The 55,866-nt window shown below is 68.8% G+C and carries 56 protein-coding genes and 2 riboswitches (1 of these 58 running past the window's edge); of the genes, 26 read left to right on the top strand and 30 right to left on the bottom strand.

What is annotated here, in order from left to right:
* Positions 1-51: 51 nt before the first annotated feature.
* A complete protein-coding gene (locus tag ELQ92_RS08290; protein ID WP_208004293.1) occupies positions 52-1,494 on the top strand; it encodes a DEAD/DEAH box helicase in 1,443 nt (480 codons plus the stop codon).
* Positions 1,495-1,735: 241 nt separating this feature from the next.
* Here ELQ92_RS08290 and ELQ92_RS08285 read toward each other — a convergent pair whose 3' ends face one another.
* A complete protein-coding gene (locus ELQ92_RS08285) occupies positions 1,736-2,668 on the bottom strand; it encodes a PHP domain-containing protein (protein ID WP_128498495.1) in 933 nt (310 codons plus the stop codon).
* Positions 2,669-2,783: 115 nt separating this feature from the next.
* Here ELQ92_RS08285 and ELQ92_RS08280 point away from each other — a divergent pair, with 115 nt between their 5' ends.
* On the top strand, positions 2,784-3,833 hold the full coding sequence (locus ELQ92_RS08280) for an endonuclease/exonuclease/phosphatase family protein (protein WP_128498494.1): 1,050 nt from the start codon (positions 2,784-2,786) through the stop codon (positions 3,831-3,833).
* Positions 3,834-3,862: 29 nt separating this feature from the next.
* The gene (locus ELQ92_RS08275; protein WP_128498493.1) at positions 3,863-5,305 is read left to right on the top strand and encodes an aminopeptidase P family protein; all 1,443 of its coding nucleotides are present in this window, start codon (positions 3,863-3,865) and stop codon (positions 5,303-5,305) included.
* 19 nt (positions 5,306-5,324) lie between these two features.
* On the opposite strand, the gene ELQ92_RS08270 is transcribed toward ELQ92_RS08275, so the two are convergent.
* Positions 5,325-5,843 carry a YflT domain-containing protein gene (locus tag ELQ92_RS08270; RefSeq protein WP_128498568.1) on the bottom strand — a complete coding sequence of 173 codons (519 nt, stop codon included), beginning with the start codon at positions 5,841-5,843 and terminating at the stop codon, positions 5,325-5,327.
* An 83-nt stretch (positions 5,844-5,926) separates the two neighbouring features.
* Between ELQ92_RS08270 and ELQ92_RS08265 the strand changes: the two genes are divergently transcribed.
* The 3 genes from ELQ92_RS08265 to ELQ92_RS08255 are packed head-to-tail and all read left to right on the top strand — an operon-like array spanning position 5,927 to position 8,916.
* Positions 5,927-7,210, top strand: a complete 1,284-nt coding sequence (locus ELQ92_RS08265) for a magnesium transporter MgtE N-terminal domain-containing protein (RefSeq protein WP_128498492.1) — start codon at positions 5,927-5,929, stop codon at positions 7,208-7,210.
* Positions 7,203-7,739 (top strand): DUF1003 domain-containing protein, encoded by a 537-nt coding sequence (locus tag ELQ92_RS08260; RefSeq protein WP_128498491.1) that lies wholly within the window; start codon positions 7,203-7,205, stop codon positions 7,737-7,739. The genes ELQ92_RS08265 and ELQ92_RS08260 overlap by 8 nt, the downstream gene beginning before the upstream one ends.
* Positions 7,732-8,916, top strand: coding sequence for an Mrp/NBP35 family ATP-binding protein (locus ELQ92_RS08255; protein WP_243694929.1), 1,185 nt, complete (start codon positions 7,732-7,734; stop codon positions 8,914-8,916). Before ELQ92_RS08260 ends, ELQ92_RS08255 begins: the two co-directional genes overlap by 8 nt.
* 35 nt (positions 8,917-8,951) lie before the next feature.
* On the opposite strand, the gene ELQ92_RS08250 is transcribed toward ELQ92_RS08255, so the two are convergent.
* Positions 8,952-9,512 carry an adenine phosphoribosyltransferase gene (locus tag ELQ92_RS08250; protein WP_128498490.1) on the bottom strand — a complete coding sequence of 187 codons (561 nt, stop codon included), beginning with the start codon at positions 9,510-9,512 and terminating at the stop codon, positions 8,952-8,954.
* Complete coding sequence (locus tag ELQ92_RS08245) at positions 9,509-9,895, bottom strand: twin-arginine translocase TatA/TatE family subunit (RefSeq protein WP_128498489.1); 387 nt, start codon at positions 9,893-9,895, stop codon at positions 9,509-9,511. Before ELQ92_RS08245 ends, ELQ92_RS08250 begins: the two co-directional genes overlap by 4 nt.
* Before the next feature lie 113 nt (positions 9,896-10,008).
* Between ELQ92_RS08245 and ELQ92_RS08240 the strand changes: the two genes are divergently transcribed.
* Positions 10,009-10,659: an O-methyltransferase gene (locus ELQ92_RS08240; RefSeq protein WP_128498488.1), complete on the top strand. Its 651-nt coding sequence runs from the start codon at positions 10,009-10,011 to the stop codon at positions 10,657-10,659.
* A gap of 59 nt (positions 10,660-10,718) precedes the next feature.
* On the opposite strand, the gene ELQ92_RS08235 is transcribed toward ELQ92_RS08240, so the two are convergent.
* From ELQ92_RS08235 to dapE, 4 genes are all read right to left on the bottom strand, one after another.
* On the bottom strand, positions 10,719-10,889 hold the full coding sequence (locus ELQ92_RS08235; RefSeq protein WP_071256769.1) for a DUF3117 domain-containing protein: 171 nt from the start codon (positions 10,887-10,889) through the stop codon (positions 10,719-10,721).
* 150 nt (positions 10,890-11,039) lie between these two features.
* Positions 11,040-12,329 (bottom strand): hypothetical protein, encoded by a 1,290-nt coding sequence (locus ELQ92_RS08230; RefSeq protein WP_243694928.1) that lies wholly within the window; start codon positions 12,327-12,329, stop codon positions 11,040-11,042.
* On the bottom strand, positions 12,326-12,541 hold the full coding sequence (locus tag ELQ92_RS16275; protein ID WP_166426742.1) for a hypothetical protein: 216 nt from the start codon (positions 12,539-12,541) through the stop codon (positions 12,326-12,328). The genes ELQ92_RS08230 and ELQ92_RS16275 overlap by 4 nt, the downstream gene beginning before the upstream one ends.
* On the bottom strand, positions 12,538-13,638 hold the full coding sequence (gene dapE / locus ELQ92_RS08220) for a succinyl-diaminopimelate desuccinylase (protein WP_128498487.1): 1,101 nt from the start codon (positions 13,636-13,638) through the stop codon (positions 12,538-12,540). Before dapE ends, ELQ92_RS16275 begins: the two co-directional genes overlap by 4 nt.
* An 86-nt stretch (positions 13,639-13,724) precedes the next feature.
* Between dapE and dapD the strand changes: the two genes are divergently transcribed.
* On the top strand, positions 13,725-14,705 hold the full coding sequence (gene dapD / locus ELQ92_RS08215; RefSeq protein WP_128498486.1) for a 2,3,4,5-tetrahydropyridine-2,6-dicarboxylate N-succinyltransferase: 981 nt from the start codon (positions 13,725-13,727) through the stop codon (positions 14,703-14,705).
* A gap of 43 nt (positions 14,706-14,748) precedes the next feature.
* The gene (locus ELQ92_RS08210) at positions 14,749-17,322 is read left to right on the top strand and encodes a penicillin acylase family protein (RefSeq protein ID WP_243694927.1); all 2,574 of its coding nucleotides are present in this window, start codon (positions 14,749-14,751) and stop codon (positions 17,320-17,322) included.
* A 59-nt stretch (positions 17,323-17,381) separates the two neighbouring features.
* On the opposite strand, the gene ELQ92_RS08205 is transcribed toward ELQ92_RS08210, so the two are convergent.
* The 4 genes from ELQ92_RS08205 to ELQ92_RS08190 form a co-directional block, all read right to left on the bottom strand.
* A complete protein-coding gene (locus ELQ92_RS08205; protein ID WP_128498485.1) occupies positions 17,382-18,689 on the bottom strand; it encodes a citrate synthase in 1,308 nt (435 codons plus the stop codon).
* Positions 18,690-18,868: 179 nt separating this feature from the next.
* Entirely contained in the window at positions 18,869-19,978 is a 1,110-nt protein-coding gene (gene dapC / locus ELQ92_RS08200) for a succinyldiaminopimelate transaminase (protein WP_128498484.1), read from the bottom strand.
* Between the two features lie 15 nt (positions 19,979-19,993).
* A complete protein-coding gene (fdxA, locus tag ELQ92_RS08195; protein WP_128498483.1) occupies positions 19,994-20,314 on the bottom strand; it encodes a ferredoxin in 321 nt (106 codons plus the stop codon).
* A complete protein-coding gene (locus tag ELQ92_RS08190; RefSeq protein WP_128498482.1) occupies positions 20,311-20,751 on the bottom strand; it encodes a hypothetical protein in 441 nt (146 codons plus the stop codon). Before ELQ92_RS08190 ends, fdxA begins: the two co-directional genes overlap by 4 nt.
* A 151-nt stretch (positions 20,752-20,902) precedes the next feature.
* Here ELQ92_RS08190 and efeU point away from each other — a divergent pair, with 151 nt between their 5' ends.
* The 3 genes from efeU (at position 20,903) to efeB (ending at position 24,375) form a co-directional block, all read left to right on the top strand.
* Positions 20,903-21,763 (top strand): iron uptake transporter permease EfeU, encoded by an 861-nt coding sequence (efeU, locus tag ELQ92_RS08185; protein WP_128498481.1) that lies wholly within the window; start codon positions 20,903-20,905, stop codon positions 21,761-21,763.
* 72 nt (positions 21,764-21,835) lie between these two features.
* Positions 21,836-23,050: an iron uptake system protein EfeO gene (efeO, locus tag ELQ92_RS08180; protein WP_128498480.1), complete on the top strand. Its 1,215-nt coding sequence runs from the start codon at positions 21,836-21,838 to the stop codon at positions 23,048-23,050.
* Positions 23,047-24,375 carry an iron uptake transporter deferrochelatase/peroxidase subunit gene (gene efeB, locus ELQ92_RS08175; RefSeq protein WP_128498479.1) on the top strand — a complete coding sequence of 443 codons (1,329 nt, stop codon included), beginning with the start codon at positions 23,047-23,049 and terminating at the stop codon, positions 24,373-24,375. Before efeO ends, efeB begins: the two co-directional genes overlap by 4 nt.
* 78 nt (positions 24,376-24,453) lie before the next feature.
* On the opposite strand, the gene typA is transcribed toward efeB, so the two are convergent.
* From typA to ELQ92_RS08150, 5 genes are all read right to left on the bottom strand, one after another.
* On the bottom strand, positions 24,454-26,361 hold the full coding sequence (gene typA / locus ELQ92_RS08170) for a translational GTPase TypA (protein WP_128498478.1): 1,908 nt from the start codon (positions 26,359-26,361) through the stop codon (positions 24,454-24,456).
* A 90-nt stretch (positions 26,362-26,451) separates the two neighbouring features.
* Positions 26,452-28,203 (bottom strand): dipeptide ABC transporter ATP-binding protein, encoded by a 1,752-nt coding sequence (locus ELQ92_RS08165; protein WP_128498477.1) that lies wholly within the window; start codon positions 28,201-28,203, stop codon positions 26,452-26,454.
* Entirely contained in the window at positions 28,200-29,150 is a 951-nt protein-coding gene (locus ELQ92_RS08160) for an ABC transporter permease (RefSeq protein ID WP_128498476.1), read from the bottom strand. The genes ELQ92_RS08165 and ELQ92_RS08160 overlap by 4 nt, the downstream gene beginning before the upstream one ends.
* Positions 29,140-30,069 carry an ABC transporter permease gene (locus tag ELQ92_RS08155; protein ID WP_128498475.1) on the bottom strand — a complete coding sequence of 310 codons (930 nt, stop codon included), beginning with the start codon at positions 30,067-30,069 and terminating at the stop codon, positions 29,140-29,142. The genes ELQ92_RS08160 and ELQ92_RS08155 overlap by 11 nt, the downstream gene beginning before the upstream one ends.
* A 133-nt stretch (positions 30,070-30,202) precedes the next feature.
* Positions 30,203-31,849: a peptide ABC transporter substrate-binding protein gene (locus ELQ92_RS08150; protein WP_128498474.1), complete on the bottom strand. Its 1,647-nt coding sequence runs from the start codon at positions 31,847-31,849 to the stop codon at positions 30,203-30,205.
* A 300-nt stretch (positions 31,850-32,149) separates the two neighbouring features.
* Here ELQ92_RS08150 and ELQ92_RS08145 point away from each other — a divergent pair, with 300 nt between their 5' ends.
* Positions 32,150-32,902 carry a CPBP family intramembrane glutamic endopeptidase gene (locus ELQ92_RS08145; protein ID WP_243694926.1) on the top strand — a complete coding sequence of 251 codons (753 nt, stop codon included), beginning with the start codon at positions 32,150-32,152 and terminating at the stop codon, positions 32,900-32,902.
* An 81-nt stretch (positions 32,903-32,983) separates the two neighbouring features.
* Here ELQ92_RS08145 and gcvP read toward each other — a convergent pair whose 3' ends face one another.
* Genes gcvP through gcvT form a run of 3 tightly spaced genes read right to left on the bottom strand, consistent with a single transcriptional unit; the run spans position 32,984 to position 37,325 of the window.
* Positions 32,984-35,824, bottom strand: coding sequence for an aminomethyl-transferring glycine dehydrogenase (gene gcvP / locus ELQ92_RS08140; RefSeq protein WP_128498472.1), 2,841 nt, complete (start codon positions 35,822-35,824; stop codon positions 32,984-32,986).
* The gene (gene gcvH, locus ELQ92_RS08135; RefSeq protein ID WP_128498471.1) at positions 35,824-36,198 is read right to left on the bottom strand and encodes a glycine cleavage system protein GcvH; all 375 of its coding nucleotides are present in this window, start codon (positions 36,196-36,198) and stop codon (positions 35,824-35,826) included. The genes gcvP and gcvH overlap by 1 nt, the downstream gene beginning before the upstream one ends.
* 2 nt (positions 36,199-36,200) lie before the next feature.
* Entirely contained in the window at positions 36,201-37,325 is a 1,125-nt protein-coding gene (gene gcvT, locus ELQ92_RS08130) for a glycine cleavage system aminomethyltransferase GcvT (protein WP_128498470.1), read from the bottom strand.
* Between the two features lie 89 nt (positions 37,326-37,414).
* Positions 37,415-37,524: riboswitch (glycine riboswitch) on the bottom strand.
* Between the two features lies 1 nt (position 37,525).
* A riboswitch (glycine riboswitch) is annotated at positions 37,526-37,611 on the bottom strand.
* Between the two features lie 141 nt (positions 37,612-37,752).
* Here gcvT and ELQ92_RS08125 point away from each other — a divergent pair.
* The 6 genes from ELQ92_RS08125 to ELQ92_RS16270 all read left to right on the top strand — a co-directional run bounded on the left by ELQ92_RS08125 (position 37,753) and on the right by ELQ92_RS16270 (position 43,975).
* Entirely contained in the window at positions 37,753-38,463 is a 711-nt protein-coding gene (locus ELQ92_RS08125; RefSeq protein ID WP_128498469.1) for an NUDIX hydrolase, read from the top strand.
* Positions 38,460-39,755 carry a quinolinate synthase NadA gene (gene nadA / locus ELQ92_RS08120; RefSeq protein WP_128498468.1) on the top strand — a complete coding sequence of 432 codons (1,296 nt, stop codon included), beginning with the start codon at positions 38,460-38,462 and terminating at the stop codon, positions 39,753-39,755. The genes ELQ92_RS08125 and nadA overlap by 4 nt, the downstream gene beginning before the upstream one ends.
* A 1-nt stretch (position 39,756) precedes the next feature.
* The gene (nadB, locus tag ELQ92_RS08115; RefSeq protein ID WP_128498467.1) at positions 39,757-41,427 is read left to right on the top strand and encodes an L-aspartate oxidase; all 1,671 of its coding nucleotides are present in this window, start codon (positions 39,757-39,759) and stop codon (positions 41,425-41,427) included.
* Positions 41,421-42,299, top strand: coding sequence for a carboxylating nicotinate-nucleotide diphosphorylase (nadC, locus tag ELQ92_RS08110; RefSeq protein WP_128498466.1), 879 nt, complete (start codon positions 41,421-41,423; stop codon positions 42,297-42,299). Before nadB ends, nadC begins: the two co-directional genes overlap by 7 nt.
* A complete protein-coding gene (locus ELQ92_RS08105; RefSeq protein WP_128498465.1) occupies positions 42,296-43,435 on the top strand; it encodes a cysteine desulfurase family protein in 1,140 nt (379 codons plus the stop codon). The genes nadC and ELQ92_RS08105 overlap by 4 nt, the downstream gene beginning before the upstream one ends.
* 87 nt (positions 43,436-43,522) lie before the next feature.
* Positions 43,523-43,975: a hypothetical protein gene (locus ELQ92_RS16270; protein ID WP_166426741.1), complete on the top strand. Its 453-nt coding sequence runs from the start codon at positions 43,523-43,525 to the stop codon at positions 43,973-43,975.
* A 58-nt stretch (positions 43,976-44,033) separates the two neighbouring features.
* Here ELQ92_RS16270 and ELQ92_RS08095 read toward each other — a convergent pair whose 3' ends face one another.
* Positions 44,034-44,885, bottom strand: a complete 852-nt coding sequence (locus ELQ92_RS08095) for a M23 family metallopeptidase (protein WP_128498464.1) — start codon at positions 44,883-44,885, stop codon at positions 44,034-44,036.
* Between the two features lie 343 nt (positions 44,886-45,228).
* Between ELQ92_RS08095 and ELQ92_RS08090 the strand changes: the two genes are divergently transcribed.
* The 3 genes from ELQ92_RS08090 to ELQ92_RS08080 all read left to right on the top strand — a co-directional run bounded on the left by ELQ92_RS08090 (position 45,229) and on the right by ELQ92_RS08080 (position 46,120).
* The gene (locus ELQ92_RS08090; protein WP_128498463.1) at positions 45,229-45,387 is read left to right on the top strand and encodes an excalibur calcium-binding domain-containing protein; all 159 of its coding nucleotides are present in this window, start codon (positions 45,229-45,231) and stop codon (positions 45,385-45,387) included.
* A 115-nt stretch (positions 45,388-45,502) separates the two neighbouring features.
* Positions 45,503-45,868, top strand: coding sequence for a YciI family protein (locus ELQ92_RS08085; protein WP_128498462.1), 366 nt, complete (start codon positions 45,503-45,505; stop codon positions 45,866-45,868).
* Between the two features lie 51 nt (positions 45,869-45,919).
* Positions 45,920-46,120 carry a hypothetical protein gene (locus ELQ92_RS08080; RefSeq protein ID WP_128498461.1) on the top strand — a complete coding sequence of 67 codons (201 nt, stop codon included), beginning with the start codon at positions 45,920-45,922 and terminating at the stop codon, positions 46,118-46,120.
* Positions 46,121-46,433: 313 nt separating this feature from the next.
* Here ELQ92_RS08080 and ELQ92_RS08075 read toward each other — a convergent pair whose 3' ends face one another.
* Both ELQ92_RS08075 and ELQ92_RS08070 read right to left on the bottom strand, forming a co-directional pair.
* The gene (locus ELQ92_RS08075; protein WP_128498460.1) at positions 46,434-46,613 is read right to left on the bottom strand and encodes a hypothetical protein; all 180 of its coding nucleotides are present in this window, start codon (positions 46,611-46,613) and stop codon (positions 46,434-46,436) included.
* A gap of 450 nt (positions 46,614-47,063) precedes the next feature.
* On the bottom strand, positions 47,064-47,237 hold the full coding sequence (locus ELQ92_RS08070) for an FAD-binding protein (RefSeq protein ID WP_341811116.1): 174 nt from the start codon (positions 47,235-47,237) through the stop codon (positions 47,064-47,066).
* 174 nt (positions 47,238-47,411) lie between these two features.
* Here ELQ92_RS08070 and ELQ92_RS08065 point away from each other — a divergent pair, with 174 nt between their 5' ends.
* Complete coding sequence (locus ELQ92_RS08065) at positions 47,412-47,609, top strand: hypothetical protein (RefSeq protein WP_128498459.1); 198 nt, start codon at positions 47,412-47,414, stop codon at positions 47,607-47,609.
* Positions 47,610-48,209: 600 nt separating this feature from the next.
* Positions 48,210-48,473: a hypothetical protein gene (locus ELQ92_RS08055; RefSeq protein WP_128498458.1), complete on the top strand. Its 264-nt coding sequence runs from the start codon at positions 48,210-48,212 to the stop codon at positions 48,471-48,473.
* Between the two features lie 182 nt (positions 48,474-48,655).
* Here ELQ92_RS08055 and ELQ92_RS08050 read toward each other — a convergent pair whose 3' ends face one another.
* From ELQ92_RS08050 to ELQ92_RS08035, 4 genes are all read right to left on the bottom strand, one after another.
* A complete protein-coding gene (locus ELQ92_RS08050) occupies positions 48,656-48,940 on the bottom strand; it encodes a hypothetical protein (protein WP_128498457.1) in 285 nt (94 codons plus the stop codon).
* 158 nt (positions 48,941-49,098) lie between these two features.
* On the bottom strand, positions 49,099-49,440 hold the full coding sequence (locus ELQ92_RS08045; protein ID WP_128498456.1) for a hypothetical protein: 342 nt from the start codon (positions 49,438-49,440) through the stop codon (positions 49,099-49,101).
* 33 nt (positions 49,441-49,473) lie between these two features.
* The gene (ychF, locus tag ELQ92_RS08040) at positions 49,474-50,547 is read right to left on the bottom strand and encodes a redox-regulated ATPase YchF (protein WP_128498455.1); all 1,074 of its coding nucleotides are present in this window, start codon (positions 50,545-50,547) and stop codon (positions 49,474-49,476) included.
* Positions 50,548-50,553: 6 nt separating this feature from the next.
* Positions 50,554-51,468 carry a DMT family transporter gene (locus ELQ92_RS08035; protein WP_166426740.1) on the bottom strand — a complete coding sequence of 305 codons (915 nt, stop codon included), beginning with the start codon at positions 51,466-51,468 and terminating at the stop codon, positions 50,554-50,556.
* 73 nt (positions 51,469-51,541) lie between these two features.
* Here ELQ92_RS08035 and ELQ92_RS08030 point away from each other — a divergent pair, with 73 nt between their 5' ends.
* Complete coding sequence (locus ELQ92_RS08030; protein WP_128498453.1) at positions 51,542-52,993, top strand: HNH endonuclease signature motif containing protein; 1,452 nt, start codon at positions 51,542-51,544, stop codon at positions 52,991-52,993.
* 72 nt (positions 52,994-53,065) lie between these two features.
* Here the strand turns inward: ELQ92_RS08030 and ELQ92_RS08025 are convergent, their stop codons facing one another.
* Positions 53,066-54,331, bottom strand: a complete 1,266-nt coding sequence (locus ELQ92_RS08025; protein WP_208004278.1) for a MalY/PatB family protein — start codon at positions 54,329-54,331, stop codon at positions 53,066-53,068.
* Positions 54,328-54,849 (bottom strand): DinB family protein, encoded by a 522-nt coding sequence (locus ELQ92_RS08020; protein ID WP_208004276.1) that lies wholly within the window; start codon positions 54,847-54,849, stop codon positions 54,328-54,330. Before ELQ92_RS08020 ends, ELQ92_RS08025 begins: the two co-directional genes overlap by 4 nt.
* Positions 54,850-55,103: 254 nt before the next feature.
* On the opposite strand from ELQ92_RS08020, the gene ELQ92_RS08015 reads away from it, so the two are divergent.
* Positions 55,104-55,658, top strand: a complete 555-nt coding sequence (locus ELQ92_RS08015) for a CGNR zinc finger domain-containing protein (RefSeq protein ID WP_208004274.1) — start codon at positions 55,104-55,106, stop codon at positions 55,656-55,658.
* A 58-nt stretch (positions 55,659-55,716) separates the two neighbouring features.
* Here ELQ92_RS08015 and ELQ92_RS16265 read toward each other — a convergent pair whose 3' ends face one another.
* On the bottom strand, positions 55,717-55,866 hold the 3' portion of the coding sequence (locus tag ELQ92_RS16265; protein ID WP_166426739.1) for a hypothetical protein. It continues 27 nt past the right edge of the window; 150 of the gene's 177 nt are visible here — the last part of the coding sequence; its start codon lies off the right edge, out of view; it ends in the stop codon at positions 55,717-55,719.

The following is a 55,866-nucleotide window of genomic DNA, read 5'->3' as shown; positions in this document are numbered from 1 at the left end:
TGACAGGCAAACGAAAACGTGGATTTCCGTGATCTCGGGGTCGACCAGGACATGGTCGACGCCCTCGCAGCAAAGAACATTCTCTCCCCCTTCCCCATCCAGGAGCAGACGATCCCCCTGGGGCTCAGCGGACAGGACATCATCGGCCAGGCCAAGACCGGCACGGGCAAGACGTTCGGTTTCGGGCTCCCGATCCTGCAGCGCCTCGGCGCGAACCCTGAGCCGGGGGTGAAGGCGCTCGTCGTCGTCCCCACCCGGGAACTCTGCGTCCAGGTGACGGAGGACCTCGAGGTCGCCGCCGCGAACCGCGGCACGAAGATCGTCTCGATCTACGGCGGCAAGGCGTACGAAGGCCAGATCGAGCAGATCAAGGCGGGGGCGCAGCTCGTCGTCGGAACGCCCGGCCGACTGATCGACCTCAACAACCAGCGGTTGCTGGACTTCTCGCAGATCCAGGAGATGGTCCTCGACGAGGCCGACAAGATGCTCGATCTCGGATTCCTCGCGGACATCGAGAAGCTCTTCTCCAAGACACCGCCCGAGCGGCACACGATGCTGTTCTCCGCCACGATGCCGGGGCCGATCGTCGCCCTCGCGCGACGGTTCATGAACAAGCCGATCCACATCCGCGCCTCGGACCCGGACGAGGGCCTCACCCAGGCCAACATCAAGCACCTCATCTATCGGGCCCACTCCCTCGACAAGGACGAGGTCATCGCGCGCATCCTGCAGGCCGAGGGCCGCGGCAAGACCGTCATCTTCACCCGCACGAAGCGTGCGGCGGCCAAGCTCGTGGAGGAGCTCAACGACCGCGGTTTCAACGCGGCCGCCGTTCACGGCGACCTCGGTCAGGAGCAGCGTGAGCGAGCCATGGCCGCGTTCAAGGCCGGGAAGAAGGACGTCCTGATCGCCACCGACGTCGCCGCCCGCGGCATCGACGTCGACGATGTGACGCATGTCATCAACCACACGATCCCCGAGGACGAGAAGACCTACCTCCACCGCGTGGGCCGGACGGGTCGGGCCGGCAAGACGGGCATCGCCGTGACCTTCGTCGATTGGGACGACCTTCACAAGTGGGCGCTCATCAACCGCGCCCTCGACTTCGGCCAACCGGAGCCGACGGAGACCTACTCCTCGTCCCCCCACCTCTTCGAGGACCTCGACATTCCGGCGGGGACGAAGGGGCGACTTCCCGGGTCGTCCCCCTCGGCCGCTCCGCGTGCGGCCACGAGCGGCGGCTCGGGCGAGCGCTCGCCGCGCGGGGGGCGCGGCCAGCGCTCCCGCGGCGGGTCCGACACCGCCGGCGGCGAGCGCCGGAGCGAGGGCGCCCGCTCTCGCTCCGGCTCGGTCTCGGTTGACGACGGTACCGCTGCGGAAGGAGCCTCGTCCACCGGCACTCATGACGGCGGTGGACGGCAGCACCACGACGGGAACAGTGCTCCGCGGCGACGCAACCGGACGCGGCGACGCAGCACCCCGCCGTCGGCCTGATCCCCTGGTCGGCCTGATCTAGTCCGCCTGATCTGGTCCGCCTGATCCCCTGGTCGGCCTGATCTGGTCCGCCTGATCCTCTAGCCGGCCTGGTCTGGTCCGCCTGATCCCCTGGTCGGCCTGGTCCTGCGGTCGGAGCGACGGGCACGTCCGCATCCCGCGGCCGTGCCCGTCTGGACGTCGGGGACCTCGCCGCCGTCGCCGCACCGCGCCCGTCGGACCCGCGCCCGTCGGCCCCGCGCTAGACGAGCGGCGCGGGCGGCTCTGCACCCGTGGACGACGATCCGGGCAGGGGCGCCGAGGACCGGCCGTAGACGGGTGCACTACCGGTTCCACGCTCGATGATGGCCGCGACGGCGTCTGCCGACGTCGTGTTCTCGCCGAGGCGGTTCGGCTTCCCCGTACCGTGGTAGTCGCTCGAGCCCGTGAGGACGAGGTCGTGTCGCTCAGCGAGTCGACGGATCTCCCGCTTACCCGATGTCGTGTTCTCCCGATGGTCGACCTCGAGGCCGGCGAGACCGGCGCGGACGAGCTCGTCGATGTCGCGATCGGAGACGATCAGTCCCGTCCCCCGGGTCGCCGGGTGCGCGATCACGGGGACTCCCCCCGCTGCGACGACGAGCGCCACGGCCGACACCGGATCAGGGGCGTAGTGCGGCAGGAAGTATCCGCGCGACGGGTGCAGGATGCTCGCGAACGCCTCGCTGCGCGTCGGGACGTGACCGCGGGCGACGAGCGCGTCCGCGATGTGCGGACGCCCGATCGTCGCGCCGTCCGTCGTCTGCGCGACGACGTCGTCCCACGTGAGTTCGTAGTCGCGGGAAAGGTTCTGAACGATGCGTTCGGCGCGGACGAGACGTGCCTCGCGGATCCTCGCCATCTCGGTGACGAGATCGCCGTTCGCCGGATCGAAGAGGTAAGCCAACAAGTGGATGCTGCGGTACCCGAGCCGAGTGCTGAACTCCATGCCGGGGATGAGCGTGACGCCGACGGCGTGGGCGGCCGCCGTCGCCTCCGACCACCCGGCCGTGGAGTCGTGGTCGGTGAGCGCGACCGTGCCGAGCCCCGCTTCCGAGGCCGAGCGGACGAGCCGACTCGGAGTCTCCGTGCCGTCCGACACGCTCGAGTGGGTGTGGAGGTCGCTCGGGCCGTGGAATCGCCTGTCGCCCGCCATGTCCCCATTCTAGGCGTGCGGGGGGGGCGGCGCGGCCCGCGGGGACCCGATACGCACGACCGCTCGGTTCCGGTTCGGCCGCTTCCCAGGGCGCCATGGGTATCGTGACAACGCCATGCTCAGATTCCTCGGTGCAGTCCTGACGATCGCCATCGCCATCGCATGCCTCGTCGCGACCTGGCCCCAACTGGTCGGCGCGGAGCATCTGTGGATCGTCGCGCAAGTGGTCGCGTTGCGCGGCGTGCTCGTCGCCGCGGCGCTCGCCGCCGCCGCGGTGTTCCTGCTGCTCGCCCTGGCCCGGCCGCTCCGTCCGGTCGCGGGAACGATCGCCGTCCTCCTCGTCCTCACGGCGGGAGCGAACGCCGCGATCATGGGTGTGCGCGGCGTCGGCGACACGTCGTTCGCGGACTGGACCGACGACTCCGTCACCGTGCTCAGTTGGAACACGCTCGGCGACGCCCCGGGCGCGGAGACGATCGCGCACACGGCGCTCGACAGCAAGGCCGACATCATCAGCCTGCCGGAGACGACCAAGGAGACGGGTATCGAGGTCGCGAACCGCATGCGGGAGGGCGGCAACCCCATGTGGGTGCTCACCGTCGCATTCGATCAGATCGCGAAGGCCCGATCGACGACGATCCTCGTGAGCCCCCGCCTCGGCGACTACGAGACCGTCTGGAACTCCAACCGCGACCGGGCGGAGGAGCAGGCGCGCGTCGGCAACACGTCCGTCCTCCCAACTGTGGTCCTGAAGCCCACCGACGGCAACGGCCCCACGATCGTCGCCGTGCACGCCGTCGCTCCCATCCCCGGCCAGATGGAGAACTGGCGAGCCGATCTGGAATGGCTCGCCACCCAGTGCGCCGAGGAGAACGTCATCATGGCCGGCGACTTCAATGCGACGGTCGACCACATGGCGGGACTCGCGACGGAGGACGGTGCGACGATGGGTCGTTGCTCTGACGCGGGGCTGCTGTCGGGCAACGCCGCCGTCGGCACCTGGTCCTCGGCATGGCCCAGTCTGCTCGGCTCCCCGATCGACCACGTCATGGCGACACCGAACTGGGAGACGACCGGTATGAGGGTCATCGACGACCCGGCCCTCTGGGCGAGCGATCACCGTCCCGTCCTCGTCCAGCTTTCCGCCGCGGCCTCGTCGCCCTGACAGGGAGCGCACGGTGCCAGAATGGTGGCATGGCCTCTTCGAGTGATGTGACAGCAGTCTCCGACACCCAGACGACGACCCCGGAGACCCCGGCGCCGTCGAACAGCAACCGGTCTACGACGCCTCAGAGCAGCCGATTCCAGGACTACGTCTCGAGCGGTTGGGCCGATCGAGACGACGCGCTGCCCGAGCTCCGCGAAGCGGCGCGCTTCGCCGCCGAACGCCGTCGGGCCGTGTCGGCGGCATTCCTCGGAGAGCGGGTCGTCCTGCCGGCCGGTGCCCAACTCACTCGGTCGAACGACACCGACTTTCCCTTCCGCGCGCAGTCGGCGTTCGCCCACCTGACCGGTTGGGGCAGCGACAGCGAGCCTGACTCCGTTCTCGTCCTCGACCCGGTCGACGACGGACACGCCGCCACCCTCTACTTCCGTGAGCGCGCCGGGCGGGAGTCGGACGAGTTCTATGCCAATCCCGCGATCGGCGAGTTCTGGATCGGGCCTCGTCCTTCGCTCGCGCAGGTCGCTGCGGACCTCGGGATCACGACGGATCACCTCGTCGCCTTCTCGACGAGCGAAGCCGACCGTACCCTCGGGGCGGACGAGGAGCTCGACCGGTTCGTCTCGGAACTGCGCCTCGTCAAGGACGACTTCGAGATCGCCGAGCTCACCGCGGCGGTCGAGGCGACGCGTCGGGGCTTCGACGACGTCGTGGCGGAGCTCCCCCGTGTAGCGGACCGGCCGCGCGGCGAGCGCATCGTCGAGGGTGTCTTCTCGACCCGCGCCCGGGTCGAGGGAAACGCCGTCGGGTACGACACGATCGCGGCATCCGGCGCGCACGCCTGCATCCTGCACTGGACCCGCAACGATGGCGCGGTGGCGACGGGCGACCTCATCCTCGTCGACGCCGGTGTCGAGCTCGACAGCCTCTACACCGCCGACATCACGCGTACGCTCCCCGTCGGCGGAACCTTCTCCCCCGTGCAGAGGAAGGTCTACGAAGCCGTCCGCGAGGCGGCCGACGCGGCGTTCGCGATCGTGCGCCCCGGTATCGTCTTCCGTGACGTCCACGCCGAGGCGATGAAGGTCATCGCTCGCCACACCGCCGAGTGGGGCATGCTGCCGGTCTCGGCGGAGGAATCGCTCGAGCCGGACGCGCAGTTCCACCGCCGGTACATGGTGCACGGCACGAGTCACCACCTCGGTCTCGACGTGCACGACTGCGCCCAGGCCCGCCGCGACATGTACCACGACGGGGTCGTCACCGAAGGGATGGTCTTCACGATCGAACCGGGACTCTACTTCCAGCCCGACGACCTGACGGTGCCCGAGGAGTTCCGCGGCATCGGCGTCCGCATCGAGGACGACATCCTCGTCACCGCGGACGGCGCCGTCAATCTGTCCGCCGACATCCCGCGGACCGCCGACGACGTCGAGGCATGGATGGCACGGGTGGCCGCGACGGCGCGCGACTGATCCGCTCACTCACACTCACTCAGAGGTAGAGGCTCGGCCCCTGTTCGTCCCCCGTCGCGGTGGCCGCGGCCCCTCCGAGGATGTTGCGGGCCTTGTTCGCGAGCTCCGTCTCGACGACGACCGCATAACTCGTCGCCACGATCTGCGCGATGGAACTGAAGTCGCGACGTCGACGACGGATGGTGTAGGTGACGACGTTGAACATCATGCCAAAGGCTGCGCCGATGAGCACGGCAGCGCCGACGAAGACGAAACCTGACTGCGGGGCCACGATCACGAGCAGAAGACCGAAGAAGAGCCCGAGCCACGCTCCGCTCAACGCGCCCCCCGCCGCGGCACGGCCGTAACTCATACGACCGGTGATGCGCTCGACGCTACGCAGGTCCGCGCCGACGATCGAGACTTTCCGCACGGGGAAATCGGCGGCCGCGAGAGTGTCGACGGCTGCTTGCGCGTCGTCGTACTTGTCGTAGCTCGCCACGGTCTCCCCCGGCGGGATCTCGATGATCGGGCTTCGACGCTGTCCACTCTGCGGCATACTCACCGTTCCATTGTCCCACCAGGGCGAGAACATCCGGCGCCCCGCCCGTGTGTGATGCTTGAGCGGTCTAAGTTAGAAGAGTGAGTGCCACAAGAGTGTTCGTCGCCCGGTTGGCCGGGTGCATGGTCTTCGATCCGGCCGGTGACCGGGTCGGAAAGGTGCGCGACGTCCTGGTGGTCTCGAGACCGAAGGACCCGCCTCGCGTCGTCGGCCTCCTCGTGGAGATTCCCGGCAAGCGACGCGTCTTCGTGTCGATCAATCGGGTCACGAGTATCGCCGCCGGTCAGATCATCACGACGGGCCTCATCAACGTCCGCCGCTTCGAGCAGCGGGCGGGTGAGGAGCGAGTGATCGCCGAGATCCTCGGTCGGAAGGTCGTGTTCACGGACGGCTCGGGCGAGGCGACGATCGAGGACGTCGCGATCGAGCAGAAGACCGGCGGGACCTGGGCCGTCAGCCAGTACTTCGTGCGCCGGCCGAAGACGAGTTCGTCGCTCTTCGCGAAGGGCCACACCTCCTTCGTGTCCTGGCGGGACGTCACCGAGAAGACGGGTGGCACGGAGGCGCAATCCGCCGAGCAGCTCATCGCCACCTACAGCGACCTGAAGCCCGCCGACCTCGCGAGCACACTCCTCGATCTGCCGGAGGAGCGCATGCTCGAGGTCGCCGGAGAACTCCCGGACGACCGGCTCGCCGACGCGCTCGAGGAGATGCCCGAGAGCGAGCAGGTGAACATCCTCGGTCAGCTCGACGACGACCGAGCGGCCGACGTGCTCGACCAGATGCAGCCGGACGACGCCGCGGACCTCATTGCCCAACTCCCGACGGAACGCGGAGAGCACCTCCTCGAGCTCATGGAGCCGGAGGAGGCCGACGACGTGCGCATGCTCCTCGCTTTCGCCCCGGACACCGCCGGTGGACTGATGACGACGGAGCCCGTGATCCTGTCCGCGGACTCGACGGTCGCCGAGGCGCTCGCACTCGTGCGCCGCGCGGAGCTGCCGCCGGCGCTCGGCGCGGCCGTGTGCATCACCCTCCCGCCCTACGAACCCCCGACGGGCCGATTCCTCGGCATGGTGCACTTCCAGCGCATGCTGCGCTACCCGCCGCACGAAAGACTGGGCACCATCCTCGATCAGAGCCTCGATCCCGTCTCCGCCGACACCACGGCCGCAGAAGTATCCCGCATCCTCGCGAGCTACGACCTCGTCTCTGTCCCCGTGGTCGACGAGAACCATCGACTCGTCGGGGTGGTGACGATTGACGACATCCTCGACTACCTGCTGCCGGACGACTGGCGAAGTCACGGCGACGACGAACGCCCCCAGAGAGTACGCACCGGACGGAGGATGACGCATGGCTAGGACGCCGAAGAACGACGTCAGACTCGACGCACCAAAGGGCATGCGCGCTCCCGTCCTCGCGCCGCGCCGTCGTCAGTCGAGCGACCGCTTCGGTCGGTTCACGGAATGGATCGCCCGTGCGATGGGCACTCCGTGGTTCCTGATGGGGCTGACGCTGTTCTGCGTCGCCTGGATCATCTACAACACGCTCGCCCCGGAGGACGCCCGATTCGATTCGGCTGCCCTCGGCTTCACGGCTCTCACGCTCATCCTGTCGCTGCAGGCGTCCTACGCCGCTCCGCTCATCCTGCTCGCGCAGAACCGGCAGGACGACCGCGACCGGGTGCAGATCGAGCAGGACCGCCAGCGTGCCGAACGCAATCTCGCCGACACCGAGTACCTCGCTCGCGAGGTCGTCGCGCTCCGTCTCGCCCTCAAGGACGTCGCCTCCCGCGACTTCATCCGTCAGGAGCTGCGCTCCCTGCTCGACGAACTCGACTCAAAGGACTCGTCGACCGAGGGCGGCGGCGGGGATCGACCCCGTGTCTGATCCGACCTCCGGAGGTTCCGGCCGCGACCGCTCGGACGACGCCGCGGGCCGTGTCCGCCGCGCACTCGACCGGGTCATCGACCCCGAGATCCGGCGACCCATCACGGAATTGGACATGGTCGGCGACGTCATCGTCGACGACGTCGGCGCCGCGACCGTCAATATCCGACTGACGATCGTCGGTTGCCCGGCGGCGCGGACGATCGAGGAGGACGTACGGAACACCGTCGCGAGCGTCGCCGGGGTGACCTCGACGCACGTGGACGTGGGCGTCATGACCCCGGATCAGCGTCGTGCCTTGACCGAGAGGCTGCGCGGACCGGGCCGACGCGAGATGCCGTTCACCCCCGACTCCCTCACGCGAGTCATCGCTGTGACGAGCGGAAAGGGCGGAGTCGGCAAATCGACCATCACGGCCAACCTCGCGGTCGCCCTCGCCGCCAGGGGGTTGTCGGTCGGACTCGTCGACGCCGACGTCCACGGCTTCTCCATCCCCGGACTGCTCGGCCTCGAGGACCCCGCCCACCCCGGGAGGGCCGTGCGTCCCACGCGCGTGGACGACATGATCCTTCCGCCGGTGGCGCACGGAGTGAAGGTGATCTCCATCGGGATGTTCGTCGACGACCCCTCCACCGCGGTCGCGTGGAGGGGACCAATGCTGCACCGCACGATCGCGCAGTTCCTGACGGACGTCTACTTCGGCGACCTCGACGTCCTTCTGCTCGATCTGCCGCCCGGGACCGGCGACGTCGCCATCTCCGTCGGTCAGCTACTCCCCCACGCCGAGGTGCTCGTCGTGACCACGCCGCAAACGGCGGCCGCCGACGTCGCCGAGCGCAGCGGCGTCGTCGCACGTCAGACCGGCCAGCGCGTCGTGGGCGTGATCGAGAACATGGGCCCCTTCAGCGCACCCGACGGATCCATCGTCGAGGTGTTCGGCTCCGGAGGCGGCGCCGAAGTGGCCTCTCGGTTGTCGGCGGGTCAGGATGAGCCGGTGCCGTTGCTCGTGAGCATCCCCCTCAGTCAGGCCGTTCGCGAGGGCGGCGACGACGGCCGGCCCGTGGTGCTCGGGGCCCCGCACGACGACGCCGCGGCGGCGTTGTCCCGACTCGCCACGGAGATCTCCCACGCCGGTCGGCGACTCGCGGGACGATCCCTCGGTGTGCGGGTGCGGTGACGCCCTCCGCGATCCGGGTCCTTCCCGCTCGAGGATCAGGCGCGGAAGAGGCTGACCACCTCTGAGCCGAGGGCGCTCCTGCCGGCGAGGTGGTCGAGTTCGAGTATGACGCCGCAGCCCACCACCTCCCACTCGAGGCGTTCCCCGATGCGGAGAGCGGCCGCGAGCGTTCCTCCGGTCGCGAGCACGTCGTCGACGATCAGGACGCGCGCACCGGGCGGCACGTCCTCCCGGTGCACCTCGATCGTGGCCGAACCGTACTCGAGCTCGTAGCTCTCCGCCACCGTCTCGCGCGGCAGCTTGCCGGCCTTCCGGATGGGGACCACGGCGGTGCCGGTGCGGAGGGCGACCGCGCCGGCGAGGAGGAAGCCTCGAGCCTCGAGCCCCGCCACCACGTCGAATCGACCGGCGAAGGGCGCGGCGATGGCGTCGACGACGGTCGCGAACGCCTCGGCGTCGGCGAACAGCGGCGTCAGGTCGCGGAACACGATTCCCGGCGAGGGATGGTCGGGCACGGCGGCGATGAGGGACTCGGCGCGCTCGAGCTCCGACGACGGACCGGAGACGGCCGGAGCCGCACCCGCCCGAACGCTCACGTGGACTCCGCATCGAACGGCGGCGGACCGGAGTACTCCCCCGACTCGAGTCGCGATCGGTGCGACGGTGGGACAGCAGGCTTCTCCGGGCGCGTACGCACCGATGGTGCCGTCAGGACGGGAGCCGGCTCGTCGTCGAGCAGGGCCTCCTTGATGATCCGACGCGGGTCGTACTGCCGCGGGTCGAGCTTCTTCCAGTCGACCTCGTCGAACTCCGGCCCCATCTCTTCCCGCATGCGGTCCTGCGCGCCCCTCGCGAGATCCCGCAGCCACCGGATGAACTGCGCGAACTTCGACGCGTAGAGCGGGAGCCGTTCGGGGCCGACGATGAGCACGGCGATGACCGCGATGAGCAGCACCTTCTCAGGGGTCAGTCCGAACACGGATCAAGAGTACCCCGCCGTGGCTGCGCTTCCGTCGGGACGCCCCGCCGTATCCTGACGGAAGGTCGATCGCATCGATCCCCGCACCACCGACACGAACACGGAGCACACCAGTGTCCTCTCACGACGCCAAGTCCGAGCACGTCGCGAACTGGAAGTACGCCGACGACGTCGTCGTCGAACCCGACACGATCGCGCGCGCCCGTGCCCACTCGCTCGAGGTCGGTGTCGAACCGGTCTCACCCGCCACCGGCGCTCAGCTCGCACTCCTCGTGGCCGCCTCCGGAGCACGGAACATCATGGAGATCGGCACCGGGAGCGGGGTGTCCGGACTATGGATGCTGTCGGGGAATCCGCGCAGCGCTCTCACGTCGATCGACAGCGAGATCGAGCACCAGGCGGCCGCTCGCGAGCACTTCCACGACGCGGGCATTCCCGCGAATCGTTTCCGTCTCATCGCGGGTCGCGCTCTCGATGTGCTCCCTCGTATGAACGAGGACTCGTACGACCTCGTTCTCATCGATGCCGACACCGTCTCCGTCATCGAATACTTCGAGCACGCGCTCCGGCTCGTCCGCGCCGGAGGAACCGTCGTCGTGGCCCATGCACTCGCGCGTGGTCGCGTCGCGGACCCGGCCGCGCGTGACGACGTCGCCGTGGGCTACCGCTCGCTCGTCCATGAGGTCGCCGCCTCGACCGCCGTCGTGAGCGCTCTGTCGGTCGTCGGCGACGGTCTCCTGCAGGTGACGAAGCTCGCGATCTGAGAGGGACGTCGCGCCCGGATCCCTCAGGGATCCGGGCGCCATCACGTGGTGCTGGTGGATTAGGCGGAAACGACTCCGGCGAGTGCGTCGTGGAGTTCCTTCGCCTCGTCGTCGTTTACCGACACGACGAGCCGACCTCCTCCTTCGAGCGGCACTCGCACAATGATGAGCCGACCCTCCTTTACGGCCTCCATAGGCCCATCTCCGGTCCTCGGCTTCATCGCGGCCATACGGCTCCCCTTTCGTGTACTACGTCCATTATCCGTGATCGGCGGCGGTTCGCGCTAATCCCCACGTCGAGGGGACGGCCGCTTCGGCATCCCGAGCGCACCGACCTACCGCGTCTGGAGCGCCGATCCCCCCGCTCGACGGACTCCGGGTCACGGTGGCGTCCAGTCGTAGCCGTCGACCCGCCATGCGACGAGCAGCCAGAGCCACTGCAGGGCGATGCTCCCCATCACGACGGTTGTCCGGTACACCCTGGACCGCGGAACCGCGATGGCGCCGGCGAACGGGAAGAAAGGCACGAGCAGTCGGAAGGTACTCGACTGCGGGAAGAAGACGGCGAGGAGGTAGAGGGCATAAGCGGCGAGCCACAATCGGACCTCGAGTCCGAGCATCCTCACCGGTCTGCTCGTGAGGGCGACCGCAAAACCTGCGACGAGGAGGATCACGCCGATCCAGCCCAGCGGGCGCCCGAACCACCACTCGAAACCCTGGAACCAGGGCGTGAACGGGATGAGGTGCTGATACCCGATGTACACGGACCGCCACGCGAGCTCGGTGTCCGTATACGCGGTGACCGAACCGGTCACCGCCCAGGCCACCGCCGGCCAGGCGAGGCCCACGAGGCCGCTCAGGAGCGTCGCGCCGATGACGAGCGGGAGTTCGCCGGACGCGAAGGGCTCGCGATCTCTCCGGACGATGCGCACGAGCAGGTGGAGGCCCAGGAGGAGCGCGAAGGCGAGAGCGCTCGGTCGGGTGAAGCCCATCACGACGACCACGGGCATCAGGAGACCGTACCGACGACGCACCAGGAGGAGCAGGGCGAGGGACAGGAGCAGGAGGTGGAGCGACTCGGCGTAGGCGACCTGGAACACGGGCGCTACCGGCGCGACCGAGAAGATGACGACGCCGAACAGAGCGGTGCCGGCGTCGAGGTGCTCGCGGAAGAGCCGGTAGGTGACGAGTGCGGCACCGAAGCCCGCGAGCACCGACACCGCGACCGCTGCGACGGCCCACTCGGCTCCCGTCAGGATCATGACCGTGCGCACGACGAGCGGGTAGACCGGCAGGAACGCCCAGGCGTTCTCCGCCGTATGGCCGTCGTCCGTGAGGGGGAGCTCGGCGGGGTATCCCGCAACGGCCACGATGTTGTACCAGCGGCCGTCCCACATCGAGGCGAAGTCGACGTAGCGCGGAGCGGCAGCCGTCCACGCGTTCTGGTCCTGCTGCGCGGCGAGGACGAGCATCATGGCCGTGGTCACAATGCGGGAGAGGCCGAAGACGATGAGCACGGCGACCCACCACGGCAACCGGCGGAAGCGGTCGGACGTGAGCGGATCGTCGAGCGGCTCGGGATCGTCGAGCGGCTCCGGGTCGTCGAGCGGCTCGATGTCGGCTTGCGGCCGACGCATGGACGAGCGCTCGATCCGTCCTCCGCGGGTCACGTCGGGAGTGGCGAGTCGCCCACCCGCCACAACACGTAGAGCCAGAGGAACTGGCCGACGATCGACGCGATGAGGAAGAGCATCGTCGCCGTCGTGATGACTCGGGCTCCGGCGAACTCGGCGAGGACGACGACCCACCACGGGAAGCGCCCGGACCGGTCCCCTGTCCCGTCGGAGCGTGTCGCGGGGACCACTCCCCTCGTCGTGGTCATGCGGACAGCCAGGAGCGCAGGCCGCGCTCGCACTCGAGGATCTGCTCGACCGAGCAGCGCTCGTCGTCGGCGTGGGCCTTGAGGGGATCGCCCGGACCGTAGTTGACGGCCGGCACACCCATGGCCGAGAACCGGGCCACGTCGGTCCAGCCGTACTTCGGGGCCGGTTCCGATCCGACGGCCGCCACGAACTGCTGCGCGATCGGAGCGTCGAGACCGGGCCTCGCCCCCTCCGCCTGATCGACGACACGGATCTCGAAGTCGGCGAAGAGCTCATGCATGTGGGCGATGGCCTCCTCGACCGAGCGGCTCGGCGCGAAGCGGTAGTTGATATGCACCATCGCCTCATCGGGGATCACGTTGCCGGCGATGCCCCCGGATACCCCCACGGCGTTGAGACCCTCCCGGTAGACGAGCCCGTCGACCTCGACCTCGCGCGGTTCATAGGCGGCGAGCGTGTCGAGAACCGGGACGATCTTGTGGATCGCGTTCTCCCCCACCCAACTGCGGGCGGAGTGCGACCGCAGACCGTACGCACGGACCTCGATGCGCAGATTGCCGTTACAGCCGCCTTCGATGCGGGAGTTGGACGGTTCTCCGAGGATGGCGAAGTCGCCGTCGAAGAGGTCCGGCCGATTGCGTGCGAGGCGGCCGAGACCGTTGAGCTCCGCCGAGACCTCCTCGTGGTCGTACCACATCCATGTGATGTCGACGGCGGGTTCGCGGAGCGTCGCTGCGAGGTGCAGTTGCACCGCGACCCCGGCCTTCATGTCGACGGTGCCGCGGCCCCAGATGTACTCGACACCGTCGATCGTCTCCGACCGTGTCGGCACGTTCTCCTTCACGGGCACCGTGTCGAGGTGGCCGGCGATCACGACACGGCGCTCGCGTCCGAGGCCGGTGCGGGCGACGACGGTGTCCCCGTCACGCGTCACCTCGAGGTGCGGGAAGGCGACGAGGGCCTGCTCGATGAGGTCGGCGAGACGGCGCTCGTTTCCGGAGACGGATTCGATGTCGCAGATGATCCGGGTGAGATCGACGGGTGATCCCGTCAGGTCGAGGCGGGTCAGGCTCGACGAGCGGGCTGCGGGCTCCATGGAGCACAGTCTAGTGAGAGGGCCGACGCACCCGCTGGCGTTGCCCACGGCGGCGAGCGACCGATCGTCCAACTAGCCTAGACACCATGACCGCGACTCCCTCCACCCCCACCGACGACGCCGCAGGCCCCCGCTTCGCATGGGGATACGGACTGGCAACGACAGCCGAGGACGGTACGGTCCTCGACACCTGGTTCCCGGAGCCGCGCCTCGGACGGATGCCTGCCGGTCGAGACAAGTGGATCGCCCCGGCGGAGCTCGAGGCCCTGGCATCCGCCGACCCGCGTCGGCGGGTCACAACCGATGTCGTGACGGTCGAGATCGATCTCGATGTCCCTCCCGCCGACACGCCTGACGCCTATCTGCGCCTGCACCTGCTCTCGCACGTCCTGACTCCTCCGAATTCACTCAATCTCGACGGGATCTTCGGCCACCTCCCGATCGTCGTCTGGACGACGGCCGGGCCGGTCCTCCCCGCCCACTTCGGCGCGCTACGACCCGCGTTGCAGCGTGCGGGGATACAGGCGACCGGCATCGACAAGTTCCCCCGCCTCCTCGATTACGTCACTCCCGACCGCGTTCGGATCGCCGACTCCTCCCGTGTGCGGCTCGGCGCGCATCTCGCGCCCGGGACGACCGTGATGCACGAGGGGTTCGTGAACTTCAATGCGGGCACCCTCGGTGCATCCATGGTCGAGGGCCGGATCTCGCAGGGCGTCGTCGTCGGCGACGGCAGCGACATCGGCGGCGGGGCCTCCATCATGGGCACGCTCTCGGGCGGCGGATCGCACCGCGTCTCGATCGGTCAGCGCGCGCTCCTCGGGGCCAACTCGGGCATCGGCATCTCGATCGGCGACGACTCGGTCGTCGAAGCAGGGCTCTACGTCACCGCCGGCACGAAGGTCATGGTGATCGAGCACGGGTCGGAAGAGCGGCCGATCGTGAAGGCCGCTGAGCTGAGCGGCGTCCCCGGTCTGCTCTTCCGCCGCAACTCGACGTCCGGTGCCGTCGAGGTGCTGAGGCGGTCGGGGACCGGTATCGTCCTGAACACCGCCCTGCACGCCTAGGCACTCCCGGTCGAGCCGGCGGTCGACGCACGAGGGAGTGGACATGCGACGAGCCGACTACGACACACGACGCCACCCGGTGTCCCGCCTGATCGTGCGCGTCGTCGCGGTGGTCGCCGTGACCATCGTGGTGGTGGGCGGCCTCGGGCTCTGGACCGTGCAGCGTTCCTTCCCCCAGACGGAGGGCGAGATCCACCTCGACGGCCTCGAAGCCCCGGTGACCGTCACGCGAGACGACGCCGGGATCCCGCAGCTCGAGGCGGACTCCGCGCTCGACCTCTTCGCGGCACAGGGCTTCGTCCATGCTCAGGACCGGTTCTGGGAGATGGATTTCCGCCGTCATGTCACCTCCGGCCGGCTCGCCGAACTCTTCGGCGAGAGCCAGGTCGAGACGGACGCGTTCGTGCGGACGCTCGGATGGCGCACCGTCGCCGAAGAGGAGGTCGCCGCCCTCGACGACGTCTCGAGGTCGTACTACGAGGCGTACGCGAGAGGAGTGAACGCTTACCTCGACTCCCGTTCCGGTGCCGATCTCTCGCTCGAGTACGCCGTGCTCGGGCTGCAGAACCCGGGGTACACGCCGGAGCCGTGGAGCCCCGCGGACAGCGTCGCATGGCTCAAGGCGATGGCGTGGGACCTGCGATCGAACCTCGAGGACGAGATCGAGCGTGCGCTCCTCACCACGGCGCTCGAACCGGAGCGGCTCGCGGAGCTGTACCCGCCGTACCCCTACGAGGAGCATCCGACGATCACGGGCGGCGCGGTCGAGGGGTCCGAGGTGCGACAGCTGCAGTCGGCCGGGGATCCGACGCCCGACGACGGTGAGGCTGCGTCTGGTCCGCTGACCGAGGACGCGGCCGAGGCGCTCACGACCGTGCGTTCGGCTCTCCGCGGCCTCCCGGAACTGCTCGGGCAGGCCGGGACCGACATCGGGTCGAACGCGTGGGTGGTGTCCGGTGAGCACACGGCGAGCGGCGAACCCCTGCTCGCGAACGATCCGCACTTGGGCCCGGCCCTCCCCTCGATCTGGTATCAGATGGGCCTGCGGTGCGCCACAGTGAGCGAGGCGTGCCCCTTCGACGTCGCCGGATTCACGTTCTCCGGGCTCCCGGGGGTCATCATCGGCCACAACGATCGGATCGCGTGGGGCTTCACCAACCTGGGCCCGGACGTCGCGGACCTCTACATCGAGCGCGTCGTCGGCGATGAGTCGGAGCTCGACGGCGCCCTTCGTCCCCTGGACGTGCGCACCGAGACGATCCGTGTCGCCGGCGGCGAGGACGTCGAGGTGCGGGTGCGTTCGACGTCGCGCGGCCCGATCGTGTCGGGCATCTCCGATCAGATCGGGACGATCGCCGACGACTATCGCGAAGGGTTCGGTGAAGCGGACCGCGAGTACGCCGTCTCGCTGCAGTGGACGGCGCTGACACCGGGCCGCACTCCGACGGCGATCTTCGCGATGAACGCCGCTCGCGATTGGGAGGCCTTCCGCGCCGCGGCGGAGCGGTTCGAGGTGCCGTCGCAGAATCTTCTCTACGCGGACGTCGACGGGAACATCGGGTATCAGGCGCCCGGAGTGATCCCCGTCCGCACGGGATCGGACGGTACACGGCCCCAGGCCGGGTGGACGAGCCGTACCGGGTGGGTCGGGACCGTGCCCTTCACGGAGCTGCCGACCGTCTTCAACCCACCATCGGGCTACATCGTCACGGCCAACAACGCGGTCGCGCCGAGACGGCAGGGACCGTTCCTCACGGCCGACTGGGATGCGGGCTACCGCGCCGACCGGATCGACCGCCTCGTACGGGGCCTGATCGACCGTGAGGAGCCCGTCACCGCTGAAGACATGTCCGCTGTGCAGGCCGATGACCACAACGCCGTCGCCGAGCGCCTCGTGCCCCTGTTGCTCGAGCTCGACGCCACGGGTCCGGTGGACGAGGCCCAGGACCTCCTCCGTGACTGGGACTACCGGGACGATGCCGCTTCTCCGTCCGCCGCGTTCTTCAATGTGTTCTGGAAGACGCTGCTCGACGAGACCTTCCGACCCCGACTGCCCGACGGACTCCCGCCCGCCGGTGGGTCGCGATGGTTCCTCGTCGTCGACCGCCTGCTCGATCGGCCGTCGTCCCCCTGGTGGCGAGACGACGCGGCAGAGGTCGACGGGCTCGATCAGGCCATCGGGCGCAGTGTGCGGCTCGCCTGGGAGGAGTCCACGCGACTGATGGGCACTGACACCACGCGGTGGAGCTGGGGCGACCTGCACGAACTCGAACTGCGCAACGCGACCTTCGGGTCCTCGGGCATCACACCGATCGAGGGGCTGTTCAACCGGGGCCCGTGGGCGACGTCCGGCGGATCGAGTGAAGTGAACGCCGTCGGCTGGGATCTCCCGAACGGCTACGCGGTCGACTGGGTGCCGTCGATGCGACAGGTCATCGACCTGGCGGACTTCGACGGGTCCACGTGGATCAACCTCGCGGGAAGCTCCGGACACGCCTTCCACCCGCACTACGTCGACCAGACCGACGCCTGGGCCGCGAACGAGACCCGCCCCTGGCCGTACAGCCGTGCTGCGATCGAGGAGGGCGCCGTCGACAGGCTCGTGCTCTCGCCCTGACGGCGGCACCGAGCCGCCCCGCTCGAGGACCGGGATAGGCGCGGGAGCGCCACGACGCGTCAGCGCTGCGGGAACTCCCGCTCCGCAGGGCCGACGTAGAGCTGCTGCGGACGGCCGATCTTCGACTGCGGGTCGAGGTTCATCTCGCGCCAGTGGGCGATCCAGCCGGGAAGCCGGCCGATCGCGAACAGCACCGTGAACATCCGGGTGGGGAAGCCCATCGCCTTGTAGATGACGCCCGTGTAGAAGTCGACGTTCGGGTAGAGGCGCCGCTCCTTGAAGTAGTCGTCCTCGAGTGCGATCTGCTCGAGTTCCTTCGCGAGGTCGAGCAGCGGGTCCTTCACTCCGAGGTGCTCGAGGACCGAGTCGGCGCTTTCCTTCACGATCTTCGCGCGCGGATCGTAGTTCTTGTACACGCGGTGTCCGAAGCCCATGAGCTTGACGCCGTCTTCCTTGTTCTTGACGCGCTCCACGAAGCGGGCGACGCCCTCACCACTATCACGGATCTGGCCCAGCATGTCGAGCACCGCTTCGTTCGCGCCACCGTGCAGCGGTCCGGACAACGCGTTGATCCCCGCTGAGATCGAGGCGTACAGGTTGGCGCCGGTCGACCCCACGAGCCGCACGGTGGACGTCGACGCGTTCTGCTCGTGGTCGGCGTGCAGGATCAGAAGCCGTTCGAGCGCTCCGGAGAGCACCGGGTCGATCTCGTAGGGCTCGGCGAGGTTGCCGAAGTTGAGCTTCAGATAGTTGTCGACGAAACTCAGCGAGTTGTCCGGGTAGAGGAAAGCCTGTCCGAGCGACTTCTTATGCGCATAGGCGGCGATGACGGGGAGCTTCGCGAGGAGCCGGATCGTCGTGAGCTCGACCTGCTCGGGGTCCTTGGGGTCGTCGGAGTTCTCGTAGTACGTCGACAGCGCGGACAGCGCGCTCGAGATGACGGCCATGGGGTGCGCCGTGTGCGGGAGCGCCGAGAAGAACCGCTTGAGGTCCTCATGGAGGAGCGTGTGGCGGCGGATGCGCTCGTCGAACTCCGCCAGCTGGTCGGCCGTCGGGAGCTCGCCGTAGATGAGCAGCCACGCGACCTCGAGATAACTCGACGAGCCGGCGAGCTGCTCGATGGGGTACCCCCGGTAGCGGAGGATGCCGGCGTCTCCATCGATGTAGGTGATGGTGGACTTCGTGGCCGCGGTGTTCACGAAGCCGTAATCGAGTGTCGTGTACCCCGTCTTCTTCGTGAAGGTCGAGATGTCGATGCTCGACGCCCCATCGACGGCCGGGAGAACGGGGAACTCCGCACTCCCGCCGGGGAACGACAGGGTCGCCGTCTCGGGTGTCTTCGTTGAATCGTGACCGACGTCGCCCACTGTGCCTCCCTGGCTGGATGTCCCATTCGAGCGTGACCGCCGGTGGTTCTCGCCGGCGTCACTGACGACTACAGCCTAATCGGCGCAGGCACCTACTGTCGCACCCGCCAACGCTGATGGGACTTCTCCGGAGGAATCCACAAATCCACGTCGAGCGCGGGCGGCACCTGCCGAGAGCGTCAGACGAGCGCAGCGAGCCTGTCCACGGCCGCGTCGATCCGCTCGTCGGTCGCCGTGAGCGACAGCCGCACGTGGTCGCCTGACGACTCGCCGTAGAACGGTCCCGGTCCCGCGAGGATCCCGAGCTCTGCCAGTCGACCGATGGATCGCCACGCGCCGAGCCCCTCCGTCGCCCAGAGGTAGAGGCCCGCCTCGCTTCCCTCGATGCGGAACCCCGCGGCTTCAAGCGCCGGCCGCAGGACCGACCGGCGTCGACGGTAGAGCTCGCGCTGCCGTTTCACGTGAACGTCGTCACGCAGAGCCACGGCCATCGCGTGCTGGAGGGGCGCCGGCACCATGAGCCCGGCGTGCTTCCGGACCGTCGTGAGTCGCGCGATGGTGGAGCGGCACCCGGCCGCGAACGCCGCACGGTACCCCGCCATGTTGCTCTGCTTGCTGAGGGAGTAGATCGCGATCACGCCGTGTGTATCACCACCCGTGACACGGTCGTCGAGGATCGACGGGACGGGCTCGGTCTCCCACCGTCCGTCCCACCCGAGCTCCGCGTAGCACTCGTCCCCCACGATGACGGCGCCGAGTTCGCGCGCACGATCGACACGGGCCCGGAGATCGGCGACGTCGAGGACCCTGCCGTCGGGGTTGCCCGGCGAATTGAGCCACACGAGTCGGGTGTTCGTCGGCCACGAGGCGGGGTCGTCGCGTGCGAGGGCGGTCGCGCCGCTCATCGCCGCTCCCACCGCATACGTCGGATAGGCGTTCACCGGGTGCACGACGACGTCGCCGTCCCCTAGGCCGAGCATGTAGGCGAGGAACGCGACGAACTCCTTGGAACCGATCGACGGGATCACCTGATCGGTCGCGAGACCGCGGACGTTCCGGCGTCGGGCGAACCACTCCACGACGGCCGCACGCACGTCGGCCGTTCCGATCGTCGCCGGGTAGGCGTGCGCATCGGTGGCCTCGGCGAGAGCCCGCCGGACGATAGCGGGAGTCTCATCGACCGGAGAGCCGATCGACAGGTCGACGACGCCGTCCGGATGACGGCGCGCGGTCTCGGCGAAGGGAGCCATGGCGTCCCACGGATAGTCGGGCAGCGGAGCGAGGGCCACGCGGTGAGCCGACCGTCAGTGCGACTGCGAGGGCAGCGCGGCGATGACGGGGTGATCCTTGTGGATCACGCCGACCTTGGCGGCACCACCCGGCGACCCGATGTCCTCGAAGAACTCGACGTTCGCGGTGTAGTAGTCGGACCACTCCGCCGGCAGGTCGTCCTCGTAGTAGATCGCCTCGACCGGGCACACCGGCTCGCATGCACCACAATCGACGCATTCGTCGGGGTGGATGTAGAGCGACCGGTCGCCCTCGTAGATGCAGTCGACGGGGCACTCGTCGATGCAGGCGCGGTCTTTCACATCGACGCAGGGAAGGGCGATCACGTACGTCACGGTGTGTGGGACTCCTTCACGTCGGGAGCTTCCAGTCTACGCGTGCGCGTCGGGAGCGACGGCCACGAGATGACGAGCGCACCGAGCAACGCCGGACCCACGAGCCAGACCACGCCCGTGAGTCCCTCGCGGATGAGGATCGAGCCCCCGGCGCTCTCGAGTGAGAACAACGACACGATCCCGACGACGCCGACGGCCGCTCCGACGGCGGCGAGCCGCCCGCCCACGACGAGGCGGAAACCGATGAACAACGCGAGGACACCGACCAGGGCGACGACGAGTCCGTACGGGAAGACGATCGATCCGATGGTCACCGTCACGGGGTGGGCGACGGTTCCCACGGAACCGTAGACGGCTCCCACGACGATCCCGAGGACGACGGTCACGATGCGGGAAGCGATACCGGGTGCGGGCCCGTCACCCTGGTTCGCGATCACCGGGCAAGTCTATCTGGACACGACGACGAGCCATGACTATCGTCGGAGGAGTCGGGTTAGGCAAGCCTGTCCTCAGTAGCCCCTCCGGCTTCCTCCGCATCAACTCCTCACCCTCCGGCCGACTCCTCGACCGGATCCTCGAAAGGCTCCCGTGTTCGCCAGTCTTCTGATCGGTCTCCGAGAAGGCCTCGAAGCGGCACTCGTGGTCGGCGTGCTCGTCGCCTACGTCGACCGGATCGGCCGCCGCGACGTGCTCCCTCGGCTGTGGACGGGTGTGGCTGCCGCCGTGGTCCTGTCGCTCGGCGTCGGAGCCGTCCTCACGTGGGGGCCGTACGGACTGTCGTTCCGCGCGCAGGAGATCCTCGGCGGATCGTTCTCGATCCTCGCCGTGGCGCTCGTCACCTGGATGGTCTTCTGGATGGCGGCGAATGCCCGCGACATGGCGCGGGACTTGCGGTCGGCGCTCGACGCGGCGATTGGCTCCTCGGGCCTCGCCGTGGTGCTCATCGGCTTTGTGAGCGTCGGGCGCGAGGGCATCGAGACCGCCCTGCTCCTGTGGGCGTCGGCGTCCTCCTCGCAGAACGCGGCAGCGGCGACGATCGCCGCGACGGCGGGGATCCTGCTCGCCATCGTCATCGCGTGGGCGATCAATCGCGGGCTCGTCCGCGTCGACCTCTCCCGCTTCTTCCGGTGGACGGGGGTCTTCCTGATCGTCGTGGCCGCCGGCATCCTCGTCTACGGCATTGGCGACCTCCAGGAGGCCGCTGTCCTGCCCGGATGGGGCGTCGCGGCGTTCGACGTGAGCGCCGCCGTGCCGCCGAGCAGTTGGTACGGCGCCCTCCTCGCCGGGATCCTCAACTTCACTCCGACGCCCACGTGGGCCCAGTCGGCCGCGTGGATCGCCTACCTCGTCGTCGTGCTCTCCCTCTTCCTCGTGCGGACTACGCGTGGCAGAACCCTCCCGGCGTCCGACCGTGCCGGACCCTCGGGTACCGTCCGCTCACCCGCTTGAGGCCTCAGCTCGTCGAGCGTCCAGACCTTATTACCTCCTCCCCTCCTCCCCCTCATCCGACAGGAGTTCCCCATGCCTCGACGCCTTCTCACGGTGATCGGAGGTGCCGGCCTCATGGCCGTCGCCCTGACCGGTTGCGTCCCCAACACGCCGACGGGGGACGCCGCCGCCCTCACGGTGCGGATCACGGACGACGCGTGCGTCGTCTCGGCCGACTCCGCCGCGGCGGGTGCCGTCACCTTCAGCCTCACGAACGACGGCACCGACGTCAACGAGTTCGAGATCCTCGCCGAGGACAAGCTGCGCATCGTCGGCGAGAAGGAGAACGTCGTCCCCGGCCAGACGATCGACTACGTCGCGGAACTCCCCGCGGGAACGTACTTCACGGCCTGCAAGTTCCAGCAGGTCGGAGCCCCGATCGGACTCGCGGCGTTCACGGTGAGCGGCGAGTCCGCCGCGATCAGCGCCGACGAGCAGGAACTCGCCGCCGCCGCCGTCACGAACTACGTCGCCTACATCCGGTCGCAGGTCGGTGAGCTCATCCCGGCGGTGCAGGCGTTCGCCGACGCCTACCGCGCGGGCGATGACGACACCGCGCGGTCGCTCTTCGCCTCGACGCGCGTGTTCTATGAGCGCGTCGAACCGACCGCCGAGGCCTTCGGCGACCTCGACCCCAAGATCGACTTCCGCGAGGTCGACGCCGTCGCCGACGGTCTCGACTGGACGGGCTTCCACCGCATCGAGAAGGACCTCTGGCCTCCGGCACCGGGTGCGCTCAACTCGGACGGCAGCGACGCCGCACTCGACTGGGCTCCCTCGAGCCCGGCGGAGCGTGCGGCCTTCGCCGACGGCCTCGTCGCCGACGTCGCCGAACTGCACGAACTCGTCACCGATGACTCCTTCACCGTCACGCTCGGCGACATCAGCAACGGCGCCATCGCACTCCTCGACGAGGTCGCCTCGGGAAAGATCACCGGTGAGGAGGACTGGTGGTCCGGCACCGACCTCATGGACTTCGCTGCGAACGTCCAGGGCGCCAAGGTCGCCTTCGGCAACGTCGAGGACATCGCGATCGCCCAGGGCGAGGACGGTGAGGCCCTCGTCGACGACATCACCGCTCGGTTCACCTCCCTCGAGACCCTCCTCGCGGAGTACGGCAGCATCGAGAACGGCTTCGTCGCCTACGGCGAGGTCGATGACGCGGACAAGAAGGAGTTGTCCGACGCCGTCAACGCACTCGCCGAGCCGCTCTCGCGGCTCACGAGCACCGTCCTCGGGGTGTCGTGACGAGCGATCAATCGCCCGATGCGGTCAAGAGGGCTGGGAACGAGGAGCCCCCGCGGTCCGGACGAGGCGTGTCCCGGCGGGGCCTCCTCGGCCTCGTCTCCGCGGGGGCCGCCGGTCTGGCGGCGGGGGCGGCCGGCGGAGCCGCTCTCACGACGGGACTCCCGGCGCTGTCCGGCGCCGGGCCGGTCGGCACCACGACGTACCCGTTCTACGGTGAGCACCAGTCGGGCATCACGACCCCGGCGCAGGACCGGCTGCATTTCGCCGCCTTCACCGTGTCACCGTCTCTCGACCGCGTCGGACTCATCGAACTGCTGTCGGACTGGACCGTCGCGGCCGCACGATTGACGGCCGGCCTCGACGTCTCCGAGGAGGGCGCGCTCGGCGGACCCGACGTCGCTCCGCCCGACGACACGGGCGAGGCGCTCGAGCTGCCCGCGAGCGGCCTCACCCTGACATTCGGCTTCGGCCCCGGCCTCTTCGAGGACGCCGACGGTGCCGATCGATTCGGGATCGCCGTTCGCCGGCCGCCCGGACTCGCGCAACTGCCGCGATTCGCCGGCGACGCCCTGCGCCCCGAGTGGAGCGGTGGTGACCTCTGCATACAGGCGTGCGCCGACGACCCGCAGGTCGCCGTGCATGCGATCCGCAACCTCAGCAGGATCGCCTTCGGTCGAGCGTCGATATCGTGGTCTCAGCTCGGGTTCGGGCGCACCTCGTCGACCTCGACCGCGCAGACGACGCCTCGGAACCTGTTCGGGTTCAAGGACGGCACCGCGAACCTCAAGCTCGAGGACCGCGCCGCCGTCGACGAGTGGGTGTGGGCGGCGCACGACGACGTCGCCTGGATGCGAGGCGGCAGCTACCTCGTGACGCGCAAGATCCGGATGGTCATCGAGGTGTGGGACCGTCAGCAGCGCGTCGAGCAGGAGCGCGTGATCGGGCGGTCGAAGGGTGAGGGCGCTCCGCTCTCGGGAGGATCGGAGTTCAGCGAGCCGGTCTTCGACGCCGAGGGCGCGACGGGTGAACCGCTCATCGATCCGACGTCGCACGTCCGTCGTGCCCACCCGAGCAACGTGGGCGGCGTCCGGCTCCTCCGTCGGGGGTACAACTACGTCGACGGCAGCGACCCGCTCGGAACCCTCGACGCCGGGCTGTTCTTCATCAGCTTCCAGCGCTCCGTCGACGCCTTCGTCACGGTCCAGAACGCGATCGCGACGGATGCCCTCGCCGAGTATCTGAAGCACGTGGGCTCCGCCGTCTTCGCCGTGCCTCCCGGCGCTCGGGAAGGCGGATTCGTCGGCGAAGGACTCTTCGGATCCTGAGACGACGAAGCCCCCTCGATGATCCGAGGGGGCTTCGAGCACATCGACCGACAGGGGCGAGCATCCGCCCCCGCCCGCTTACTCCGACTGCTTCTTGAGACGCGACGTCTGACGGGCGCGTGCATTCTGGTCGAGCTCGACCTTGCGGATGCGCACCATCTCGGGCGTGACCTCGACGCACTCGTCCTCGCGGGCGAACTCGAGGCTCTCCTCGAGCGTGAGCTGCCGTGACGGCGTCATCGACTCGAACGTATCGGAGGTCGACTGACGCATGTTGGTCAGCTTCTTCTCCTTCGTGATGTTCACGTCCATGTCGTCGGCGCGCGAGTTCTCGCCGATGACCATGCCCTCGTAGACCTCTTCGGTCGGGTTCACGAAGAACGTCATGCGCTCCTGCAGGGCGATGATCGCGAAGGGCGTGACGACGCCCGAGCGGTCGGCCACGATCGAACCGTTCTGGCGTGTGACGATCTGGCCGGCCCACTCGCCGTAGCCGTGCGAGATCGCGTTCGCGATGCCCGTTCCACGGGTGATCGTGAGGAACTCCGTACGGAACCCGATGAGACCGCGCGACGGCACGATGAACTCCATCCGGACCCAGCCGGTGCCGTGGTTCGACATGTTCTCCATGCGTCCCTTGCGGGCTGCGAGCAGCTGCGTGATCGCGCCGAGGTGCTCCTCGGGGACGTCGATCGTGAGGTGCTCGTACGGCTCGTGGACCTTGCCGTCGATCCGCTTCGTGACCACCTGCGGCTTGCCGACGGTGAGTTCGTAGCCCTCACGACGCATCTGCTCGACGAGGATGGCGAGGGCGAGCTCGCCTCGACCCTGCACCTCCCACGCGTCGGGGCGTCCGATGTCGAGCACCTTGAGCGAGACGTTGCCGATGAGCTCGCGGTCGAGACGGTCCTTCACCATCCGCGCCGTGAGCTTGTGGCCCTTCACCTTTCCGACGAGAGGCGAGGTGTTCGTGCCGATGGTCATCGAGATCGCGGGGTCGTCGACCGTGATGCCGGGAAGCGGGCGCACGTCGTCGGGGTCGGCGAGCGTGTCACCGATCATGATGTCGGCGAAGCCCGCGACGGCGACGATGTCACCGGGGCCGGCGCTCTCGGCCGGGTAGCGGTCGAGAGCCTTCGTGATCATGAGTTCCGTCACACGGACGTTGTGCACGTCGCCGTCGTGGCGGACCCATGCGACCGTCTGGCCCTTCTTGAGCGTGCCGTTGAAGACACGCAGGAGGGCGAGACGACCGAGGAACGGCGAGGAGTCGAGGTTCGTGACGTGGGCCTGGAGGGGGTGCTCGTCGTCGTACGTCGGTGCCGGGATGTGGGTGAGGATCGCGTCGAAGAGCGGCTCGAGGTCTTCCGTGTCCGGCAGTGCTCCGTTGTCGGGCTTCGTGGTCGACGCGCGACCGGCCTTGCCGGACGCATAGACGACGGGCACGTCGAGGACGGCGTCGAGGTCGAGGTCCGGCACGTCCTCCGAGAGGTCGGAGGCGAGACCGATGAGCAGGTCCTGGCTCTCCGCGACGACCTCGTCGATGCGCGCGTCGGGACGGTCGGTCTTGTTGACGAGCAGGATGACGGGGAGCTTGGCCTCGAGGGCCTTGCGGAGCACGAAGCGGGTCTGCGGCAGCGGCCCCTCGCTCGCATCGACGAGGAGCACGACGCCGTCGACCATGGACAGACCGCGCTCGACCTCTCCGCCGAAGTCGGCGTGGCCGGGCGTGTCGATGACGTTGATCGTGATGGGGCCGTCGGTCGCGTGAGCACCGTTGTACGAGATCGCCGTGTTCTTGGCGAGGATCGTGATGCCCTTCTCACGCTCGAGCTCGTTCGAGTCCATCGCGCGGTCCTCGAGGTGGGCGTGCTCCGCGAACGAGTTCGTCTGCCGGAGCATGGCGTCGACGAGGGTCGTCTTGCCGTGGTCGACGTGTGCGACGATGGCCACATTGCGGAGGTCGTTTCGGGTGGCGATTGCCATAGTTGTTATCCCTGGTTCAGGCGCGTTGACCGCGCGGAAACCCGTCGCCACTGCGAGGCGTGCCCACGGTGGCGACGGGAAAGACGGCTGCTAACGGCCGAAGTGGAAGTTGGCACCCGGGATGGCTTCGAGGAGCTTGCGGGTGTACTCCTGCTGCGGGTTGTCGAACACCTCATCAGTCGTCGCAGCCTCTACGATACGGCCCTTTTGCATCACGCACACGTTGTCGGCGATAAGTCGCACGACCGCGAGGTCGTGAGTGATGAAGAGATACGTCAATCCGAGTTCGGACTGCAGGTCCGTGAGGAGGTCGAGGATCTGGCCCTGCACGAGCACGTCGAGCGCAGAGACCGCCTCGTCGAGCACGATCACGTCGGGCTTGAGCGCGAGCGCTCGCGCCACCGCGATGCGCTGCCGCTGACCGCCGGACAACTCGTTCGGGTACCGGTTGATCGTCGACGCCGGAAGCGCCACCTGCTCGAGCAGTTCGAGCACGCGCGCACGTCGTGACGCCTTGTCCCCGACTCCGTGAGTGACGAGCGGCTCCTCGATCGTGCGACCCACGCTGTAGAGGGGGTCGAGTGAGCCGTACGGGTCCTGGAACACCGGCTGGACCCGACGGCGGAACGACAACAGGTCCTTGCCCGAGAGGGAGCCGATTTCCGTGCCGTCGAAGCGGATGGAGCCGGACGTCATCTCCTCGAGCTTCAGGACGAGCTTCGCCGCCGTCGACTTCCCCGAGCCGGACTCCCCCACGATCGCCGTCGTGGTCCCGCGGGGGATCGAGAAGGACACGTCGTCGACGGCCTTGAGCTCCTTCGTCTTGAAGCCGCCCTGGCGGATCTGGTACACCTTCGATGCGTTCTCGACCGTGATGATGTCGGGGGTCGTCACGGCCTCGCGCTCATCGGCTCGCTCGATCAGGTGCGCGTCGCGCGCTCCGATCGATGCGATGTCCATGTGCTCGGTCGTCTCCGGTCGACGCTCCGACTGGATACGGCGGGATGCGAGGCTCGGCGCCGCGGAGACGAGCTTCTGCGTGTAGGGGTGCAGCGGATTGGCCAGGATGTCCGTCGACCGTCCGGCCTCGACGACCTTGCCCTTGTACATGACGACCAAGTGCTCGGCACGCTCGACGGCGAGGCCGAGGTCGTGCGTGATGAAGAGCACCGACGTCCCGTAGTCACGAGTGAGCGTCTCGAGGTGGTCGAGGATCGTGCGTTGGACCGTCACATCGAGTGCCGAGGTCGGTTCGTCCGCGATCAGGAGCTTCGGTCGCGACGACAAGCCGATCCCGATGAGCACGCGCTGGCGCATGCCCCCCGAGAACTGGTGCGGGTACTGCTTGAGTCGGTCCCCCGCGTCGGCGAGTCCGGCCTCCTTGAGCACCTCGATCGTGCGCTTGCGGGCGTCGCGGCCCTGAGCGACGCCGTTGGCCTTGATGGCCTCCTCGACCTGGAATCCGATGTTCCACACCGGGTTGAGGTTCGACATCGGGTCCTGCGGCACGTAGCCGATGAGCCGTCCACGGACATCCTGCATCTGACGCGCGGAGACGGTCGTCAGGTCCTTGCCCTCGAAGAGGATCTGTCCTGCCGTGACGCGTCCGGTGCCCGGGAGGAGATCGATGATCGCTTGCGCGGTCGTCGACTTCCCGGAGCCGGACTCGCCGACGATCGCGAGGGTCTCGCCCTGGCCGAGTGTGAGATTGACCCCGCGGACGGCCGGCACGAAACCGCGCTGAGTGGTGAAGCCGACCTCGAGATCCCTGATCTCGAGGAGAGGTGCGGACGCGGCATCGGTCGCGGACGTCGCAGCGGAAACGGTCGTCTGGCCGGTCATCGGCGGGCCCTCGCCTTCGGGTCGAGCGCATCCCGGACGACATCTCCCATGAGAAGGAAGGAGAGGACCGTGACCGAGAGCGCGGCGGCGGGATAGAAGAGCACCATCGGAGCGGTCTGCACGGAGGTGCGGGCCTGTCCGATGTCGTTTCCCCACGACATGATCGATGTCGGCAGGCCGATCCCGAGGAACGACAGCGTGGCCTCGGCCACGATGAGCGTGCCGAGCGACGTGGTCGCGACCACGATGACGGGATTGATCGCGTTGGGCACGACGTGACGGATGAGGATCTGGAGCCTCGAGACGCCGAGCGCCGTCGACGCCTGAACGTAGTCGGCGTTCTTCGCCGACAGCACGGCGCCGCGCATGATTCGCGCGATCTGCGGCCAGGCGAAGAGCGAGAGCACGAGGGCGACCGTCAGCGGGTCGCGCGTGGGAAGCACCGACATGAGGACGATCGCACCGAGCACGGTGGGGATCGCGAAGAAGATGTCGCCGACGCGCGACAGGATGGAGTCGAACCAGCCGCCGTAGTAGCCGGCGATCGCACCCAGTACGGTTCCGACGACGGTCACGAGGATCGTCGCGAGGAGACCGACCGTGAGCGACGCCCGAGCACCGAAGATGACGCGGGCGTAGACGTCACAGCCCTGTCGGGTGAAGCCGAACGGATGCCCGGCTTCTGGGGCACCGTTGCTGTCGGGCAGGAGGCAGCCGCGAGCAGGATCGGTCTGGGAGAAGAGCTGCGGGAACGCGGCGACGATCACGACGAACAGGATCAGCACGGCGGAGATCCAGAACATCGGGCGCGATCGCATCGACTCCCACGCGTCCGACCACGTCGTCCGGACCTTCGAGGACTCGTCGAACGAGTCGACGGCACCGACGGGCGTCTCCTCGACGTCGGCGACGAAGTGGCCGTCGCCCTGAGTGGCATTACTTGGCATAACGGATCCTCGGGTCCAGGACTGCGTAGAGCAGGTCCACGAGCAGGTTGGCGAGCATGTAGACGATGACCATGACCGCCACGAAGGAGACGACCGTCGGGCCCTCGCCGAGCTGGACGGCCTTGTAGACGGTCCCGCCGACGCCGTTGATGTTGAAGATGCCCTCGGTCACGATCGCCCCGACCATGAGCGAGCCGATGTCGACACCGAGGAACGTGATGACGGGGATCATCGAGTTGCGCAGGATGTGCACGCGCACGACGCGCGGTCGCGACAGGCCCTTCGCCGTCGCAGTGCGGACGAAGTCCGCACTGACGTTGTCCGAGACGCTTCCTCGCGTGAGGCGGACGATGTAGGCGAACGAGACGGACGCGAGCACGAGTGCCGGGAGGATCAGGTCCTGGAGCGGCGCCCCCGGACCGACCGTGGTCCGGAACCAGCCGAGCTGGATCGCGAAGACGTACTGGAAGACGAAACCGAGTACGAACGTGGGTACCGAGATGAGCAGGAGGCTCACGACGAGCGCGCTCGCGTCGAAGAGCTTGCCCTTGCGGAGACCGGCGATGAGTCCGACGAGGATACCGGCGACCGCTTCGAAGGCGAGGGCGAGCATCGCGAGGCGGAACGTGATCGGGAACGCCGACGCGAGGAGGTCGCCGACCGGTCGTCCCGAGTAGGTCGTTCCGAGATCGCCGGTGAGGATGCCTCCGACGTAGTAGAGGTACTGAACGATGAAGGGCTCGTCGAGGTGGTACTGCTCGCGCAGGGCGAGGATGACCGCTTGCGACGGCGGGCGGTCGCCGAAGAGCGCAGCGATGGGGTCGCCCGGGAGCGAGAAGACCATGAAGTAGATGAGGAACGTCGCCCCGAAGAACACGGGGATCAGTTGGAGGAGTCGTCGACCGACGTACCAGAGCATCAGATGCCCACGCCAGAAATCGGAAGCATAAGGATCGCAATCATGAGATGGAAGGAGCCTACTCACCAGGGTGTCCGGGGCGCTGGTGCGCCCCGGACACCGGGAGTACGACTAATACAGGGTACGCCCTGGATCAGCCCTTGGTGATCTGGTGGTACAGCGGAACCGAGTCCCAGCCGAACACGACGTTGTCGACGGTCTCAGCGGAGACACCGTTGACGTTCGAGTACCACAGCGGGATCGTGGGCAGATCCTCGAGCAGCACCTCCTGCGCCTGCTGGTAGAGTTCGGTCGCCTCTTCCACGGTCGGAGCGGTGCTTCCCTCGCGGATGAGGCTGTCGAACTCCTCGCTGCTGTAGCCCTCGTAGTTCGAGCCGGCACCCGTGAGGTAGTTCGGCGCGAGGAAGTTGTACAGCGACGGGTAGTCCGCCTGCCAGCCGGCGCGCGTCGCACCGGTCAGGGCCTGGTTCTCGCGGTCGCCGAGGGCCTCGGCGAACGTCGGGTAGGCCTTGCCCTGGGCGTTGATGCCGAGCGTGTTGGCGATGCTCTGCGTGGTCGCATCGACCCAGGCCTGGTGGCCGCCGTCGGCGTTGTAGCTGATGTCGAACACGGTGTCGCCGTACGGGGCGATCGCGTCCGCCTCAGCCCAGAGGCGCTTGGCCTCGTCGGGGTTGTACTCGAGAACCTCAGCGCCCTCGAGGTCGTCCGAGTATCCGTCGATGACCGGCGACGTGAAGTCCGTGGCCGGCGTACGCGTGCCCTGGAAGATGATCTCCGTGACCTCGTCGCGGTTGATCGCCATCGAGATGGCGGCGCGACGCAGCTTGCCTTCCTCACCCGTCCAGTGCTCGAGGTACTGGGGGATGTTGACGCCCTGGAAGATCGCCGCGGGCTGGTTGACCGCACGGTCACCGAACTCGTCCTCGTACGTCTCGAACGCGCTGTCGGGGACGGCGTCGAGCACGTCGAGGTTGCCGCCCTGGACATCGGCGTACGCCGCGTCCTGCGTCGCGTAGAACACGATGCGGAGGCCGTCGTTGACGGGCTTGCGGACACCGTCGTAGTCGGGGTTCGTCACGAGGTCGATGGCGACGTCGTGCTCCCAGGCGCCTTCTCCGTCGAGCATGTAGGGACCGTTACCGACCGGGTTCTCGCCGAACGCCTCCATGTCCTCGAAGGCCACCTCGGGGAGCGGGCTGTACGCGCTGTATCCGAGGCGGAGGGGCCAGTCGGCCTCCGGAGCGGTGAGCGCGACCGTGAAGGTGAGGTCGTCTTCGACGACGAGGCCGCTCATCTCGGGAGCGTCGGGCAGCTCAGCACCCTCTTCGGTCGGAGCCGGCGTGTAGCCCTCGATGTTGTCGAAGAAGTATGCGGCACCCTGCGCGTTCACCGGGTTGGCGCCCCAGTTCCAGGCGTCGACGAACGAGGAGGCGGTGACGGGTGTGCCGTCGGTGAACTCCCATCCGTCCTCGAGCGTGACGGTCCAGTTCTGCGAGTCCTCGGACTCGATGGACTCGGCGACCTCGTTCTCGATCTCGCCCTCGGCCGTGTAGGAAACGAGTCCGGCGAAGATCGAGGTGACGATCTTGCCGCCGCCGACCTCGGTGGTGTTGGTGGGGATCAGCGGGTTCTGGGGCTCGTTGCCGTTGGTGCTGATGATCGCGGAGTCTCCGCCGCTGCCACCCTCGCCGCCTTCTCCGCCGGATGTGCAGCCGGTCAGGGCCAGCGCACCGGCCCCGATCACGGCGAAGACACTCGCGGCCTTGCGATTGATTCTCAAGATTCCTCCTGGTTAGTCGGTCCGCGGGCGCGCTGGAACTGGGCGCACGCGAACACGGGAATACAGAGAACCCTAGGAGCCATCTCCCGGCACACCAAACCGACGGGGCGAACCGTTACACAGCGGTAATCAGTTTTCACGATCGTTGCAGTGTTCCGACGCTTTCGTGTGTTTGATCGCATTTTCGTGCAGGATTGGTGCGTGGCGTCGCGAAGCGTGCAGTGGACGGGTCCGAATCGCCCCGTTCGGCGCATGACAGCGGTCCAGGACGTATGCGCTTACGTACACGAGGATGGACGTATGAGCCGAATGCGCATCCGCTGGGAGATCGTCATCGTCCTCGGCCTCTCACTCGGCGCCTCGGCGGTCTACTCTTTCGTCGCGATCATCGCGGCGGCCACCGCCCCCGTCGCCCTCGCCGATCAGAGCACCTCGGTGAACCCCGCCCGGAGCGAGCGCGAGTGGCTCGACTTCACCTACCAGTTCCTCTCACACTTCTTCGATCTCGTGCCCGTCGCGCTCGCGCTCTTCCTGTTGTGGCTGCCGACACGGACCGCCTTCGACCGGATCGGCCTCGATCTCCGTCGCCCGGGCGCCGATGCCCTGGGCGGCGTCGGGCTGTTCCTCGCGATCGGCGTCCCGGGAATCGTGTTCTTCGCCGTGAGCCGCCTCATCGGCATCAATCTGGCGGTCGAGGCCTCGTCGCTCGACACGTACTGGTGGACGGTCCCGATGCTCGTCTTCTCCGCCCTCCGCGCCGCCCTCGTCGAGGAGGTCATCGTGATCGGCTACCTCTTCACGCGACTGAAGGAGCTCGCATGGTCGCCGTGGCTCATCATCGGCGCGGCCGCCCTCCTCCGCGGGACTTACCACCTGTATCAGGGATACGGGCCCTTCGTCGGGAACATCGTGATGGGTCTCGTCTTCGGGTGGTGCTACCTCCGCTGGGGACGCGTCATGCCGCTCATCGTCGCGCACGCACTACTCGACATCGTCTCGTTCGTGGGCTACCCGCTCGCCGTCTCGCTCTGGCCCGACGTCTTCGCGGCGTGAGACCGCGTGAGAGGACGCCGCCGCCCACGCGGCCCTCGCAGGACGGACGGGCGGCGTCTCACTCGATCACCCGATCGCTGCTCAGGCGAACGCCTCGGGAGGCGGGCACGAGCACACGAGGTTGCGGTCGCCGAACGCCTGGTCGATGCGGCGCACGGGAGGCCAGTACTTCGAGCGCACGAGACTCCGCACCGGGTACACGGCCTTCTCGCGTGAGTAGGCGTGCTCCCAGCCATCGTCGATGACGCTCTCCGCCGTGTGCGGGGCGTTCACGAGGGGGTTGTCGTCGCGCGGCCACTCCCCCGCTCCGACGGCGTCGGCTTCGGCCTTGATCGCGATCATCGCGTCGACGAATCGGTCGATCTCGGCGAGGTCCTCGCTCTCGGTCGGCTCGACCATGAGCGTGCCGGCGACCGGGAAGGACATCGTCGGCGCGTGGAAGCCGTAGTCGATGAGTCGCTTCGCGACGTCGTCGACCGTGACCCCCGTCGCCTCGCGGAGCGGCCGGAGGTCGAGGATGCACTCGTGCGCGACGAGCCCGGCGTCGCCCGTGTACAGCACCGGGAAGTGGTCCCGCAGACGCGCCGCGATGTAGTTCGCGGAGAGGACGGCAGCCCCCGTCGCTGCGCGCAGCCCCTCCGAGCCCATCATGCGGACGTACGCCCACGAGATCGGGAGAATGCTCGCGCTGCCGTACGGTGCGGCCGAGACGGGAACGCCCCCGTGCTCGTGACCGTCGTGCTCCGCGCGCTGCGCCATGGGGTGGCCGGGCAGGAAGGGCGCGAGGTGCGCCTTCGCGGCGACGGGACCGACTCCCGGTCCGCCACCGCCGTGCGGGATGCAGAACGTCTTGTGCAGGTTGAGGTGTGAGACGTCGCCGCCGAAGTCGCCGAACCGGGCGTAGCCGAGGAGGGCGTTGAGGTTCGCCCCGTCCACGTAGACCTGGCCGCCGGCCTCGTGCACGGCGTCGGTGATCGCGCGGACCTCGTGCTCGTAGACGCCGTGCGTCGACGGGTACGTGATCATGAGCGCCGCGAGCGACTCGGCGTGCTGCGCGATCTTCGCACGCAAGTCGTCGAGGTCGACGTTGCCGAGCTCGTCGCATGCGACGACGACGACTTTCATGCCCGCGAGGACGGCCGAGGCCGCATTGGTGCCGTGGGCGCTCTGCGGGATGAGGCACACCGTTCGAGCGTCGTCCCCGCGCGAGCGGTGGTAGCCGCGGATCGCGAGGAGCCCCGCGAGCTCGCCCTGGCTCCCGGCGTTCGGCTGCAGCGAGACCGAGTCGTACCCCGTCACCTCGGCCATCCACCGCTCGAGCTGCGCGATGAGTTCGAGCGAGCCGTCCACATCTCCCTCGGGCGCGAACGGGTGGAGCGCGGCGAACTCCGGCCAGGTGACGGCCTCCATCTCGGTCGCCGCGTTGAGCTTCATCGTGCAGGAGCCGAGGGGGATCATGCCGCGGTCGAGCGCGTAGTCGCGGTCGGCGAGGGTCTTGAGGTAGCGCATCATCGCCGTCTCGGAACGGTGCGCGTTGAACACCTCGTGCGTGAGGTAGTCGCTCGTGCGCTCGAGGCTCGCGGGAATACGTGTCGTCGGCTCCGCGGGAAGGGATGTCCCTCCGAGGAGCGAGACGACGACCTCGAGGTCGGCGTGTTCCGTGGTCTCGTCCACGGCGACCTGGACCGTGTCCGCGTCGACCTGCCAGAGGAGGAGGCCCTGCTCGTGCGCCGAGCGCACGACGTCGGCGGCGCGGCCGGGGACGACGGCCCTCACGGTGTCGAAGACGTCGCTCGAGACGACGTCGACACCCGCGCTCTCGAGCGCGTCGACGAGAGAGGCCGCGCGATCCGCGACCTCGTGCGCGATCCGGCGGATCCCCTCGGGGCCGTGGTAGACGGCGTACATCGAGGCCATCACGGCGAGGAGGACCTGCGCCGTGCAGATGTTCGACGTCGCCTTCTCGCGACGGATGTGCTGCTCACGCGTCTGGAGCGTCAAGCGATAGGCCGGGTGACCGGCTGCGTCCTGGCTCACGCCGACGAGTCGGCCCGGCATCTGGCGCTCGAGACCCGAGCGGACCGCGAGATAGCCGGCGTGGGGACCGCCGAAGCCGAGCGGGACGCCGAAGCGCTGCGTCGTGCCGACGGCGATGTCCGCCCCGAACTCACCGGGCGAGCGGACGAGCGCGAGGGCGAGCAGGTCAGCCGCGACGACCGCGAGGCCGCCCATCCCGTGGACCCGCTCGACGACGTCGCTCGGATCCCACAGCCGCCCGGACGCTCCCGGGTACTGCACGAATGCACCGAAGGCCTCGGGCAGCTCATCGGCGGCCGCGAGGTCGACCTCCACGATCTCGATGCCGACGGGCTCGGCGCGCCCGAGCAGCAGCGCCTTCGTCTGCGGCAGCGCGTCGGAGTCCATGAGGAAGACGGGCGACGCCGACTTCGATGCGCGTCGCGCGAGCAGCATTCCCTCGACGACGGCGGTGCCCTCGTCGAGCATCGACGCGTTCGCGGTGTGCAGGCCGGTGAGGTCCGTCACCATCGTCTGGAAGTTGATGAGGGCCTCGAGGCGCCCCTGCGAGATCTCGGGCTGATACGGCGTGTACGCCGTGTACCACGACGGATTCTCGAGGACGTTCCTCGTGATGACGGCGGGCGTGATCGTGCCGGAGTAGCCGAGGCCGATGAGCGAGCGGTTGACCGCGTTGCGGGCCGCGAGACCGCGCAGTTCGGCGAGGGCTCCGCGCTCGTCGGCCGGCTCGGGGATCACGGAGGTGCCGAGGGCGGTGAGACGGATCGCCCCCGGCACGGCGGCGTCCATGAGCTCGTCGACACTGCCGTATCCGACGGCGTCGAGCATCACCTGCTGCGTCGCCGCCGTCGTGCCGATGTGCCGGTCGGAGAAGCGCTCCGCCATCACTCGCCGACCAGGGTCGTGTAGGCGTCGCGGTCGAGCAGGCCGTCCGGCAGCGCGGTGAAGCGAACCTTCACGAGCCAGCCCTCGCCGAAGGGATCGCTGTTGACGAGCGACGGGTCGTCGACGACGGTCTGGTTCGTCTCGACGACCTCGCCGTCGACGGGGGCGTAGAGCTCGCCGACGGACTTGGTCGACTCGATCTCACCGACGACGGTGCCGCCGGTGACGGATCCCCCGACCTCGGGCAGTTCGACGAAGACGACGTCTCCGAGCTTGTCGGCCGCGAAGTCGGTGATCCCGACGGTCGCGACATCGCCGTCGACGGCGATCCACTCGTGTTCGGTCGTGTAGTGGAGGGTCGTGAGGTCGGTCATGGTCACTTCTTTCTCGAGTAGAAGGGCGGGGTCGTGACGGTCGCGGGGATGCGCGAGCCACGGACGTCGATGGCGAGGGACGTGCCGACCGTGGAGGAGTCCGGGTCGACGTACGCGAGGGCGATGGGGTGCCCGAGGGTCGGCGAGAGGGCACCGCTCGTGATCTCGCCGACCGGCTCGCCGTCGGCGGAGAGGACGGCGTAGCCGGCGCGGCCGGCGCGGCGACCCTCGGCGACGAGTCCGACGAGCACGCGAGAACCGGCGGGAGCACCGGCTTCGACGGCGGCTCGGCCCGGGAAGTCGGTGTCCTTCGTCAGGGCGACCACTCGGCCGAGGCCCGCTTGCACGGGAAGGAGATCGGCACCGAGCTCGTGTCCGTACAGCGGCATCCCGGCCTCGAGGCGGAGGGTGTCACGGCATGCGAGCCCCGCGGGGACGAGGCCGAGCGGCGCACCGGCGACCGTGAGAGCCGACCACAGCGCTGCGGCGTCGCGGACGTCGGCGTAGAGCTCGAAGCCGTCTTCTCCCGTGTAGCCGGTGCGGCCGATGAAGACGTTGCGCTCCGCGAAGGTCGCCGCGGTCGCCCGGTAGTACCGGACCTCGGCGAGCGACGCCTGTCCTGCGACGATCTCGAGCCCCGCCGTCCTCTCGAGGATCTCCTGGGCGCGAGGCCCCTGCACGGCGATGAGGGCGATGCCGTCGCTCACGTCCGTGACGGAGACATCGAACGGGACCGCACCGGCCCGCAGCACCTCCGCAACGACGTCACGATTCGAGGCGTTCGCGACCACGAGGTACTCGGCCTCGCCATTGCGGTAGACGATGAGGTCGTCGACGACGCCGCCCCGCTCGTTCAGCAGCAACGTGTACTTCGCCTGCATGAGGTCGAGAGCCGAGAGACGACCGGCGAGCGTCGCGTCGAGGAATTCGCCGGCCCGCAGACCGCGCACGGCGATCTCGCCCATGTGGGAGATGTCGAAGATTCCGGCGGCGTTCCGGATGGCATGATGTTCGGCGAGATCGCTCGAGTACTTCACGGGCATCGACCAGCCGGCGAAGTCGGTGAAGGCCGCGCCGAGGGCGACGTGGATGTCGCCGAGCGGACTGGAGCGGGGAAGATCGGGCACGAGTTCTCCTTGATCGATCGTCGCGGAGGCCCGCCGACGCTGCCGACGACCACCCCCTCGACGACGGCGCGACGCGCGTTGTCGGGAACTCCCCCTCTGTCATGGGCCTGAGAGTTTCGCACCGCGCGAACGCGGGACTTTCACCGTCGGCGGGGCGTGCGCAACCGATGATCGGAGCGTCGTCCACTTTCCAGAGTGGCCAGTTCGATGCGGTACGAAACCTGAGAGATTGGCGGGGAGGCTTGCTCCTTCGGTGCCGGCGTACCGGCTCTCCCGCATCGCGTGTGCGGCCCGATGTTCGGTTGTCCCGCCAGCATAGCGGGGCGAGGGCCGTGGGCCTCGATTCCGAAACGAGCCGTTCTTATAGTCGGTTGTACCTTAACCTGGATCTCCCTGTTAGAGTCGTGTCAACCAGAAGGAGCGCCTCATGGCCGGAGCACCACATGCCGACGTCTCGGTCACGCTCGCGGTATCCACGGTGATCCTCGCCCTCCGCTCCGACGATGGAATCGGTGCGGAAAGCGGCGACCCGGCGATCTGGCTCCCCCTCGTCCGGCGGATCCGCGATCCCTTCGACGGGGCCTGGGCGCTCCCGGGCGGTCCGCTCGGCGCGCAGGAGAGCCTCGCCGACGCGGCGCGGCGCTCACTCGCCGAGACCACGGGACTCGCGCCCCGGTACCTCGAGCAGCTCTACGCGTTCGGCGACGTCGACCGTTCCCCGGGCGATCGGGTGGTCTCGGTCGTCTACTGGGCCCTCGTCGACTCCACCGAGGCCCGCCGCGCCCTCATCGGTCAGAACGTGCGCTGGTTCCCCGCGGACCGTCTCCCCCGGCTCGCCTTCGACCACAACGCGATCGTCGATTACGCCCTCGAACGGCTCCGCACGAAGGTCGAGTACAGCGACATCGCCCGAGCGCTTCTCGGCGAGACCTTCACCCTCACCGAGCTGCGCACGGTTCACGAGGCGATCCTTCAGCGCCGGCTCGATCCCGCGAACTTCCGCCGCCAGATCGATTCGCACGGCCAGATCGAGGCGACCGGCGAGACACGCCGCACGGGTGCGCACCGACCGGCCCGGCTCTACCGCTACTCCTCCTCGACCCCGTCCTCCTCCCCGATAAAGGAGACCTCCGCATGACCATCACGGCCTCCGTGGACCTGACTATCCGCGACATCACGACCGGTGCGACGACCGGCGACACGTGCAGCCCTGAGCTCGCCACGGCTCCCTGGACGTTCGACGCTCGACCGCCGGGCTACGGACCGGGAGCGTCGCTCGGCGACGTCATCCCCACGGGCTCACCCCGCCAGGGAGCACTACCGGAGGTCTACCGCACCGCCGATGCCGCCGAGCTGGACCGCCGCATCCGCGAGGCGAAGCAGGCCCTCGGGGACCGGCTCGTGATCCTCGGGCACTTCTATCAGCGCGACGAGGTGGTCCAGTACGCCGATTACGTGGGTGACTCGTTCCAGCTCGCGAACGCAGCGAAGGCGCGCAGCGAGGCGGAGGCGATCGTCTTCTGCGGAGTGCACTTCATGGCCGAGACGGCGGATCTGCTCTCGGCGCCGGACCAGGCCGTGATCCTGCCGAACCTCGCTGCGGGATGCTCGATGGCGGACATGGCCGACATCGACCAGGTCGAGGAGTGCTGGGAGCAGCTGACGGAGCTCTACGGAACGGAGCCGGACGCGGACGGTCGGGTCCCCGTGATCCCCGTGACGTACATGAACTCGTCAGCCGCTCTCAAGGGATTCTGCGGACGCAACGGCGGCATCGTCTGCACCTCCTCGAACGCGCGGACGGTCCTCGAGTGGGCCTTCGAGCGGGGACAGCGTGTCCTCTTCTTCCCCGACCAGCACCTCGGTCGCAACACGGCGAAGGCCATGGGCGTGCCCGTCGAGGCGATGCCGCTGTGGAACCCGCACCGAGCCCTCGGGGGAAACGACGAGCAGAGCCTCGAGGAGTCCCGGGTGATCCTCTGGCATGGCTTCTGCTCGGTGCACCGGCGGTTCACGGTCGACCAGATCGACCGCGCCCGCGCCGCCCACCCGGGCGTTCGTGTGATCGTCCACCCCGAGTGCCCGATGCCCGTCGTCGACGCCGCCGACGAGAGCGGCTCGACCGACGTCATCGCGAAGGCGATCGCCGCAGCCCCCTCCGGCTCGACCTTCGCGATCGGGACCGAGATCAACCTCGTGCAAAGGCTCGCGGCCCAGTACCCGCAACACACGATCTTCTGCCTCGACGACGTCATCTGCCCGTGCTCGACGATGTATCGCATCCACCCCGGCTACCTCGCGTGGGTCCTCGACGAGCTCGTGGCCGGTCGCGTCGTCAATCGCATCACCGTCGGCGACGACGTGGCCGTGCCGGCACGCGTCGCCCTCGAGCGGATGCTCGCCGCTCGCCCGCCCGTTCCGGCGATGTGACGTGGCGAGATCTGTCCGACGCTCCGTCGTCGTCGTGGGTTCCGGCATCGCCGGGCTCACGACCGCGCTTCGCGCCTCCCGGAGCCACGACGTGGTGCTCGTCACGAGCGGGTGCCTCGAGGATTCGAACACCCGCTACGCCCAAGGTGGGATCGCGGGCGTTCTCGGCACGGGAGACAGTGTCGCCGCGCACGTCGAGGACACGATCGCGGCGGGCGCGGGGCTGTGCGATCCGGAGGCCGTCCGTGTCCTCGCGACGGAGGCACCGGGCAGGCTCCGCGAGCTCGTCGCCCTCGGCGTTCCGTTCGACCGTGTCGACGGCGCTCTTGCGCTCGCCCTCGAGGCCGCTCACTCGGCCGCGCGCATCCTGCATGCTGGCGGTGACGCGACGGGGGCGGCAATCGAGGCGACTCTCGCATCGGCCGCCAGGGAACGAGTCGACCGGGTTCTCGAGCACACCCGTGCGACAGCCCTCCTGCTCACGGACGGCATCGTCTCCGGAGTCCGTCTCGAGGGTTTCGATGGTCCGTCCGTCCTCGCGGCCGATGCCGTCGTGCTCGCGACGGGCGGCTTCGCCGGGCTCTACGCGCACACGTCGAACCCGCCCTCCGCGACCGGGGCCGGGCTGGCCCTCGCGGCGTGGGCCGGGGCCGCCGTGGCGGACCTGGAGTTCGTCCAGTTCCATCCGACGGTGCTCGCCGGTTCAGGCGGTTTCCTCATCTCCGAAGCCGTCAGAGGTGAGGGTGCGGTGCTCCGGGACGGCAGCGGCGAGCGCTTCCTGCTCCGCGTGCATGCCGCCGCCGAGCTCGCGCCCCGGGACGTCGTGGCGCGCGGCATCGCCGACGCGATGGCGCGACAGGGAGGCCGCCCGGTGTTCCTCGACGCGACGGCCCTCGACGGCCCTCGACTCGACGCCCGTTTCCCCGGGATCGCGGCGCGGTTGCGCGCGGCGGGTATCGACTGGACGCGCGAGCCGGTGCCCGTCACTCCCGCGGCCCACTACACGATGGGTGGTATCGCGACGGATCTGCACGGTCTGACGACGGTACCCGGGCTCCTGGCGGTGGGAGAGGTGGCCCGTACGGGCGTCCACGGCGCCAATCGGCTCGCCTCCAACTCGCTCATCGAGGGTGCGGTGTTCGGGGCACGAGCGGCCACGGCGCTCGGCAACCCACAGTTGTACGACCGGAGCCTCCGCGTTCCGACCGGTCGCACGTTCGCTCCGATGTCGTCATCGCTCGTGACGCCGACGGCGTTCGAGCGCGGTGGTTCACATCGGGTCGCGGACCTCCTCTGGGAGGAGGTCGGTCTGTCGCGGTCCGCGGTGGGACTGGAGCGCGCGGTCGGCCGACTCGACGCGCTCGCGCGCGCGGGCGCTGCGCACCCCGACGATCTCCTGCTCGCATGGCTCGTCGCTCACGCCGCGCTGGACCGGCGCGAGTCCCGCGGAGCGCACTCCCGAGTCGACTTCCCGGCGACCGATCCTGCTCTGACCGCACCGTCGTACCTCCGGGTGGCGGGGGGCCACGACGCGCTGGTCGACCACGACGACGACCGCTCTCGCCCGGCCACTCGCCCCAGAGAGAGAGACACAAGAGAGACAGACACAGGAGAGACAGACACAAGAGAGACAGCGAGAGACACAGACACAGAGGACGCCATCGCATGTTGACGAGGTTCGAGATCGAGGCCGCCGTTCGAGCGGCGCTCGCCGAGGATGCGCCGTGGGGCGACCTCACGTCGGAGGCGCTCTTCCGCCCGGACGCGCAGGCGGATGCGGCTCTCGTCGCTCGGGAGGCTGGGGTCTTCAGCGGCGCCGAGGTGTTCGCGTCCGCCTTCCGGCAGCTCGACCCCGACGTCGTCGTCACCGACCGTGCCCCTGACGGCTCGACCTTCGCCGCGGGGGACGTCCTCGCACGCGTGCACGGCTCGGCGCGTTCGGTGCTCCAGGCGGAGCGCGTCGCCTTGAACTTCGTGCAGCGGCTGTGCGGCACGGCGACGCTCACCGCTCGCTTCGTCGAGGCCGTCGCAGGGACCGGCGCCCGTGTCGTCGACACCCGCAAGACGACGCCGGGGCTCCGGTCGTTCGAGAAGCACGCCGTCGTGTGCGGCGGGGGTCACAACCACCGCCACTCCCTCTCGGACGCCGTCATGGTGAAGGACAACCACCTCGCCGTCGTCACCGCATCGGGCACCCCCGTCGTCGACGCCCTGCGGGGGCTTCGCTCACGCCTGCCCCATACGACGCACATCGAGGTGGAGGTCGACCGTCTCGACCAGATCGACGCGGTCGTCGCGGGCGGAGCGGACACGATCATGCTCGACAACTTCGCTCTCGAGGACCTCCGCGCGGGTGTCGCGCTCATCGCGGGACGGGCCGTCGTCGAGGCGAGCGGGACGGTCTCCCTCGACACCGTCCGCGCGATCGCTGAGACCGGAGTCGACGTCATCTCGGTGGGGGCGCTGACGCACAGCGCTCGAGCACTCGATCTGGGTCTCGACGTGACGATCAACACGAACGCCGACACCGGCGGGCGGCGGTGATCTACCTCGACGCGGCCGCGTCGACTCCCGTCCGCCGCGAGGTGCTCGAGGCCATGTGGCCGTTCCTCACAACGGAGTTCGGGAACCCCTCGAGCGTTCACGCGGTCGGCGAGTCAGCCTCGACGGCGCTCGCGGCGGCCCGCCGCGCCGTGGCCCGTGCCTTCGACGTGCGGGCGAGCGGCGTGGTGTTCACGTCGAGTGGGACCGAGGCGGACAACCTCGCGGTGAAGGGGCTTGCGCTCGCGAACCCACGCGGGCGGCACCTCGTCGTCAGCACGACCGAGCACGAGGCGGTTCTCCGCTCAGCCGACTACCTTCACCGCCGCCACGGCTTCGACGTGTCGATCCTCCCCGTGGACACTCAGGGGTCGGTCTCGGTCGCCGCCCTTCAGGAGGCGCTGCGCGCCGATACGACACTCGTCAGCATCATGCACGCGAACAACGAGATCGGCACGGTGCAGCCGATCGGGATGCTGTCCGATGCCGCTCATGCGGTGGGCGCCCTCGTCCACACGGACGCCGTGCAGACCGTGGGACAGCTCGACACACGGCTCGGCGAACTCGGCGTCGATGCGCTCTCGTTCTCGGGCCACAAGCTCGGAGCGCCGAAGGGGGTCGGAGCCCTCGTCCTCCGCGGACGGCTGGAGCTCGAACCCCTCGTCCACGGAGGCGGTCAGGAGAACGGCCGCCGCTCTGGGACCGAATCGGTGGCCGGCGCCGTCGCGCTCGCCACCGCTCTCGAACTCGCGGAGGCGGAGCGCGCGGCGGACGGCGACCGAGCCGCGGACCGCGACGCCTTCATCGCTGCCGTGCTCTCTGCCTCCCCCGGTGCGCGCCTCACGGGCCACCCGGTCGAGCGTCTTCCCGGAAATGCGTCGTTCGTCTTCGACGGGCTCGGCGGCGAGGCCGTCCTTCTGGACCTCGAGAGACGCGGGATCCTCACCTCGAGCGGCTCAGCCTGTGCCGCCGGCAGCACGGAGGCGTCGCACGTGCTGCTCGCGATCGGGCTGGACGAGGACGCCGCCCGCTCCGCCGTCCGCTTCACGTGGGGCCGGGAGACCACGGGGGCCCAGCTCCTCGAGGTCGCCCGTTCCGTCGGAGACATCACGGCCTCGCTCCGCGCCCTCGGCGCCTGAGGTCGCATCGCCCGTTCCGGCGACGCGACAGTGTCGGGATGCGACCTCGAGGAGGTGGGCGTTGCGCGAGGTGATCAGCTCCCGCAGGTGGCGCTCGAGGATCGACCGCTCGACAAGTCGGCCGATGACGCCGAACGGGGCCTCGAACTCGATGTCGTCGACCACGAGCGTGCCGCCGTCGTGCTCGGCGAACCGGTGCTCGTGCCGCAATCGGCGGAAGGGACCGGCGATCGATTCGTCGACGAACCGATGGGGACGATCGAACTCGGTGATGCGCGACATGAGGATGAACCGCACTCCGAAGTGACGCCCGCGCCACGCGACGTGCTCACCCTCGCCGATGAGGCCGCTCGACCGACCGGCGACGACGGTCTCACCCGACGCGCTCATCGACTCGAGGTGGAGACCGATGTCGCGCGAGAGGTCGAAGGCCTCGGCGCGCGTCAGGGGCAGCACCGTCTCGAGGCGGATCCGAACCGTCACGATGCGCCCGTCGTCGAGACCGGGAAACGTGCCAGCACCCTCTCGAGAGGAACGTGAACCGTCATGAGGCCCTCAACGCTTCCTCACCGGGACCGGCGGAGACCAGAGCCGCGAATCAGCTGACGCGCTGACCGTCGTAGTTCGCTCCGGGAACGGCCGCGGTGATCGGGATCTGGAGCGCGGTGAGAATCGCCTCGAACTCGACCGGACTCATGATCTTCACCGACATCTTGCCGTGCTTGATGAGCGCGTCGCGCTCCGTGCGGTTGAGATGGTGCAGGCTCTTGAATCCCACGAGCGCGACGTAGCCTGCTCGCACGTTCTTGAACGCCACTTCCGTTCCGATGATGAGCATGTCGAGCCTTTCGAGGTCGCTTTCCTGAGGCGCCGCGAGCGCGATGGGCGCGAGCGGGGCGAGATTGATCTTGGGTTCGGGGTCGATGCTGACGTTGTTCTGCCGGATCTCGATGTGGAGGTGCGGTCCCGTCGACGAACCGTTGTGCCCGACGAGGCCGACCTGCCCTCCGGCGGCGATCGGCCCGAGCGGCGCGACGGTCCCCTTCTCGAGATGCGCGTAGACCGTCTGCAGACCGCCGCCGTGGTCCACCGTGACGCAGTTTCCGAAGCTGTTCGCCTCGAACTGGCCGTACGACAACGCGTCGCGCCGCCAGATGACGGTGCCGGCTGCGGCGGCACCGATCCGTGTGAGCCGCCCAGGCGAATAGTCGACGCCCTTATGGAACGAGCTGCATCCCGCGCACGGCGACGACCGTGGGCCGAAGTCACTGCGGATCGGGATACGCGTCGAGAACGGGTGGTACCAGCGGATCGTGGCCGCATCCGCGTCGGGCGACGACGCCGCGCCCAGTGCCTCGGCGATGAGGAGGGATGCCGTGACGGCCCCGGCGCCCGCGACGATGTTTCGCCGGGAGAGATGGGGGGTCTGGAGTGGCTCGGAACGAGTCATGTATCAACCTTCTCCTGTCACACCTGTTAACACCAGTCACCTAATGGGGTGCCACGACTCGCTTTCCGCCCGTGCACCACGGATACGACGATGCCCCGTGGGGACGAACGCGCTCCTCGTCCGCCTCGCGCGCTCGCGTCGAACCCGAACTGGGGCGATCCGGACGCTCGCTGCCGCGATGCCGCGCGCTCAATAGGACAACTGGTCGGGTCGAGGCGCGCGCGCCATCACGTGGGGCAAGGCCGAGCACACGATCATCACGGGTGACTGGAACGGCGACGGCACCGAGACCTTCGGGATCCGGTACGCACCGAACGGGCGCCCGAGCGGCCTCACGCCCTGGATGCCCCTCGGCAAGCCCGGCCCGGACGTCGACTGCACGGCCTACAACAATCAGGGGGCCGCCCAGTACGAGTACGACCGCTGGTACCCGACCTACGGCGACATCCACCGCTTGGACCACGACGGCGACCACCGGGCCTGCGAGGAGTACTTCGGCTGACGCTCGGCGGCACAACCCTGGCCAGCGCACAAACCGAGGCCGACGACCGCGACGGCACCGCCCCCTACCGCCGGACGCTCGCTCGTGCCACTGTGAGTCCATCGGAAGGACTCCCATGCCCCAGTACGCCATCCTGATCTACGCCGACGATTCCGCCCACTCCCCCGACGCGACCGCAGCGGACACGGCCTCAGCCGACGCCTACGCCGACGAGCTCGTCGACTCGGGCGACCTCGTCGCCGCGTACGCCTTCACGCCGCGGTCGATGGCGACCTCGCTGCGTGCGGGGTCGACGACCGAGGGTGCGTTCGTCGACGGGGCGCCCGTCGTCGCCGGCTTCTACGTCATCGAGGCAGCCGACGTGGACACCGCTCTCGCCATCGCGGGGCGGAATCCCGTGCTCGCGTCCGGTGGAGGCGTCGAGGTGCGTCCTCTCCACAGCGGCGGCGGAGTGGACCCCGCGCTCGACGCGTCAGCCTAGCCACGGGCGCCAGCCCTGTCGTGCGTCGTCGGTGAGGGGTACGGTCGCAGCATGAGCCCCACAGAGAACTCGTCGAGCAACACGCACCCCGCCGAGCCCACGTCCTCCGATGACGCGTCCCTCCGGGAGGCGATCGAGGAGGCCGTGGACGAGCACGAGGACGACGGCGCCGGCGCGATGGCGGACCACCTCCGGGATCGCGTCGAGGAGACCGAGGCCGAACCCGAAGCCCCGGGCGATCGCGAGGACTGACTCGGTACCCCGTTGGCCGGCCGCCGTCCCGCGTCGAGGCTGTGGCCGTCGATCGTCCCCTGCATGAGCGCTCGTGCACACGTTAGATTTTGTCGGGTAAATGGTGGACAAGGAAACGGAGTCCGCGTATCATTTCGTCAGGAGTCGCGGTGATACCTAGCAGTTTTCGACCGCGCGACGACCCACGCTCGACGACGCGCCTGGAGTCTCGACGACGGCTCCGCATCGACCCGAACGATGCGGAGCCGTTTGCCGTCCCGCTCGTCGCTCCGCTCGTCGCTCCGCTCGTCGCTCCGCTCCGAGAGCGACGGTCTCACTCGCCGTCGGAGACCTCGTAGAACGACGGATCCGACGCGTCTCCCGGCGTCGCTCCCCCGCTCTCATGGCGGTCGTCGCGGGCGCGGTAGACCACTCCCTCGTAGACGATCTCCGGCCCCGTGTCCTCAACGACGGCAACGGTCACGCCGCGCGAGTTGATCAGTTTCGCCTTCATGATGCGATTGTCCGCCGCGCGCCCGCCACGGGGCAACGCGTGGCGGAGCGGCGGCGAATGCAATAGGGGGAGCACGAGTCGGACGATCGGGCCGTCGCTCATGCCCGTTCACTCGCCGGCCGGAGGAATCCCGCCGCCGTGTAGCCCGCACGGACTCCCGCCATCAACGCGCCCTGGATCGAGCCGCTCTCCCGATGGTCGCCAGCGACGAGGATGCGTTCACCCGTCCAGGTCGCTCGTCGCGCCGCCGGAGAGGTGGTGGCTGCGCGGGGAGGGTGTGCGGAACGACGTGGTGCGCGAGGATCACCCAGCCCCGGGTCGACGTCCGGTGGACCGGCCGGTCCCCCACCGGGACGCGACGCGTCGATCAGGAGGAAGCGACCTGGGCGCGGATTTTTAGTGCGAGGGCCGCGACATCGATCCCGTGGCGGAGCGCCGGGTACGCGGGATTCAGGACCTGGAACCCGCGGTCCACGCGGAAGCGTCAATGGTATCGGTTCGGATCCGCCCGCCGACGGCGTCGGACGCGTCGACCACGATCACACGCAACCCGCTGCGCTCGACGCGGCGAGCGCACTGCAGACGCGCGAGGCCCGCACCGATGACGACGACGTCCGCGTCCATGTCACTCCCTCCGATCGGACCATCAGCGTGTCATCGTGTGCGGAGCAGGGCAACGGCGCTCCCGTGCGACGGAGATCGTCCCGGGTCGTGAGATGTCAAGGCGACCGGGCCCCCTGTCGGCGCGATGCGACGCGACGTAGCCTGGCCATCCGCAATCACGAAGGAGAGAGCGCCATGGCCGAACTGCACGATCCACACGGCTCCGCCGACGAATCGACCGCGAAGGACCCCGTCAACGACAGTGAGGGTACGCCGAAGCCCGATGGACTCGGCTCCGAGGGCACGATCCCGAACGATCCCGACGGCATCGCCGCGGGGCACACCGGAACGGCGTCGACCTTCGAACCCGAAGAGGACCAGCACGCCGAGTAGTCACGCGACCCGTGAGACGCCGAGGCCCTTTCCCGATACGGAGGGGGCCTCGTCGGTGTTCATCGAGCCGTACCGGCCCGGCCCGGTCAGGGAGCGGCCGACTCTGCGGCGGCGAGTTACGCGGCGAGTTCCATACAGCGCAAGCGGGCCGGGAGAAGTCGTAGTGGCATTTTTCCGACGGCCTCGACAGCGTTCATAGACTGCTCCCTCCGAGGGGAGTCGCGACCGGCATCGCCGCCACGGTGTCGAGCGCGTTCTCGGCGGCATCGACACGATCGGTTTCCTCCCGCAGGCCTGGGTTCTGCGGATTCAGAACAGCTTGATCATGTCGTCGTAGCCGTAGCGGCGGCGATCGTTTCGGCCGTGGGCACGAGTCCGAGGTGCGGAACATGAGTCCACTGCGCCACCTGACGCTACGGAAGGCGCACGTCCACGCGCTCCCATCTCCTCCGTCGCACCACGATCGACCCGTCACACCGCCGGCCACGGGCACCAACTAACGCGGTTCGACGTGTCGATGTAACGCTCTTCGGTCATGTTCGACCGCACGCCCGACCCCTGACGGCTAGACGGTGGCTTCGACGAGGTCAAGCCTGTTCGATGACCGATCTCGCCTTCCTATCGTGGAGAGAACGCCACGGAGGGAAGACCATGGACAACGAGCGCGTCGCGGCCCATGCAAGATCCACAATCGATGTGGCCGGGTTGTTTGTGAATCTCGACCACTTCGACGCGCACAAGCCGAGCGCATATCGCGCCGCCCGGCGGACGTTTCACAAGGACCGCTCTGCGTGCCCCGCCACGAGGTCCTACTCGGTCCGTCTGGCATTCTTGATGACGCGGGGGCTGGTCGGCGGAGTCTGAACAGTCCCCGCGATGCTTCGTCGGGGAGAAAGCTTCTTCTCCTGGAAGGACGACCCGGATCCCGTCCGCTCGTGACCAGTGCGCGGATCCCGTGCAGCGCGCGAGTCAGGTGCCGTCACGAAGGCCATGCAAGAAGTGCGCGACGCCCAGTTGGGCGTCGCGCACTTCGAGAGATCCGTTGCCTATCGACGGGTGTCGTCCCCGTCGCGGTCGTAGTACTCGCGGCTGCCGGACTTCGCGAGGCCGCGGCTGATCATGTATCCGATAGTGAGGAGAGTGGCGTAGAGCCACACGTGGTCCGCACCGAAGCCCTGCCCGTCCTCGTTCTCGTCGACCATGGCGGACGCGATGAACATCGAAATCAGGATGAGGACGTAGGCGATGAACTCCGTCGTCTTGAACGCGGCCTTCGTCTCGGTGGAGAGACGGGAGACGCGGCCGTTGTGGCCGGAGGTGTTGTTTGTCATATCTCCAGCATGACCCGGATAGTGCCTACCGGGTAATTGTCTCCATAGCCTTGACATTGCCTGGAAGCAGTTGGATGGGCAATACCCTGCTCCACGTTGAAGCGGAACTCGACCGCGTTACGTCAGGGGTAGGGATGAGTGCCCTCCGGCGGTCGGCCTCAGAGCGCGAGCGGAATGGTGAACCCTCCGGAGAACAGCACCGCACCCAGGCCGACAATGGCCAACCCCACCAGCAACGTGTACGAGATCGTACGCACCCACCCCCAGGAGCGACCGGCACGAGCGGTGAGGAGTAAGGCCGCCGTAGGCACGAGCATCAGCCCGCCGAACAGCAGCGCTGGAGCGACACGCACATCAGGAGCGGGACACGGATTCGCGAGCGCGCACAGGGTCGGAATGCCCTGAGCGAGCCACATGAGCAACCAGGTCGTGATCAGCAACGCGATCGCCGGGATCGCCCTTGGCGCAATGCTGACGCCTTCCGTGTCACCACGTTTCATCTCACCATCCTGGCATGAGGGTGAAGCGCCGAACTAGTTGTTGAAGCGGAACTCGACGACGTCGCCGTCCTGCATCGTGTAGTCCTTGCCCTCCATGCGCGCCTTGCCCTTGGCACGGGCCTCGGCGACGGAGCCGGTCTCGACGAGGTCATCGAAGGAGATGATCTCCGCCTTGATGAAGCCCTTCTCGAAGTCGGTGTGGATGACTCCCGCGGCCTGGGGCGCCTTGGCTCCTTGCGGGATCGTCCACGCTCGCGACTCCTTGGGGCCGGCGGTGAGGTACGTCTGAAGACCGAGGGTCTGGAAGCCGACGCGCGCGAGCTGGTCGAGTCCCGACTCCTCCTGGCCCGTCGAAGCGAGCAGCTCGGCCGCGTCCTCGGGGTCGAGGTCGATGAGTTCCGACTCGATCTTGGCGTCGAGGAACACCGCCTCAGCCGGGGCGACGAGGGCGGCGAGCTCGGCCTTCTTCGCGTCGTCGGTCAGCACCGACTCGTCGACGTTGAAGACGAAGATGAACGGCTTCGCGGTGAGGAGACCCAGTTCGCGCAGCGGAGCGAGGTCGAGGGAAGTGGCGGAAAGGAGCGTGCCCTGCTGGAGCGCCTCGATCGCGGCCTTCGCCGTCTCGAGCACGGAGGGGTCGAGCTTGCGGCCCTTGACCTCCTTCTCGTACCGGGTGACGGCCTTCTCGAGCGTCTGCAGGTCGGCGAGCATGAGTTCCGCGCCGATGGTCTCGAGGTCGGACTTCGGATCGACGGCGCCGTCGACGTGGACGACGTCCGAGTCGACGAATCCGCGCACGACCTGCGCGATGGCGTCAGCCTCTCGGATGTTCGCGAGGAACTGGTTGCCGAGCCCCTCGCCCTCGCTCGCGCCGCGCACGATGCCGGCGATGTCGACGAAACTCACCGTCGCGGGGAGGATCCGCTCGCTGCCGAAGATGCCGGCGAGCACCTCGAGCCGCGGGTCGGGCAGGTTGACGACGCCGATGTTCGGCTCGATCGTCGCGAACGGGTAGTTCGCCGCGAGGACATCGTTCTTCGTCAGCGCGTTGAAGAGCGTCGACTTGCCGACGTTGGGGAGACCGACGATTCCGATAGTGAGAGCCACGAGCGTCTATCGTAGTTGCCCCGGCGTCGCCGGGCCGCCATCCGTTCCTCGCGCGGTCCGCCGACGGGTCGAGGTGACGGTCACACCGACGATCACGAGCAGACCCCCGAGTACCGTCGCGAGCGAGAGCGGGACTCCCACCGCGAGCCCGAGGAGCGCCGTGAAGAGGGGCAGCAGATTGAGGTACACGCCCGCCGTGCTCGCGCCGACCCGCTTCACCGAGACGTTCCAGAGCACGAGCGAGAGAACCGACGGGAAGACGGCGATGTAGAGGATCCCGCCGATCGCGGGCCCGTGCAGCGAGACGTCGCCGAGCTGCGGGATCACGAACGGCGCGAGCACGACCGTCGTGAGCGTCGCCTGCACGGCGGACGCGGTGACCGGTCCGGTAACGAGCCGCCGGCCGAGGATCGTGTAGCCGGTCCAGACGACGACGGCACCGAGCATCCACGCGTGACCGGCGTTCACGTCGAAGCGGAGCAGCGAGAGCGCGTCACCGCCGCTGATGACGACGAGCACGCCGAGGAGGGAGACGGTGATTCCGAGCGAGCGCCGGATCCCGACGCGCTCGCGGGCGATGACACCGGCGACGATCGCGATGATCGCCGGGTTGACCGCGCCCACGACGGCGGCGTCCGTCGGTGTGGTGTGTCGGAGGGCTTCGTAGCTGAAGACGCAGAACGCGACGAGGCCCAGTGCGGCGAGGAGGAGATGCATCGGCCATTCGCGGAGCGCATCGCGCCAACGCGGCCGCTCGACGACGATCGCGAGCACGATGAGGAGCGGGGCGGCCGCAGCCCAGCGCAGTGCGGTCAGGAGGAACGGGGAGAGCTGATCGACGACGACGCTGCCGAAGAGGAAATTGCCCGCCCAGAACAGGTTCGCGAGGACGAGGAAGACGAAGAACTTTCCCGAGCGCACGTCGGCCAGGCTATCGCTCGCGGACCGCGTCCGCCGCCACGGCAATGTCGGTGGTGGGTGGTTGAGTACGGATATGCATCGGGGGATGCTCGCGGGGGCGAGCGAACACAGCACGGCGGTCGCCGCGGACTCCGTCGCGCCGGCGCTCGCTGGACCATCAGTCGGCGCCGAGCCGCCTCGGTCCGACGACACCGCCGTGCTCACCCGCTTGTCCGTCGACGAACTCGTCGAGTCCGTGCTGGGCGTCGACCGCGAGATCGCGGCACTCCACGCGCAGTCCACGCGGCTGCTCGCCGAGCTCCACCGCCGCGGTGTCGAGGCGGGCGCGGAGCACGCGGTCCACGACCCGCGAGCCGATCGTCGCAGCTCCGACACCGGAGATCGTGAGGCGGACGTCCGCGAGCAGCTCGGCGCCCGCATCGTGGTCGCCGAGATCGCGGTCGCCCGGCGGATGAGCGAAGCGAGCATACGCATCCAGCTCGACGAGGCCTCTCGGCTCGCCGCCCTCCCCGCCGTCCTCGCCGCACTCGACGACGGACTGCTCTCCCCCGCCCACGCCCGAGCGCTCGCCGATGGCGTGAGCGAGGTTCCCCTTCCCCTGCGCGCCCGGTTCGAGAACCTCGTCCTCCCGAGCGCGCTGGGCGGCACGCCCGCCGCGGCCCGCCGGCGGGCACGAGCCGTACGCGAACGGTTGCATCCGCAGTCCATCGAGATCCGTGCCGCGCTGCGCCGCGGCGAGCGGCGGTTCGTCTTCGAGCCTGACCGCGACGGGATGGCGTGGCTGCATCTCCACCTTCCCTGCGTCGATGCGCGTGCAGCATACGAACGCGTCGACGCGGCGGCCCGATCCCTTGCCGGTGCCCCGCACGATCCCCGAGGTGTCGGGCAGATCCGCGCCGACGTGGCCACCGAACTCCTGCTCTTCGGTGACGTGCACGGTGATTCCGCCGCAGGATCGCCCGCGCGGCCGATCGCCGGTCCGGCGTTGCGTGCTCGGCGCGACGAGGCGGAGCGCCTGCCCGGGCGAGGAGGCCGGTATGCGCGATTCCGTCCGACCGTCAACGTCACGGTTCCCGTCCTGGCGCTCCTCGGCCGGTCGGACGAACCCGCCAACCTCGAGGGCTACGGTCCCATCCCGCTCGGCGTCGCCGAGGAGATCGCGGCGAGCGCCCCGTCGTTGACCCGGATCCTGACCCATCCGGAGACGGGCACCGTACTCTCCGTCGGCCGCACCTCCTACACCGTTCCCGCCGACCTCCGCCGATTCGTCCGGTTGCGAGACGAGAGCTGCCGCTTCCCCGGGTGCGAGCGTTCCGCCGGAGCATGCGATATCGACCACACCCGCGCGTGGGAACACGGCGGCGAGACGGCGCACGACAACCTCGCGTGCTTGTGCCGCTCCCATCACCGCCTCAAGCACGCGAGCACCTGGCAGGTGGAGCGGCCTCCCGGTCACCCGTCCGTTCTCCGATGGACGAGTCCGTACGGCCGGGTCGTCACCGACTCCGCTGATCCACCGTTCTGATCCGTTCGCCGCCTGGCGATGTGTCAACTCACGCCGTCGGGCACAATCCGCCCCGGGCGGAGCCTCCGGTCGTCACAGTCGGCAGCCGGCCCGTTCACGGTGCGCCTCGGCGAGCGCCGTTCCGATGCGATCGAGGATCGCGCGCACGACGTCGGGACTCGTCGCACTGTTCGAACGAGCGAACAAACGGGTGTCGACAGCGGTGTGCTGGGAGAAGTCCGCGCCGACGCTCAGCCTCACACGTCCGCGGCGCTCGATCTCGCCGGCCGGGTCGTGCGCGATCGCCGTCCCACCGAAGTCGAACCACGACAGGTACGAGGCCTCGGGAGACCGATATGTGACATCGAACGGCAAGCGATCCACCCAGTCGGCGATGGCCGCACGATTCTCAGCGAGCACCGCGCGGACGCCCTCGAGCCAGTTCTCACTCTCGGTCCAGGCCGCCACTGTGGCCACCCGGCCGAGGATGCTCGGCTGTCCGAAGTAGTCGAGCGGGGCGGCCTCCAGCCGGGACCGGACGGCGTCCGACCCGACATGAGCGACGGCGCACCGCATGCCGGCGATGTTGAACGACTTCGTCGCCGACGTCGCGCTGATCGTGCGTGCCGCCGCGTCCGCGCTGAGGGAGGCGAAGGGGATGTGGCTCGCGCCATCGAAGACGAGATCGGCGTGGATCTCGTCCGAGAGCACGACGACGTCGGCGTCCCGGGCGCCGTCGGCCAGTCCGCTGAGCTCGGCGCGCGTCAACACCCGTCCCGTCGGGTTGTGCGGATTCACGATGAGCATGAGGCGCACGCCGGCCTCCCGGAGCTGCTCGCCGAGCCCCGCGGTCTCGATGTCCCAGCCGTCGGCGGAACGCCGCATCGGCAGCGGGACGATCCGCCGACCCGAGCGCTCGATGCTCGCGAGGAACGGCGGATAGTTCGGCACGTGCAGGGCGACGCCGTCGCCGGGACTCGTCGCGGCCTCGATCACGACCTGCAGGATCTGGATGAGATCCGTGAACACGCGCGTCCGTCCCGGCATGGGCGACCACGCGAATCGTGCCGCCATCCGTTCCTCGAACGCCTGGACGAGCGGGTCCCCGTCCGGCCAGAACGGGTACCCGAGGTCGCCGCGATCGAGCACCTCCGCAACGCGTGTGCGCACCATCGGAGGCACGCCGAAGTCCATGTCGGCCACCCAGGCGGGGATCACGTCGGGCTCGACGGCGCCCCACTTCACGCCCCAGCCGGACCGCAACCGGTCCGCGTCGACGGATCGGAAGGCGGTGTCGACTCCAACTCCTCCGGATCCGACGTCCCGTGCCCTCCCGGCTCCGTCTCGCCCGCCGGTCACGATCGCCCCACGAGAAGACCCGCCCGCTCGGCGAGGATCACGTCGCGCATCAACTCCATCTGGCCGTGGTGCTGGGCGAGCTCTTCGTACACGTGCTGAAGGGCCGCCCCCTGCGTGAGGGGCCGATCCGGTCCCTGGGCCGAGGCCGCCGGCTGGAACGCCAGGGGCGACGACGGCGACGCCGCGGCCACATCCCCGGCCAGACGGCCGATCGCCTCCTCGGTCCGCTGGAGCAGGACGTCGACGGCACCCGACGCGTCGAACTCCGCCTCACGATCCCGCTCGCTCGGCCGCCCGCGGACGAGATGACCGGCCCAGTACTCGACGACCCCCAGGCAGTGCACGAGCAGCGCGTACGGCGTGTTCGCTCCGGGCAGGTTCGGTCGAGTGTTCGCGAGGTCGTCCCCGAGGTCTCGAACGATGCCGGCCATCCCCTCGAGGGCGCGCACCGCAAAGTACACGTAGTCGTCCGTGGTGAGCAGAGTTGCGGGCGCACCCGCATTCGGTCCGTGGGTCATGTGGATCCTTCCGTGACTGGTGGGGTCGTGACTGGTGGGGTCGTGACTGGTCGTGACTGGTGGGGTCGTGACTGGTGGGGTCGTGACTGGTGGGGTCGTGACTGGTGGGGTCGTGACTGGTGGGGTCGTGACTTTCGTGGTCGCGGTGGCTGGGCCTTCCCGGTCGCGATGCGCGGACACCGCACGCGTGTGTAACCGGTCGGACCGGTGACGCAAGCTTGTCGACCGACAGCGTCACCTGTCAAGATGGTGACGTGAAACACGTCTTCGTGAGCGGGAACCTCGGCCTCGACCTCCTCGGCACGCTCAAGTGGCGCCGCTCCGAGGAGGAGGAGCTGCTCGAGGATCCGTCGGATCTGGACGCGTGGATCACGGAAGCCGGCGTCCTGACGGTCTCGCCCGCCAGCACGGCGTTCGATCTGAAGCAGGCGATGACGCTTCGCGAGGCCATCTACGCGCTCGTCCACTCGCGGCTCGAGGGATCGGCGTGGTCACCGTCCGCTCTCGACACGCTCAACCGCTGGAACGGACACGACGGGCCGACGACGAGACTCACTCCCGACGGCGTCGAGCGGATCGGCGGCACGGCTTCGGCTCTCGCCGTCGTCGCTCGCGCCGCGACCGACGTCCTCTCCCACACCGAGCCGGGGGTGCTGAAGGAGTGTGCGAACGAACGCTGCACGCGGCTCTTCATCGACGAATCCCGGGGGTCGCGCCGGTCGTGGTGCGGAATGGCCGAGTGCGGGAACCGCGCCAAGGCCGCCGCCTACCGCGCGCGGAAGAAGGCCGGCACGGCGGCGTCGTCCTGAATCCGGGAGTGCGAGCCTCGGCCGGTTGACGGCCGGAGCCGTGCACTTCGTCCGGCGATCACCGACGCCGAGTGCGGAAGACCTCCGTGATGTAGGCCATCTGGACGTGTCCGTCGACGGCTGCGTCGGTGACGAGTTCGGAGACACCGGCGATCATGCGCTCGCGACTCGATTCGTCTGCCGTCAGATACCAGCTACGGGACCGGAC

The sequence above is a fragment of the Labedella populi genome (assembly GCF_004078655.1).
GTDB classification, from domain to species: domain Bacteria; phylum Actinomycetota; class Actinomycetes; order Actinomycetales; family Microbacteriaceae; genus Labedella; species Labedella populi.
This window is presented reverse-complemented; position numbering and strand designations above follow the sequence as displayed.

What these genes read in the sequence shown, in the direction of transcription:
- ELQ92_RS08080 (WP_128498461.1), top strand. Translation starts at nt 45,920, where the DNA reads ATGAGCCCCACAGAGAACTCGTCGAGCAACACGCACCCCGCCGAGCCC.
- ELQ92_RS08285 (WP_128498495.1), bottom strand. Translation starts at nt 2,668, where the DNA reads ATGGCGGGCGACAGGCGATTCCACGGCCCGAGCGACCTCCACACCCAC.
- ELQ92_RS08160 (WP_128498476.1), bottom strand. Translation starts at nt 29,150, where the DNA reads ATGCCAAGTAATGCCACTCAGGGCGACGGCCACTTCGTCGCCGACGTC.
- gcvH (WP_128498471.1), bottom strand. Translation starts at nt 36,198, where the DNA reads ATGACCGACCTCACGACCCTCCACTACACGACCGAACACGAGTGGATC.
- ELQ92_RS08145 (WP_243694926.1), top strand. Translation starts at nt 32,150, where the DNA reads ATGAGCCGAATGCGCATCCGCTGGGAGATCGTCATCGTCCTCGGCCTC.
- ELQ92_RS08055 (WP_128498458.1), top strand. Translation starts at nt 48,210, where the DNA reads ATGACCGATCTCGCCTTCCTATCGTGGAGAGAACGCCACGGAGGGAAG.
- ELQ92_RS08235 (WP_071256769.1), bottom strand. Translation starts at nt 10,889, where the DNA reads ATGGCCGCGATGAAGCCGAGGACCGGAGATGGGCCTATGGAGGCCGTA.
- efeO (WP_128498480.1), top strand. Translation starts at nt 21,836, where the DNA reads ATGCCTCGACGCCTTCTCACGGTGATCGGAGGTGCCGGCCTCATGGCC.
- ELQ92_RS08270 (WP_128498568.1), bottom strand. Translation starts at nt 5,843, where the DNA reads ATGCCGCAGAGTGGACAGCGTCGAAGCCCGATCATCGAGATCCCGCCG.
- typA (WP_128498478.1), bottom strand. Translation starts at nt 26,361, where the DNA reads ATGGCAATCGCCACCCGAAACGACCTCCGCAATGTGGCCATCGTCGCA.
- dapE (WP_128498487.1), bottom strand. Translation starts at nt 13,638, where the DNA reads ATGGAGCCCGCAGCCCGCTCGTCGAGCCTGACCCGCCTCGACCTGACG.
- gcvP (WP_128498472.1), bottom strand. Translation starts at nt 35,824, where the DNA reads ATGGCGGAGCGCTTCTCCGACCGGCACATCGGCACGACGGCGGCGACG.
- nadC (WP_128498466.1), top strand. Translation starts at nt 41,421, where the DNA reads ATGTTGACGAGGTTCGAGATCGAGGCCGCCGTTCGAGCGGCGCTCGCC.
- ELQ92_RS08280 (WP_128498494.1), top strand. Translation starts at nt 2,784, where the DNA reads ATGCTCAGATTCCTCGGTGCAGTCCTGACGATCGCCATCGCCATCGCA.
- ELQ92_RS08050 (WP_128498457.1), bottom strand. Translation starts at nt 48,940, where the DNA reads ATGACAAACAACACCTCCGGCCACAACGGCCGCGTCTCCCGTCTCTCC.
- ELQ92_RS08260 (WP_128498491.1), top strand. Translation starts at nt 7,203, where the DNA reads ATGGCTAGGACGCCGAAGAACGACGTCAGACTCGACGCACCAAAGGGC.
- dapD (WP_128498486.1), top strand. Translation starts at nt 13,725, where the DNA reads ATGACCGCGACTCCCTCCACCCCCACCGACGACGCCGCAGGCCCCCGC.
- ELQ92_RS08165 (WP_128498477.1), bottom strand. Translation starts at nt 28,203, where the DNA reads ATGACCGGCCAGACGACCGTTTCCGCTGCGACGTCCGCGACCGATGCC.
- ELQ92_RS08095 (WP_128498464.1), bottom strand. Translation starts at nt 44,885, where the DNA reads ATGACTCGTTCCGAGCCACTCCAGACCCCCCATCTCTCCCGGCGAAAC.
- ELQ92_RS08275 (WP_128498493.1), top strand. Translation starts at nt 3,863, where the DNA reads ATGGCCTCTTCGAGTGATGTGACAGCAGTCTCCGACACCCAGACGACG.
- ELQ92_RS08155 (WP_128498475.1), bottom strand. Translation starts at nt 30,069, where the DNA reads ATGCTCTGGTACGTCGGTCGACGACTCCTCCAACTGATCCCCGTGTTC.
- ELQ92_RS08075 (WP_128498460.1), bottom strand. Translation starts at nt 46,613, where the DNA reads ATGAAGGCGAAACTGATCAACTCGCGCGGCGTGACCGTTGCCGTCGTT.
- ELQ92_RS08125 (WP_128498469.1), top strand. Translation starts at nt 37,753, where the DNA reads ATGGCCGGAGCACCACATGCCGACGTCTCGGTCACGCTCGCGGTATCC.
- ELQ92_RS08020 (WP_208004276.1), bottom strand. Translation starts at nt 54,849, where the DNA reads ATGACCCACGGACCGAATGCGGGTGCGCCCGCAACTCTGCTCACCACG.
- nadA (WP_128498468.1), top strand. Translation starts at nt 38,460, where the DNA reads ATGACCATCACGGCCTCCGTGGACCTGACTATCCGCGACATCACGACC.
- ELQ92_RS08290 (WP_208004293.1), top strand. Translation starts at nt 52, where the DNA reads ATGGTCGACGCCCTCGCAGCAAAGAACATTCTCTCCCCCTTCCCCATC.
- ELQ92_RS08030 (WP_128498453.1), top strand. Translation starts at nt 51,542, where the DNA reads ATGCATCGGGGGATGCTCGCGGGGGCGAGCGAACACAGCACGGCGGTC.
- ELQ92_RS08090 (WP_128498463.1), top strand. Translation starts at nt 45,229, where the DNA reads ATGCCCCTCGGCAAGCCCGGCCCGGACGTCGACTGCACGGCCTACAAC.
- ELQ92_RS08065 (WP_128498459.1), top strand. Translation starts at nt 47,412, where the DNA reads ATGGCCGAACTGCACGATCCACACGGCTCCGCCGACGAATCGACCGCG.
- ELQ92_RS16275 (WP_166426742.1), bottom strand. Translation starts at nt 12,541, where the DNA reads ATGACCACGACGAGGGGAGTGGTCCCCGCGACACGCTCCGACGGGACA.
- ELQ92_RS08070 (WP_341811116.1), bottom strand. Translation starts at nt 47,237, where the DNA reads ATGGACGCGGACGTCGTCGTCATCGGTGCGGGCCTCGCGCGTCTGCAG.
- ELQ92_RS08085 (WP_128498462.1), top strand. Translation starts at nt 45,503, where the DNA reads ATGCCCCAGTACGCCATCCTGATCTACGCCGACGATTCCGCCCACTCC.
- ELQ92_RS08210 (WP_243694927.1), top strand. Translation starts at nt 14,749, where the DNA reads ATGCGACGAGCCGACTACGACACACGACGCCACCCGGTGTCCCGCCTG.
- ELQ92_RS08045 (WP_128498456.1), bottom strand. Translation starts at nt 49,440, where the DNA reads ATGAAACGTGGTGACACGGAAGGCGTCAGCATTGCGCCAAGGGCGATC.